Below are 57,203 nucleotides of genomic sequence, written 5' to 3' on the forward strand. Positions count from 1 at the left end.
CAGAAGATACTTTTCGGCAGAAGCTCCATAGTCTCCTTGCATATTTTTCAGTTCGTGATTTCCGATAATAAAATGTACGACTCCTCCCTGTTTTGCAGCATCTTGCTCTAGTTTATAGATAAACCATAGCACTTGCGTTACGGACCAGCCTCTATCTACAAAATCACCCACCAAAACTAAATGGCCTTTTCCAAAAGTCCAATTTAGATTCTTGTCAATAACCTTATTGTTTATTAGAAAATCCCTAAAAGTTTTATAGCCACCTTCAATATCTGAAATTGCGATAACAGGATTGCCATCACTATAGGTTGTTTTGGGGTTTTTAACAGCTGTGTCTATCGTAAAGTCGAAGCTGGTGGAATCAATTTGAAAATAACTTTTTGCTCGGATTTCCGCATCAGTGGAATATTCTTTTTCCTCAACAAAATATCCCTCGCCCATATTTCCCTTAACATAATTTACATTTAAAATACTGTCGTTTTTATAAAAAACGTAAGGCCCCTCATTATCAATTTCATACATTAAAGGATCATCGCCGTAATGTAAACTTGCCCCATGGTATAGGCCAAATAAAATCCCCAATGTTCCTACTAATAAAATGGTTGCGACTAGGTGTTTTACGTATCGTAATATTCTTTTTTTCATTTTTATTTACTTTAAATTCAAGACGAACCTAGCTCAGGATTATTTTTTGCTAAAATCAATGTGACAAACATCTATTTGGTAGGGACACAAGCTCTTCAAACGTCTTTCAACTTGCTTCATCCCGTAACTACCCAATTTCAACACCATGGAGTGGTTGTTTGTCAACTTTTTTGTAGAAAATGGATATTCCATTAATATTTGCGATATGGCATCAAAAGAATATAAAAATAGGTGGTTGCTCATCGCACTAATTGCAATTGCACTTATACCGATAATTATTACTGTTGTTGAACTGATTACCACAGAAAAGGAGTCCGTAATATTTATGGGAGACTATGATCCAATTATTGGAGTTGTTGTCATTACCTATTATGTGGGGCTATTTGGTTTGGGTGTTTTTTGGTTCACAAAACAACTAATTGCCCTAAGCAGATTAAATAATGAAACGTCAAAGGCAGAATTAATGCTTTTAAAAAGTCAAGTAAATCCGCACTTCTTTTTTAATATGCTCAATAACTTATATGGTTTGGTGGGGAGGGATGCCAAAAAAGCTCAAGAGTTGATACTTAAATTATCCGATATGATGCGTTACAGCATTTATGAAGGAGCGAATAGTTTGGTTACCCTCAAGGAGGAGGTTGACTATTTAAAAAACTACATTGAGCTCCATAAAATGAGATATCACAAAAAAATTGATATCCGTTTTGATTGTCAAATAGAAAAAGATTACAAAGTGGTGCCCCTATTGTTCATTATCCTTTTGGAAAATGCTTTTAAACACGGAGTGGAACGTTTAGGAGATGGTGCTTATGTACATGTCAAAATTGTCGCTCTTAACAACGAAATACAATTTACCGTGGAAAACAATTTTGATAGCGCCGAAAATAGCAAAGGACCTGGAATTGGCTTAAAAAATTTAAAACGAAGATTAGAGTTGGCCTATCCTAAAGAGCATGAACTTTCATTTTTTACAATTGAAAATGTATATACAGATTATGACGGTCCTTATATTTTTAAGGTACAATTAACTTTAAGCAATTTATGATTAGATATTTAATAGTTGACGACGAACATATGGCCCACGATATTATCAAGGGTTATTGTGATTTGCTGCCTGATATGCAATTGATGAAAAGTTGTTATGATGGATTGGAAGCATTTGAATATTTGAACAAAAATGAAGTTGATTTGATTTTTTTGGACCTGAACATGCCAAAATTAAAAGGTTTCGAATTCCTGAAAACATTAAAAAACCCACCAAAAGTAATAGTAACAACTGCCTATAAAGAATTTGCCCTTGAAGGGTATGAACTCAACATTTCCGACTATTTATTGAAGCCCTTTGGTTTTGAACGCTTTTTAAAGGCAATCAATAAGGCGTTTGGTTCTCCTACCATGCAACCTTCAGTTTCATCTGGAAACGATACGATTTCAAAACGTATTTTTCTACGCAGTAATAAAAAGTATACTCAAGTAGAAATTAACACTGTTTTATTTATAGAAGCGTCTGGGAATTATACCAAGGTGGTAACAGCAATGGAAACAATTACCGTTAGAGAAAAAATATCAACTGTGCTGGAATTATTACCTAAAGAAGAATTTTTACAGGTTCATAAGTCATTTGCCGTTGCTCCTAAACATATTAACAGTATTGAAGGCAACAGGATATTTATAGCGAATTATATTATCCCGATTGGTAAATTTTATAAAACCAATGTTGCTCAATTATTAAAGTAAGCTGATTTTTGGCTCAATAGTGCTTAACGCCCAATGAAAAACCCATTTTATTGGACTCTATCGTCCATCACCTGATCATGTTTGGCATAATTAAGTGAATTTTGGATGAAAAACCTTCACAAAATTCCTTCAAAATAATTGAGGGTTCCACATAAGTGCTAATTTCCAATACGCTTTACAAAATATTCGCCTTTGCCCATTTCATTTGTTTCTTTGGAGTGCAGTGTAATACTGATTTTGTCATGACCCTCAACCATTTCATTGGCGTTGATTTGGTCTTTGTTGTACCTTGGCTTTAGTATTTGAATAAGATAACCGTACATAGTGGTGCCCCTAGCGTATTCGTCCACCTTGTTAATGGACACTACCTCGGCATCAATGCCATTCAGTTGAACGCTCAATTCCTTTTTGGTAATGGTCTTGGGAGCAATGTCTATAATATTATTCTTAGTCTCCTTCGGTAAGTTTAAAGCTTTGGTCAAGCTCATTGGGCGAAAGTAAACCTGGTAGGTCTCAAAAGGGCCTGTTTGCGGTTCCGAGGCGTTAATGCCATAAATTTCCATGCGATCGTATTGTGGGTTTATTTCCAGATTGTGATAAATTGGCAGGTTCCAAGCCCAATACTCCAGTTTTGTTTTGCCATAATCAGATTCTTTTATGGCATACAAGCAATAGTAAGTGCCCTTTTCAACTTCAATGGAGAAGTTTCCATTACTATCTGTCAGTGTTTCATAGGCATTGTCAAACAAGCTTGTCTTATTTTCTACTGCAATACCATTTATTTTATTCTTTAACCAGACCGAAGCGCTGTCGACAGCTTGGTTATTGAAATCGGTTACTTTTCCATATAGCGTCACTGTTTCTTGCGCCACTATATTGCCCAATGTTATAAAAATGAGTAAAAGGGTTAAGGCATGGTTTTTTTTCATGTTGAAATAGATTCTTTACTTGTTTCCATCAAAGATTCGTTCAACAGTAAATTGTTACACTAGAGCAGTGTTATTTTTCTAAAATTATGGTTATAAATGGCGTATGCTTTTGGGATTGCACTTATCGGTCTCGTATAACCGTCAGTTACGGGTTAATATGCGTTAATTTTCGATTTAGCACTGTCGCTCGCAATTCCGAGTGGATTCTAGCCTGTCCCGAGCATAGTCGAGGGATAGTCGAATCCGCCATAATTAAAGCTATACGTAGTTGTGTAGTTTTTATTTTTCAATTTTATTATAGTTTTTCAGCACCTTCAACACCCATAGCGTTTGTATACCAGCCCACTCCAATTTTGTTCCCTCACTGATACCATACCAAGTATCCCATCGTCCATCTTCTTTCTGCCTATTGATTAATTCTTCTATGTCAGATTCAATAGTCTCTTTGGTAAATAATGAGAATAGAATGCTTTTGGAAGATGTTGCGTAGTTTAAACTATGCGGTTTACCATAAAGCCCCCAACCTTCATCGGATCTATCTTCGCAAATTACTCCGTTATTCGATATCCAGTTTTTTAAGTCATTGATTGTTTTTATAGCTTTGTCTTGACTTGTCGTATGCTTTAAGAATGTCAACCACCTTGGGACACATAAATAGCAAAAAATATGTTTGTCCTTTATCCTCTCAAATTCACTCCAAACAAACTGTTCCGCCTTTTTCATCCAAGGAATATCAACCTTATATTTTTCCAAAATTCCAAGTAGTGGCGCTGTAGTGCTCAAAGCAGCCCATTCTTTTACAGTCTTAAAATGTTCTTCACAAGGATAAGTGCTTTTTGGTCTAAACATCCACGGAATTCCACCTTGCTCTGTGGTTATGCTTTCAAAATATGGCATAAAGTCATTTAGAATGATTTCTTTGGTCAGACAACCAGCCTCATCGAGCGTTTCAAGTGCCATAATGCTAAATAGAGGTTGACTTTCTGGTGATGCTGTATCTGGTTCCATTCCGTGTCCAAATCCACCATCAGGATTTCGATAAGCATAAACGGCATGGAAAACACCATTAATATCTCCGTTCGCAAAATAAAATTCAAATAAACGTCTTTCAATCATTCTTGCATTTATCAATATAAAATCTCTTGCTTTTAGAAAGTCGTTTTTTGATAAAATCATTTGGTTTTCAAGGATGGTTTAAATTACACACAACGTTTAAGATATTGTCCGTTTTAAAGGACTATATCGACCTATACTGAAACACTGAAATAAATTCAGTGCATGCAAGTTCAGCACAGGTAAGTGAAGTTACAGGTTTCTGGGTTAAAAATCCAATGCAAATTGGTGGATACAGGTTGTGGATTGAGGAACCCTGGTATTTATAGATACAATTCGAGCGCAATCAAGAATGTTTTGCATCTCGACTGCCTGCCCTCCGTACAAGACTTAGGGAGGTGGCCGCTCGATGTGACATTAAAAATAGCAAATTGTTGTTCCTTTCCCTTAAAGGGAAAGGTGTCCACCTAAGTGGTCCGAAAGGGTATACGGTCCCTTCCGTCTTGATGCAAAGCATCAACCCACCTTCCCTTGGCAAGGGAAGGAGTCTTTATATTATCCTATCCTTCTTTATGGATTTCCACGGAATGTGGGTACGGAATTTCAATTCCAGCGTTATCCAATGCTATTTTACAGTTTTCATAGGTGGCAAAATAGACATCCCAATAATCTTCGGGTCTGCAAAATGGACGTACTGCAAAGTTCACAGAACTATCTGCCAATTCCATTACATTTACAGAAGGAACCGGGTCTCTTAACACCTGTGGATTGGAGGTCAACACATTCAGCAACACTTCCTTGGTCTGTTTAATGTCCTCCCCATAACCTACACCAATAACGGTGTCCACTCGAATTTTGCCTTCGGCCGAGTAGTTCACAATATTTCCGTTGGCCATAGCGCCATTGGGAACAATGGCCAGTTTATTTTCTGGGGTGGTCAATTTGGTAGTGAAAATCTCGATTTCCTTCACAACTCCCAAAACGCCCTGTGCTTCTATTAAATCTCCAATGCGATAGGGTTTAAATATCATAAGCAATACACCGCCTGCAAAATTGGAAAGTGAACCTTGCAGCGCCAACCCTATGGCCAAACCGGCAGCTGCAATCACCGCAGCAAAGGTGGTGACATCTACTCCCAATCTTGAGATTACAATGATAATCAGGAATACTTTTAGAGACCATGAGATTAGGTTGAGCAAGAACTTTTGCAAGGATTCGTCATACTTGCTTTTGGACATTACATTTTTTGTGGCTCCACTAATTTTTTTAATGATCCATGAACCAATAATGTATATGAGTATTGCAGTGAGCAGTTTTGGGCCAAACTCTTTGGCAAGGTCCAATCCGTAGTTCATCCATTCTTGTGCTTTTTCCATAGTTGTATGTTTGATTTGTTAGTGTTCTTGTTGTTTGACACTAAGATAAAAAGAAGGTCACACAAAACCGATGAATCTGCCAAAACAAAAAAAGGGTAACTAAAAGTTACCCAGATTCCGTTTTTTGATTTTAATGTCGGTTATCCCTTCAAAAACTCGCCAATTTCGCCAAGTCCTTCTCCCTTATAATCCGATTTTTGAATGGCTTGCATAAGCTGTACTATATGTGCGGGATTCATATCTTTTCCCAAAACCCTGACCAAGGCAAAGCCTTTATCCTTGCTGTCACCATAAATGATCACCTCATCAATGGCGTCCTCGTCACCCAAATATTTGATTACTCCTTTTCCGTATGAGGAATTGATTTTCATGAGTTCCACAAATTCATCATCCTTAAGGATTTCCTTTACTTTGGCTTTCTCCACTTTGTATTCGGCAGCATTGTCACTGTTTTTCTTGAAGGCCAAAAGGTTGAATTTTCTCAAGGACTCTACAGCATCCCGCTGCGTATCGGTCAAATCCACTCCGTCCATTTTTAAGATGCTCGCCGGGACATCAACAACAATGAAGTTGGGATTCTCCGAATTGTCCACATAATATTCCTGTAGACTTTGTTGCGATGAGCAGGAAGTCAAAAGTACTGCTCCTGCTATCATCAAGCTTTTAACTATATTTTTCATCTGCATTTTTTTGATTGCTATTATTCTATTCTTTATCCAATTTTTCCAATCCCTTGTGAAGTTTCATCTTTTTGGTCAATGAACCCACTTTGGTCAAGTCAATATCCCCGGTCATGGTCAAGAGAACAGTTTCAAAATTGTGATGGTCCCCGTTATGTTTTTTGTCGTCTATTCCAGTCACAAACATGAGCAATTCTTCTACCCTATCTTCATTTTTCCCATGTTTAATGTAAAAACCGAGATTGGTATCCCCGTCCTTCACCTTCATTAACTCTTCCAATTTGGATGATCTTACATATTGTTTCATGGTTGTTGCCATATCAGCCGCTGCACCTTCATCCTCAGAAAGAAAGATTTTGATGTTGTTGATGCTTTTTGCCAACTCCACAAAATCCTTGGCATCCTCATCTTTGTCATCCGCCATCATTGCGGCTGCAATCTTGAGCATGCCATTGTTGATGGTGACAGTTCCTATTCTATCAGAATTCTCGAACTTATCCAGCACGGATTGCGATATTCCCATAAACGGAAGCATTCCGGCCAACAGTATTATAATAACTTTTTTCATTTTGATGTTTTTTGATTGATTTTGAAATCAGTTTAAAGTTGGCAGAAAACTGAGCTCTGCCAACTAAAAACTGTTTGTTGTTTATTGTTTCTTCCCTGCCTTGTTCAGCTCTTTTGGCAGATTCATTTTGTTGGTCAACGAATTGATTTTGTTCAAATTGATATCCCCTGTAAGTGAAAGTAATACAGTCTCAAACTTTCTACCATCGGCCTCCACTTCCTTCAATCCGGTAACGAACATCAACAATTCGCTCACATGATCATCATCCTTACCTTGTTTAATGTAGAACTTTACGTTGGCATCCTTATCCTTTACGCGCATCAGCTCTTCCATGGTAGAGGATTTTAGGTATTTGTTCACGGACGACTTCATATCATCGCCAATTTCCTTGTTATCGGTGGTAAACACCTTCAAACTTTTAAGGCTACTGGCAATGTCCATAAAATCCTGGGCTTCTTTATCATCTACCTCAACATCTATCTTTGCCAACAGGTTGAACATGCTTTTGTTCACCACTACAGACGTTACGTCATCCAAATCCTCAAATTTGTCGAACAGGGATTGTGAAAAACCTGAAAGTGGTAGTACAGCTATTAAAAAGATTACAATATTCCTTTTCATTTTTTACGATTTACTTATTGTTATAAATTTTCTGTTTTGCGACTTCAAACTCTTGTAAATAAGCCACTTTTTCCGTGCCTTTTCCAAAATTCTCCGCTAAGAGCTCAAAAGCCTTTTTTGTTTCTTGGTACGCAAACTCTGCGTCTCTTTTTTGTTGGTACTGATTACCAAAATAGATGCCAAAGGTCAAAACTGCTACGGCCGCAACGGAAATCCATTTGTAATAATTTTTTCTAGGTTTTAATGGAACCTGCTTGGTATACCGTTCTTCCTTGGCGTTGGAAAAGTAGTTGAACATGGGCCTATATTGCTCCAGATGTGTTGGCACACTTTCTTGGGAAAAATAAGCTTGCAATGTTTTTTCTTCAGCCACCGTTGTGGTTGCCTCAAAATACTTTTCCAATAATTTTTCTATGTTATCCAATTCCATAGTTATGTTTTTTTACTAATTCTTGTCGTACTGTTTTCCTTGCTCTAGACAGCGCCACTCTTACTGCCGTGGGTTTCATATCCAAAAGCTCACATATTTCTTCAAACTCGTATTGTTCTACATCCCTTAACTGTAAAACCATTTTTTGCTGCTCGGGAAGTTCCTCCATGATTCGCTCCATCCATCGCACACTGTCCTCTGCCTCCAATTGCCCCTGTAAAGAGGTTCTCTCGTCACTATAATTGCTGTGTACCAATTTTAGGTTACTGGCTTGTTTGGACTTTAGTCGGTCCAAGCAGAAATTCTTGGTCATTGTCATTGCAAAGGCCTCAACATTTTTATATTCGCCCATACTCTCGTTTTTTGACCACAGTTTCAGCAAAATTTCCTGTGTGGCATCTTCCGCCTCTTCCCTGGATACCAACAATCTTTTGGCCAGTCGGTACAGCTTGTCCTTGAAGGGCATTACCACATTTAAAAATTCGGCCTGTTTCATTTGGTTGTCTTAGTTGTTATAAGCTTAAATTTTCCTGCTTACAATATCACGACGACACATATCGAATTTTGTTACAAAAAATTTGTATTCTCCTGATATGTATCTATTTTGTAATCCCAAATTGTAAGATTTCATAAAGTTATACCACATATTTACTATGTTTTCCACTTTATGTGGAATGATAATTGATGATTCTTACTAAAATAAAGCTATGAAAAAATATTTGCTCCTTCTTGTAGGACTAGGAGTCCTCTTAACATCATGTAACAACGACGATGATGCCCCCTTACCCACCAATGTAGTTGTCCAAAACTTTATGTGGCGCGCTATGAACCTTTGGTATTTTTGGCAAGGTGAAGTCCCAAATTTAGCCGATAACAAATTCTCAACAGATAAGGAGTATAACGATTTTTTAAGCGCAACTCCCAATCCTTCCGATTTTTATGAAAGTATACAATTCTCTGAGGATAGATTTAGTTTCTCTGGTGAGGATTACACCACCCTCGTAAATGGACTTAATGGAATTTCAAAAAGTAATGGAATGGAATTCGGTTTGGTAAGATTTGGCAGTGGTGATGATATTTTTGGTTATGTACGCTATATTATTCCAGGTTCTGATGCGGCGGGGAAGGACATTGACCGTGGCGATATTTTTACCAGGGTCGATGGCCAACAATTGACCGGAAGTAATTTTGGCGACCTCTTATTTGGAGACAACGACTCCTATACATTGGGAATGGCAACCATTAGCGGTAATGAAATAACGGATAATAACGACCAGGTATCTTTGACCAAGGAAGAAGGATTAACTGAAAATCCGGTGTTGGTTTCCACTACACTTGATATCAACGGACAAAAAATAGGGTATATCATGTACAATGGTTTTACCCGTGGTTTTGATGAGGAACTCAACGATGCATTTGGACAGTTTGTAGCTGATAATGTGACCGAACTTGTTTTGGATATGCGTTACAATCCAGGTGGGTCTGTGAATTCTTCACGGCTATTGGCCAGTATGATCTATGGCACAAACACCAATGATCTGTATATAAGGCAACGTTGGAATAATAAAATACAGTCCCAACTAAGTGCGGCACAGTTAGAAGACCGTTTTGCAGCCACCACAAATGATGGTTCTCCCATAAATACACTGAACTTATCCAAAGTTTATGTCATTGCTACCAATAGTTCTGCATCAGCTAGTGAGCTGGTCATGAACGGACTGGCTCCATATGTGGATGTAATTCATATAGGAGAAACCACACGTGGGAAAAACGAGTTTTCCATCACTATGGTAGACGACCCAGGCAACGACTATGTTTACAATAAATCAAGAGAAGGTTCCATAAATCCAGAAAATAGTTGGGCCATACAACCTTTAGTTGGGCGTAATGAAAACGCAGATGGTTTTTTTGATTATACCGATGGACTTGCTCCAGATATTGTTTTACCAGAAGATTATGGTAATCTTGGGGTTTTGGGAGATGTCAACGAGCCACTTTTGGCAAGAGCTATTGAAGAAATAACCGGTGTCACAAGCAAGAGAGCGTTAGGTACTCCGCAAATGACAGGAAAAGTTATTATGGGTTCTGAAATGCAAAAACCTGGTAAGGACAATATGTTTTTGGACAAACCCATTACATTAAGTTTCAGATAAAATAAAAAAGCGGCCTAGTGGCCGCTTTCTTTTTGATACTATTTGGCTGATACTTATCCCTGCAGCACTTTATCTGTCTTAATATGCTTATACTTTTTGGAAAGCTTTTCAGGTACTTGCATAACATCGGGATGAAAAAGACCTGCAAGCAATTCAATTCCATTGACCAAAGTATTGGCCGACGACTGTGTAAACATATCAAAATCAGCAATGAATACCGCATTATCCTGAACCGCTTTTAAACTGTTCCAACCATCCTTTTCGGTTAGGATATGTAACTCTTCCAGCGTACGATCAACCGTAAATCCGCATGGAGCAATCACCAAAACCTCTGGATTATATTTTACGATCTTATCCCATTGGGTCACAATGCTGTCTCCCGAAGGATTGGAAAGCATATCCACTCCTCCCGCATAGGCAATTTGATGGGGAATCCAGTGCCCGCAATTAAAAATGGGGTCCAACCATTCCATTAGCATAATGCGTTTTGGCAATGCCCGTTCAGCTCTTAAGGCGTCGACAACAATATCAATCCGTTTATGCAATCCGTCCAAATAGGTATAGGCAACCTCTTCCTTTCCCAATGCTTTGGCAATGGTGACAGCCGATTGAAAAACATCTTCCAAAGATTCAGGACTAATGGAAATCAGTTCAGGTTGTTTTTCCAGATTTGCCACGGCTGCTGCCGTGCACGCAGTATCTATCTGGCAGATATCGCACATATCTTGGGTAAAAATGATATCAGGTGCTATTTCGGCCAACAATGGCTCATCCACATAATAGAGGTCCTTTCCCTGGTGTTTGCTTGCCGAAAAGAGCGCATCTATCTCAATACTGGTCAGGTTTTTTCCTTCAAGAACACATCGAACCACAGGTTTTTTCTCTTTCAATGCCTGTTTAGGGCATTCAAAAGTGATGCCATGCAAATGTTCTTCCAATCCCATATCGTAGAGCATCTGGGTAATGGCCGGTAAAAACGAACAAACCTTTAGCATGGCATCAAGTTATTCAATTATAGGGTCAAATTAAACCCTGCGCTAATATTTCTACCTCTGGTCGTAAAACCAATGACTTCAACATATTCTTCGTTCAACAAGTTGTTACCATTCAAGAATATCTTTAATTTATTAGGTTTTAATTCGTGCTCTACATACAGATTAACCAATGAAAAGGTATCCAATGCAACATCTGTAAATGTGGTGAAATCAGTATCGACCCTTTGACCTGTGTAAGCATAACTAAGTGAAATACCCGTGGTCTCGCACACTTGATAATTCAAAGCCAAATTCGCCTTATGTTTCGGAATTCGGATGGCGTTGTCGCCTTTACGCTCTGTAAAAGTATAATTGGCATCCAGGCTAAAATCTGCAGTGGGTTTCCAAGAAGCTTCAACCTCTACTCCATTGGCATCAATTTCATTGGCAACATTGATACTCATGAAATTTTGGTCAAACCCGATGGTGTTTTTCTCATTTCTATCAAAGTAAAGGGCACTCACCCTTAGCTTATCATTCACAAAGTATTCCACTCCACCTTCTATGGTTCTATTTTCTTCAGGTTCCAAATTGGGATTGGCTCCAAAATCACCGAACAATTGAATCAAATTTGGAGTGATATATGACGTGGCATACGATCCAAGCAACTTTACATAGCCATTATCCGTACTAAATGCATATGAAGGGTTGACATTGTACACAACATGGTTCCCATATTCCGAATGTGTGTTCAATCTAGCTCCGGTATTCAAATTGAACCCAAAATCGGAAACATAGACCACATTTACATAAGGGTCAAGGATGGTAAAATCGGCTTCACTGCTAAAAACAGCTTCATCCTTAAGATAATTTATCCCAACAATGGTATGCCACTTGTCAGCAAACACATATTTATTATAAAAATCGAGAACTAGATTCTTCCCATCCGAAATACTTTCCCCAAACGTACTTTGTGAATCCGTTTCATAATCGGTATAGGCTGAATTTACATGGATGGAACCTTTGTTATACTTAAAAGATGACGAAAGGCCTACTCTTTCCTGAGATACCTTCGCACGATTGGGTGCCTCAGCATGCGCTGCATCAAACTCTGTATCAAATTTGGTCTGATTCCCATAAACGGAAATTTCAAAATTGTCCGAGAATTGATAGCCCAATTTAAGATTCGTGCTAAAATGCGAAAAGGTGTCTTCATCGTTTTCTGGGGTTACCGCAGCAGAAAGCCCACTTGAATATCTATTGGAAAACCCAGCATTATAAGAGAATTTGTTCAAGGTTCCATTCAATGAAACTGCGTTTCCAAAACTTCCCAAATTGTAATTTTGGTCATCTGCGGTTTGATTGGTTCCAATGGTAGATTGAAAGTTCCCAGAAATTTTCTTTGCCGAACTCTTCTTTGTGGTGATGTTGATTACCGCTGTTGCAGCATTGGTTCCATAAAGCGTACTGGCTGCACCTTTAATAATTTCAATGGATTCAATGTCGGCGGTAGCTAACAACCTTAAATCGTACTCCTGCGAAAAAGAGGATGGGTCGGATACGCGAACCCCGTCAATGATCACCAATGCCTGACGCCCTCTACCACCTCGCGCAAAAACGCCAAACACAGATCCATCACGTCCACGACTGCCCGTGATTTCAATTCCACTTTTCGTGTTGATGATTTCTGGAATGGTCTTACCCTGGTTTCTTTCCAACTCTTCGGCCGAAATCTTGATGACCGTTTTACCGGAATTTTCCCGTTTCAATTGAAAACGGGAATCACTAACAACTACCTCTTGCAGTTGTTGTACTTCAATGGAATCTTGCTGCGATTCTTGCGCGGAAAGTCCCTGACCCGCTACTAGAGCGGCACATAACAATACATAATTTTTTTTCATTTCGTTTAAGTGAATAAACGGGAGAATAGTATGCTGTCCCATACGTAAACCTTTATCCCGAAAGTTTAACAATGTTTGTTTGAATTTGGCAGGTCTCCTGACTTGCGTCTTGTACACCACCTTCCCGCCCAGTGGGCAGTGGTTTTGAAGTTGTGACAAGCATCTACTCTTTGTTGACACTCTAGAAATATCAACGCCGATTCGACTCAGCTTACAGTTGCGGGAACAGTTCCGGATTTGCACCGGATTCCCTTTTAATCATGCGAAAAAATCCTCGCACAAACCAAAATTCGGCACGAAAGTAATCATTCTGTTTAATCTTTTTTTGAAAAAGTTAAATAATCTTACATTTGAACCATGTCAAAAAAAATCCTTTCAACGCTGTATTTTGGGACTTTGTTCCTAACATTACTCTCCTCCTGCGGAGAAAAAAAGAAACAACTTCCGATTGAACAAGTTGAAACCTCTTCCCAACTTCAATATGCCAGAGGTTTTACCATTGAACAATCTGGAGACCTTACCATAATCAAGGTTACCTCGCCCTGGCCGGGAGCAGAATCAGGCTTTACCTATGCGTTGGTCCCAAGAACCAAGCTTGCTTCCATTACCCTTCCAAGCGATGCCTACGATGCGATTGTAGCAACTCCGGTTGAGAATATGGTGATTACTTCTACAACCCACATTCCGGCTTTGGAATCTTTAGGAGTTCTCAATGTTATTTCCGGTTTTCCCAATACCGATTTAATTTCTTCTCCTGCTACTCGAAAACGTATTGATGATGGCCAAATCAAGGAGTTGGGGACCAATGAAAATATAAATACCGAAGTTGTTTTGGAGTTGAATCCGGAAGTGATCATGGGGTTTGGCATCAACGATACCAATAAAGCTTATGAAACTTTGAAACGTTCAGGAATTCCCATTGTTTATAATGGGGATTGGACGGAACAGACCCCGTTGGGCAAAGCAGAATGGATCAAGTTTTTTGCTCCTTTCTTTAATAAAGAAGTAGAAGCTGACAACATTTTCAAGAAAATTGAAGCCTCATACAAAGAAGCCAAGCTTTTGACCGAAAAAGTAACCCAAAAACCCACTGTACTGACTGGGGGATTATACAAAGATGTCTGGTATGTAGCTGGGGGCAATAGCTGGATGGCCCAATTTTTAAAGGATGCCAATGCCGATTATTTATGGGCGGATACGGATAATAAAGGCAGTATCGGGTTGAGTTTGGAAGCTGTGCTGGAAAAAGGCCAACAAGCCAATTTTTGGTTCAACCCTTCGTTACATGCTAGCTATGCAGAATTGGAACAGGCCAATGCCCATTATAAGCAATTTGAAGCTTTTGCCACCAAAAAAGTTTACTCCAATGCCATTAAAAAAGGAGCTACCGGTGGGCTATTGTTCTACGAATTGGCACCGCAACGTCCAGATCTTGTTTTAAAAGACTTGATTTCTATATTGCATCCTGAGCTTTTACCAGATTATCAACCCCATTTCTTCATGCCATTGCACTAAATGCATTCACTAAAATCATATCGAATTTCTTTTGTGCTGATTTCATTGGCGCTATGCTTTGCATGGTTATTGAATATTAGCTCCGGGTCGGTAGTAATTCCATTTGATGCTATGTTTTCGGTTTTACTTGGAGGAAAGGCAGATATAGATTCTTGGAATTACATCATTTGGAATTATCGAATTCCAAAAGCATTTACCGCAGCTTTGGTCGGGGGCGGACTTTCCGTAAGTGGCTTGTTGATGCAGACTTTATTTCGAAATCCTCTGGCCGGACCATTTGTGCTCGGGATTAGTTCCGGAGCCAGTTTGGGAGCCGCCATGATACTTTTGGGAGCTTCGCTCATATCTGGAATGGTTTCATTTACGTTTATCAATGATATTTCTCTGGCCATTGCAGCTAGTTTGGGAAGTTTTTTGGTGTTACTAGTGGTTATGTTGGTCGCGAATAGGGTGAAAGATACCATGGCCTTACTCATTATTGGTCTGATGTTCGGTAGTATTACCACCGCCCTGGTCAGTGTGTTGGCCTATTTTTCAAGTGCGGAGGATTTGCAACGCTATATCTTCTGGTCCTTCGGAAGTGTAGGTAATCTGTCAGGGCAGCAAGTAGTGCTTTTAAGTGGAGTCGTTTTTATTGGACTGCTGCTGAGCATTCTTTCCATCAAAAAATTGAATGCCTTTTTGTTGGGTGAAAATTATGCCCAAAGTTTGGGAGTGTCTTTAAAAAAATCAAGATTGATTATCATTATCGCTACCGGTCTACTTGCTGGCGGAATTACCGCATTTGCAGGACCCATTGCTTTTATTGGGTTAGCGGTTCCCCACCTTACCAGACAGATTTTTGATACCATGGAACATAGAGTACTGATTCCAGCTGTATTCCTTTACGGTGCTATTTTAATGCTACTGTGTGATACCATTGCCCAATTACCAAATTCGGCTAATGTTCTACCCATAAATGCCATAACTTCACTGGTTGGAGCTCCCGTTATTATTTGGTTGCTGGTCCGAAAACGTAAAATGCTGTTTTAATGTCCGATTTAAAAAAACATAACATCATTGCTAAAGACCTAAGCATAGGTTACAAGGACAAAATTGTTTCGGACAACATCAATTTCTCCATGAAATCCGGACAATTGTGTGCCATTGTAGGTGTAAACGGTGTTGGAAAATCCACGCTGTTGCGCACACTTGGCAAGCTTCAACCTAAATTATCAGGTGAAATAGCTATCGCTGGAAAAGCATTGGAATTGCATTCTTCTTTTGAATTGGCGAAAACCCTGAGTTTTGTGCTTACGGAGCAGCCTGCCTCCAAAAATTTGACCGTTCAGGAATTGATTGCGCTTGGCAGACAGCCTTATACCAATTGGATTGGCACTTTGACCAAGGAAGACAAACAACAAGTTGAGGTAAGTTTAGCTTCTTTTTTGTTGAAAGATTTGCGCTATAACAAATGCCATGAACTCAGTGATGGACAGTTGCAACGGGTATTGATCGCCCGCGCCATGGCCCAAGACACTCCCTTGATTCTGCTGGACGAACCAACAACCCATCTGGACCTCTATCACAAAGTCCAGATTTTGAAGTTGCTACAACAATTGGCACATTCCAAGCTAAAAACCATCATTTTTACCACCCATGAGATAGAATTGGCCATTCAACTCTGTGATACGATTTTGATATTGGATGGCAATGAAAATCCAAGCGGGACACCTAGTGAACTGATTGAACAGAAGCACTTTGAACAATTGTTTCCTTCTGAAATGGTTCAGTTTGATTCAAAAACCGGTTCCTTTAAAGTGAATAAGTAACTTCTAAGTCATTTCGAACCGAGTTTCAACGAGTATGAGAAATCTCAATTAGATTCCTCATCACACCGTTCTGTTGGAATGACATTAGTGTTATCTTTATCCGAAGAATTGAATTTTATGAGCAGTGAACTGATATATGTAATTGTAGGACTGTTTGCAACAGCAATAGGTCTGTTTTTGGGCATGTATATCCAAAAATTAAAAACTAAATCCAACGAAAGTGTTTGGCAGGAAAGGGAACAACAATTGAACAGTTCCGTCAAGTCCCTAAATGACAAACTGCTCTCTGGAGATGAGGAGAAAAAGCAATTACAGGCTGAAAAAGAGCAGCAAAGCAATCAAATTGTTCGTTATCAAGCCGATTTAGAGAATCTACAACGCATCAACACCGAGCAAAAGGAAGAAGTAGAAAAGTTACAAGAAAAATTCACCAAAGAATTTGAAAATCTGGCCAACAAAATCCTGGATGAAAAAAGCACCAAGTTTACGGAGCAAAATCAAAAGAACATCAAACAGATTTTGACTCCCCTACAGGAAAAAATTCAACTGTTCGAGAAAAAAGTGGAGGCTACGCAAAAGGAAAACATCAGTATCCATTCCGCATTAAAAGAGCAATTACTCAACCTGCAAAACCAAAACCTAAAAATTACCCAAGAAGCGGAAAATCTTACCAAAGCATTGAAAGGGGATAGTAAAATGCAGGGGAATTGGGGGGAATTGGTCTTGGAACGTGTTTTGGAAAAATCAGGGTTGGAAAAGGATCGTGAATATAGCGTTCAGCAGAGTTTTACTAGAGAAGATGGATCCAGAGTAATGCCGGATGTCATCATTCACCTTCCGGATGGTAAAAAAATGGTAGTGGATTCCAAAGTTTCCCTCACAGATTATGAGCGTTACACCAATGCAGATGAGGAACAAAAGGAGAAGCACCTAAAAGATCACATCAATTCCCTAAAAAAACACGTAGAGCAGCTTTCCGCTAAAAAGTATGAAGATCTGTACGAAATGGAAAGTCCGGATTTTGTCTTGTTGTTCGTTCCGATTGAGCCGGCATTTGCAGTTGCCATCAATAATGACAATTCGCTTTACAACAAGGCCTTTGAACAGAATATTGTAATCGTTACCCCTTCTACCCTATTGGCAACACTCCGTACCATTGATACGATGTGGAGCAATGAAAAACAACAGAAAAATGCTATTGAAATTGCTCGCCAGGCAGGAGCTTTGTACGATAAGTTTGAAGGATTTGTAACTGACCTGACCAAGGTGGGTAAAAAAATGGATGAAGCCAAAACGGAATATCGCGGTGCCATGAACAAATTGGTAGAAGGTCGTGGGAACATCGTGACCAGTATAGAAAAACTTAAAAAAATGGGGGCTAAAGCCAAAAAATCCATTCCAGAACCCATCTTAAAGAGAGCCGAAGAAGATGATTTTGAAGAACCTAAATTGGAACTCTAAATGAAAAAGTTCAAGACAGCAAAGGAATCTCGAGTTTCCATTACAGAACTTATGCTTCCCTCCCATTCCAATTTTGGAGGTAAGGTACACGGCGGACACATTTTAAGTTTAATGGATCAAATTGCATTTGCCTGTGCTTCCAAACATTCGCAAGCCTATTGTGTAACAGCTTCTGTGAACCGTGTGGATTTTCTTAATCCCATTGAAGTTGGGGAATTAGTCACTTTGAAGGCATCCATCAATTATACGGGAAGAACTTCAATGGTTGTCGGAGTTCGGGTTGAATCTCAAAATGTGACCACTGGAGAGCGAAGACATTGTAATTCTTCCTACTTCACCATGGTCGCCAAAGGTGAAAATGGGAAAAACCTGCCCGTGCCCGGTCTCATTTTAACCGATAAGCAAGGGGTCAGACGTTTTGCGCGAAGTGTGGAGCGCAAAGCTTCGGCAAGTTCCAGAGATACCAAATTTGAACCTGCAAAATTTAAGGTAGATGATTATTTGAAGACCATTGAAGGTGAAAATGCAAAATTGGATTTGGCCTAACTTTCCTCTTTCGCGTAATGTTCGGCTATTTTTTTGATTTCACCAACCCTTAGGTTCCACATGAAATTGATGAATTGCTGATAGCTTTCTGATTGATTTTCCGGGTCTACCCGATCCAAATACTTATTGGCCATATAGGCTTTCCGCGCTTTATATACTTCGTTAAAAGCCTTTCCCATCCAATATTTGTGGTATTCCACCATATGGTTTTGTTGAATTCGATACAGGCACAGATAAATGCTAAATCCATATTTTTTGAGATAGAACAAATTAGGCACCTGCTCTTTTTTGGCTGTTGTCCTTAACGCATCATAATCGGTACTGCCTGCCAATTTTAAAGTATCTCTATTGTGGTTTTCCAATTCTTCAAAACTCTGTTTAAGTTTTTCAATCCGTTGGAAAATTTCAGGATGCGAGCTTATGGAATCACGAGAGATCTTTTCTTCAAAAACATAATCGTATTTTGAAAAATCCTCTTGTTGCAACCACTTCTCATTAAAAGGTTGGTCGGGAATATCAAACATTTTTTTGTAAATACCGATATCCAGATTTGCAGGCTTAATCGTGTCATACATTAAAGAAAGGTCCAGCGCCCTTAACAATTCTGTTGCATTGTATTTGGTATTTCTCAATAACGAAAAGCCTAACGAATCAGCTTCGTATTCATGCTTTTTGTTTTTCTTACTGTTATTGAAGAGTTTCTCTTTTAGAACTGAAAATGCAGTTTTTTGCTGATTGAATTTTTGCCTCTTTAAGTTTCTATTTTCCCTTTTTGATTCTTTAGAGTGTTTTTCAATTGCACTCTCAACAATTTTGTTTTCTGAATGATTCAAAAGTTTATGGGCCATTTCATGGCAGAGTATCGCGGCCAATTGGTCTTCATTTTCCAAATAGTTTATGGTCCCCATATTCACCACCATAGTCCCATTGACAAAACAGTAGGCGTTTAACGAAATGTTCCGTGAGACCAATATTTGAAAATCTTGTGGTACAACATCGTTTTTTTCGTAAATCTCGGTATAGATTTCATTGATTTTTTTGTTGAAAGGGGTGTTGTACACGTATTCCCCCCTATCTATACTTTTAGAAAAAAATGTTTTAAAGTCTTCTAAATTCTTTTCCAGTTCATTGTTGACACTAAAAGAGTATTTCCCATTAAACTTATTGCCAAACGTTTTCAGCTTGGCGGTAAACAACTCCTTGTTTTCAGTTCGATGATTTTGGTCCAAGGTGTCAAGTGGAACGTAATCTTGTGAAAACGAACTTGAAAAAATAAAGCAGAAAATAACTAGAAATCTCATTCTCAATAATTCAATCTTTCCAATCTAACCGCATTGTAATCTTCCTTCTTGTTGTACTCATGCAACATGATATATCCTCTTTTCGCAATTGCGGGTGAGATAAAAAACTCTTCGGATTTTGACGCTATTTTCAGTTCTTCACTACTAAATTCTCCATCTATGATGGTGCACACTCCTAGAATTTTATACTTCTGTTTTTCTTCATCACCTTGTCTTTTATCGGTATAAAAGAAGGCAACATCATTGTTTTCATTACTTAACCGTTGCCAAAACAAGAAATCGGTATAAGCATATTTGGATTTATCCTTTTCAATACGGTCAATACTTTCCAACTTAAAATCCGGGGTTGTTCTTATCAAAAAGAAATCTTTATTCTTGTTGACGTTGTATCCCCACAACACATTGTATGAACTCTTATATTCCTCGGTCAGAATGTAAACGGACCCATCCTGATTGACGAAGGATGCAATAGGATTCAATTTGTAATTACCACCGATCATACCATATTTATTCAAACGGTCTATTTTATCCATCATACTTTCAAATAATACATCGTCCCATGCAATTGTATGATCTTTTAACCCAATTTTAGTGCGTCTAAAACCAATTTGAGACCCCGTTCTATCATTTAATACTCTCACATCGATTAGGTGATTCTCAGTTTCAGTTCGTGTCAACACATCATGTGTCCTAGTATATTTCCCTGAAATATCTTCATTCAACACTTCCTCTCCGGTTTCCATGTTAAACCCGATTATTTTGTTCCAATGCTTTGTATTGTGCACATTTGCTGACGACGTCAAATATTTTGCCGAAGCGTAATTTTTATCAAATTGGGAAACTATGGCATAGACATTTTTACTTTTGTTCAAGTCCTTCCAGAACAGGTCGACGTTGGCAAACCCTTGTTGGGAACCGTCAGTATCGATAACCTTTTCCCATTTTTGTTCCTTATTTTGATCAAATGCTTTTATGGTGACATCATCATAGAATTTTTTATGCCTTTTCCTATCCAAAATCAATGAATAGTCATTTCTCGCCTTATAAACATCACTATCGTATATATAGCCTTTCTCCTTAAACTTCCTTTTGTCGTCCTTTCTTTTTTCTTTAAACGTTTGATAAGTCTTGCAGTCCTCAAAAACTCCATTTTCCTTATAGCACTGGAATTTGTAGGGTTGAGTCTGTTTCAGTTTAAAATCTGCCTCAAGCATATCTGAATACATATATGACCTGGAATAGTACCCATAGGTATAGGGCAAAAGGATTATTTGGCCATCAAGATTCATATAGGTTGCAAAAGAATGTATCTTGCTTGGAGCTGAAAATTCGATATTGGAAACTTTGTTGAGGTTTCTATCCAGCAAAACTGCTTCAAAAGCCTTGTTGTCCTCATCAATATCATCCATGGAGTAGATGGATACATAACCATATACATCTTTTTCCTCATCAAGAATTACATCAAAACCTACATAGCTACCAACGGAAAGAGCAATTAAATCTTGAGTTTGGGAATAGCCGGAACAGCATAAAAACAATAGTGCAAATAGCTTGAATAGGTTTTTCATGGTAGGTTATCTTGGTTCGATTTTTATTGAAAGTAAATCAATGAATATTATAACGAATGACAACACTAAATATTTTTTTAGTAGCATATGCCTCAAAAAAACTACTTGCCAGCCGCTTCATCCAAAAACCAAAGCAGCTTTCCAGAACTTGGATTGACCAAGGACGCCGGATATGTTTCAAAACCCTTCATTTTCTTCAAAATAGTCCTGACTTTTTCTGCTTTGTCACTTCCAGTTACCAAAAAAGCAACTTCTTTAGCCGTATTGATGACCTTTCCATTTAAGGATACTCTTTTCTGGCCTGAATCCGGATGGGTGGCCACCACACAATGGTCTTTTGCGTCCCAAAGTTCAATCTCATGTGGAAAAATTGATGCCGTATGCCCATCATCGCCCATACCCAAAATGACCAAATCGAATTCAGGAATCCCCTCTACCCTATCCAAATTAATTTCCAACAAATTGGCATATCGCATTGCCTCCCCAATTGGGTCTGCTTCTCCCAATACTCGGTGAATATTCCCTTTGGGAACAGTTATTTTGGAAAACAGATGGTCAACGGTCATTTTGTAATTGCTCTGGTCATCTGTTGGAGGCACACAACGTTCATCTCCCCAGTAAAAATGAATCTTGCTCCAATCAATTTTATCGCCATAATCAGAGGCCAATACATCAAAAACAATTTTTGGGGTACTTCCTCCGGACAAGGCTACGTGAAACTCAGTTTTACCTTTGACCAACTCAGCAAAATACGCTGAAAACTGCTCAGCAACTTCTTGTTTATCCTTATATATTTTCAATTCCATTTTCTTAAATCTTTAACCCTTAACCTTTCTCCCAACGTTTAACATATCACACAATAGCCCGGGTCATCTGCTAAATTTTCACCAGGATTTCGCCAATAGCCCAAATCATCTATAAGTTCATCCGAATTCTCAGGACCCCATACTCCTGCAGCATAGCCATACATGCGTACATCTTTTCCATTTTTCCAGTAATCCAAAATAGGATCTACAAACTCCCAAGCCGCCTCAACCTCATCAGCACGTGCATATAAAGTGGCATCTCCCTGCATAGCGTCCAACAAAAGCCTTTCATAAGCCTCCATTACGTAGGTTTGTGCCAAACTGGAATAGTAAAAGTCCAAATTGGCTCGTTCTACCTTAAAGCCCTGGCCTGGAACCTTTACTCCAAATTTGATAAGGACCCCTTCATCTGGTTGAATCCGTATGATTAACTTATTGTCCTTGCTACTCACTCCAGAATCCTTAAAGATTTGATGGTGCGGAGTCTTAAAATGAATGATCACCTCTGTAACCTTGGTAGGCATGCGCTTTGCAGTCCGTACATAAAATGGTACACCATGCCAACGCCAGTTATCCACAAAAAACTTCACTGCGGCATAGGTCTCGGTAGTGGAATTTCGGTCAACCCCATCCTCTTCGCGATAGCCTTTTACCTTTTCACCATTGATTTCCGAAGCAACGTACTGAGCACGAATGGTATGGTCAAAAAGCGTTTTATCATCACGCATAATCCGGAGAGATTTTAATGCCTTTACCTTTTCATTCCGAATCTCCTCCGGTTGATCACCGATAGGTGGTTCCATAACCACCAACGAGACAATCTGCATCAAATGGTTTTGGAACATATCCCGTAAAGCACCGGATTTATCGTAATACCCACCCCGCTTTTCAACCCCAACACTTTCCGCATTGGTGATTTCAACATGGTGGATATAATTTCGGTTCCAAAGCGGTTCAAAAATACTGTTAGAGAAACGCGTCACCAACAGGTTCTGAACCGTTTCCTTGCCCAAATAATGATCTATTCGATAAATTTGAGGTTCCTTAAAATACTGTTGAAGGCCATTGTTTAAATCCTTTGCACTGTCCAAACTATAACCAAAAGGCTTTTCTACGATCAACCTTTTCCATCCTTTTTCTTGACTGCTCAACCCAACATCAGCAAGGTTTTTGGCTATAGGTTCGTACAAACTGGGCGGTGTGGAAAAATAGAACATATAGTTGTTCTCGGTCCCATTTTCTTCATTCAATGCTTCAATACGATTCGCCAAACCGGAGTATTCGGTCGTGTAATCACTCCCCAAATCCTCATAAAAAATTCTATCCGTAAAACCTTTGATGTAGTTTTCCTTTAAATCCTCCAATTTTTCCTTTAAATAAGGACTTTGGTTGACTACCTTATCCCGAAATTCCTCATCGGTCATATCACTGCGGCTGGCTCCCAACACCACAAAATTTTCAGGTAATTGTCTAGCCACATATAAGTTGAATAATCCCGGGATGAGCTTTCGTGCAGTTAAATCCCCGGAAGCGCCAAAAATAATGAGCATTTGGTTATCGGTCTTTTTCATCTATTTAAAATTTTCATTTCACTAAAAATGAACTAAATAAAAATTTTCCGCTTAGATCAACCGCTGCGCTTTCACACAAAAAATTTAATCCTTTCGGTAGGTAAGCAAAAAATTAAATTTGTTTGTGTTCATTTCATAAAGTGTCTCTAGTTGGTTTGGAATTGCTAAAAAAGGAGTTGCAAAAGTACTTTTTTGCCAAAAACCATCCGTGGTCTCCATTTATTTTTGAGCATAACGAATATAACGCTAATTTAGGTTCGGAATTCAATAAATAGCTTACTTGAAGCTGCCTTGATATAAATTTAGTGTATGGGAGATATGTATGATTTTGGTCTTGTGGGACTTGGTGTAATGGGACGGAATTTTATCCTTAATGTTGCAGACAATGGCTTTACCGCTTTCGGTAACGATTTGGATGAGGAAAAAGTTAATGCGTTGATTAATGAAGGTGGTGATACCAATCGCGTAAACGCTTCCACGGATGCAGCCACTTTTGTGAATTCCCTGAGTACCCCACGCAAAATAATGTTGTTGGTCCCTGCCGGTAAGATTGTGGATGTGGTAATTGAAGGACTCCTCCCCCATTTGGACGAAGGTGATATTATTATTGATGGCGGTAATTCGTTTTTTACGGATACGGACCGTCGGGAAGCTTATCTAAAGGAGAAAGGCATCAATTTCTTTGGAGCTGGAGTTTCTGGAGGAGCTAAAGGAGCCCGAAAAGGCCCAAGTATTATGCCAGGAGGTTCACGGGATGCCTATCAACATGTAAAACCAATTTTTGAGGCTGTGTCAGCAAAATATAAAGGTGAGCCCTGCGTGGCCTATTTAGGCCCGAAATCGGCAGGGAATTACGTCAAGATGGTCCACAATGGCATTGAATATGGGTTGATGCAATTGACTTCCGAAATTTATCATCTTTTGAAAAAAGCGGGTGGACTGACCAACGAAGAACTGCATGAAACTTATGCCACTTGGAACTCTGGTCGGTTACAATCCTTTTTGGTAGAAATCACTTCGGAAATCTTTGCTCAAAAAGATGATTTGGGAGATGGACATCTGGTAGATAAAATTTTAGATAGAGCTAAACAGAAAGGAACTGGAAAATGGACTTCGCAAAATGCCATGGACTTGGGAATTCCTGTACCCACCATTGATATTGCTGTGAGCATGCGTGAGATTTCTGCCTTAAAACCGGAGCGAATACAGGCAGACGAGCTTTACAATCGACCAATCCCTGAAACCGTTGTGAAAGATTCTTTGGTCAGCAAAGCGGAACAAGCGCTCTATTTTTCGTTTATCATTACGTACGCACAGGGAATGCATCAACTGGCCGATGCTTCCCAAGAATATGGCTACGAGTTGCAACTAGGTGAAATTGCAAAAATCTGGCGAGCGGGCTGTATTATCCGTGCGGCATTGTTGGCAGATATCACGGAAGCTTTCAATGCTGATAGTTCACTTCAGAACCTGCTCCTTTCTCCATCTTTTGTGGAAAAAGTGCAAGAAACTGTGGATTCGGCAAGGGAATTGGTTGCCTATGGTGCCACCAGTGGTATTCCTTTGCCTGGGCTTTCCAATACGCTTACCTATTTTGATGCTTATACAAGTAGCCGATTGCCCTTGAACCTGATACAGGCCCAACGTGATTACTTTGGCTCCCATACGTATGAGCGATTGGATCGTGAAGGGATATTTCATACAGAGTGGGAAGATTGAAATCAAGAAATGTTATTAAAAATCAAAATTCCCAATAGAACATTTAATCATGGTTCATCAAAATACAAATATCGAGCATTTGATTTCGGCTTTTGCATATTCGTTTTCTTCATCAAATGAGACTTTTTACCTAAGAAAAAGAGATCTGAAAGTAATTGGGGTTCATATCTTCGACTATTCTTTAGTTTCTAAATGCAAATCAGAATATAACTCAGGGTTAACTAGTGAAGAAGAACAGGATGTAAAGGAGGTAATTATCGCAAATGAAAAAAGGTACAATACGCATATCTTAATTCCTAGACTGACAAAAGAGCAGCGATTTGAAATTATGAAGCAATTTATGACTTCGACAAAGGATTTCAACAAGGAGCTTTCAGTCAATCTTCAAGATTTAGTGGATTCAACCAAAAATTATGGGATTTCTTTTTTCAAAAAAGGAATAAAACCTGGCGTGGAGATGGAGTATTTATCAGTTGGAATTGATGATAATGAGCTAAAATCTAAGTGGAGGGAGTTCTATAGAAACAAAACTGAAATTATTGCACTGGCTTGGTTGGAGAAGCAAAAAGATATTTTAGGTTTAAAAAAGTAAGTTATTGCCATGAAAGCAATTCTTGCGGAAAAATACGGCCATCCTGAAAAAGTTCTTTCATTAAAAGAAATCCCAAAGCGGTCTCCAAAGGCAAAAGAAATTCTTATAAAAATCCATGCCACCACAATAAACGATTATGATTGGTGCATGGTTAGGGGAAAACCATATCTGTACCGACTTCTTTTCGGTCTTTTTAAGCCCAAGCACTCCGTTCCCGGTATGGAGTTGGCAGGGGCGATAGAGGGTGTTGGCCCTAGTGTTCAAAAACACAAAATTGGAGATCAAGTGTTTGGAGATATATCCAATTATGGATTTGGAACTTTTGCTGAATACATCTGTATTGATGAAAATGCTGTCATAACAAAACCTCTTGAGCTTAGTTTTGAGGAAGCTGCCGCCATTCCACATGCTTCAGCTCTTGCTTTGCAAGCGCTTAAACAAACCGGAGGAATTCAGGAAAACCAAAAAATCCTTATCAATGGTGGTGGTGGCGGTGTTGGGACAATCGCGCTCCAATTGGCCAAGCTCCACAATTGCCACGTAACTGGAGTTGATTCCCATGAAAAGCTGGAAATGATGAAATCACTGGGTTTTGACTCCGTTCTTGACTACAAGCTGACAGATTTTACAAAAACAGGAGCACGTTATGATTTAATCCTGGATTGTAAAACAAATAAATCTGCTTTTTCTTATGTAAAAGCGCTGAAATCAACAGGTAAATATGTAACAATCGGAGGAGAGCCCTGGAGTCTCATTAAAATTCTTTTTTGGAGCAAACTGATAAGTTTATTCGCATCAAAAAAACTTCAAATACTGAGTTTGAGGCCAAATGAAGATTTGGATTATATCTGTAACCTTGTAAAACAGGATAAAATTAAATGCGAAATTGATGGTCCACATAAACTTGAGGACACCGCCAAGCTAATCCAATACTTTGGTGAAGGAAAGCATAAAGGTAAGGTTGTCATACAAATAAACTAAACGACAAAAATCTACTACATACCCGTTACCCTGCTTTAATGCTGCGACCTGTTTTAAGCAGGACAAACCAACAACAATGTCATTCAATATTCGTTTCTTTATCATAATACAATACATCGTATGAAAGAAAAGTTTACATTTTTACTCGTGGTTATTTTAGGGTTTTCAATCACTTCTTGTTTGGATTTTAAGGTCAAAAAAACCGAAAAGGAAATCAGCCTTGACGATTTTAAAAAAGTTGAAATCAACCACGAATATCAGGTCAGTATTCCAAAGTACATGCGTAAAACCAATTCGCTCAATGATGATGCTTCCCTACAATGCCAAAATATATTCAAGGAAACCTATCTGATTATTATTGACGAACCCAAGGATGAATTCATTAAGGTTTTTAGAGAATTGGAGCAATATAACGAGGAGCTATCGTTAGTAGAAAACTATAGGGAAATTCAACTACAGTTTTTTGCCGAGAATATGAAAACGCTTAATGCTTCCGACCCCATATCGTTGAAAATAAATCAACTAAATGCCGAAATGTTGGAAATTGATGGAGAGGTTGAAGACATTGATGAAGAACTCACATATTTCATAACTTTTATAGAAGGTGATAAAAAGGTATACATGATTATGGCTTGGACCATGGCTTCCAAAAAAGAAGAGTACAGAGCTACTTTTGAAAGTGCCTCTAAATCTTTTGGGTTGATCAACTAACGCCTCCTCAAACTCATAGCTTATCATTTCAAAATTTGGAGAATTAAAAAAAATTTATACATTTGTAGTGTTCTAGTTATCTAATACACTATTAATGTTAACCGTTAATCAACTAAACTTCAATTATCCAAATAGCCGTCTTGTGCTCAACTCCATTGACCTGGACTTCACAGCTGGCAATATCTATGGGTTGTTTGGCAAAAATGGTGAAGGCAAGAGCACTTTGTTGAAGATCATGACGGGATTGCTATTTCCTAAAACAGGTAATTGCACTCTTAACGGGCACAGCACCAAAAAAAGAAGTGTAGAATCATTACAGCATGTTTTTTTGGTTCCCGAAGATTTTGAACTGCCCGCAATTTCCATTGGGAACTTCGAAAAAGTACAATCCTGCTTTTATCCCAATTTTTCCAAACAACAGTTTTACGAACTCATAAAAGAATTTCAACTTTCCGTTACGGATGTTATTTCAAAATTGTCCTTTGGACAAAAGAAAAAAGTGCTCATTGCATTCGGAATAGCCGCCAATACCAAATTGCTCTTGATGGATGAACCTACCAATGGATTGGACATTCCATCCAAAAGCCAATTTAGAAGAGTAATGGCTTCTGCTGTTGATGAAAACAAATGTATAGTGATCTCCACACATCAGGTTCGGGACTTGCATAGCCTTATAAACCATATTGTGATTTTAGACAACGGTCAAGCCGTTTTTGACCAATCTTTAAACATAATTTCCAATAGTTTGTGGTTTGGAAAACCGCCTTCATACGAGGAATCCAACATACTTTATCAAGAATCCTCCTTTGGTGGAAAGGCCATTTTGCCACGCATGGACATGACTGAAACCGAGGTGGATTTGGAATTGCTGTTTAATGGCATTCTGAGTGAGCCCTCCAAAATAAAATCAACCCTAAAAGGTACCGATCATGGCTCAGGAGTTTAATATTTCAAGAATTGGACAATTTATTCGTCGTGACTTGACCATACTCAAAGGGACATTCGTCACAGGTTTGTTGGTAGGTATTATTGTAATTTTCCTCTTCTGTTTTCTCAATATGATTGGAGATAAAAAGCTTGCTTCAGATGAGTTTCTGGGAATATTTGGGTTTGTCTATATTCCAATGGGTATTTTGTTCACGTTTTCCATTTTTAAGGAGTTCAACAATTCAAAATCAAACCATTTCTACCTAGCTCTTCCAGTTTCAATTCCTGAAAGGCTTGCCGCCAAATGGTTGACCACCACAGTCCTCTATACCTTGGCGATTTCCTTGTTATCAATAGTTACAGGAGTTTTGGCTATCATGTTTGGGGCCATTGTTTTTGGTGCTGATTTTAACCCGTTATCCCTTTTCTCAGAACAATACTGGAACCTGGTAAAGGTCTATTTTTTGGTTCAACCTTTATTTTTGGTAGGGGCCATCTCTTTTACAAGAAACAGAATTGGAAAAACCCTATTGACCTTGGGTATTTTGGTATTGGGGTTTGTGCTTCTCAATTTCCTCCTCTTTGGGATTCTCAACCATAACTATGGGATATTCTCAGGAGATTCCATTGTTTCGGGAGCCTTTGATAAAACCACTGACGATTTTGCATTGGTAGGGAGATGGTTTTACGGTTTGCTTTTAGGACCTGTTATGTTGGTGGTCGCCTATTTTAAAATGCTCGAAAAGGAAGTATAAGCATGGATTTTGACAATAGCAAACCTATTTATTTACAGATTGTGGATTTTTTCTACGAGAACATCCTCATCAAGCGTTGGCAAGAAGAAGAACGCATTCCATCTGTAAGAGAAGTTGCCATGATGGTTGAGGTCAACCCAAATACAGCCATACGGGCCTTTAACCACTTACAAGATCTAGGTGTCATATATAATAAAAGGGGTATTGGATATTTTGTTTCTGAGGATGGATTTAGTAAGGTATTGGATATTAAACGTAAAGAATTTATGGAGCAAATGCTACCAGATGTATTCAAAAAACTGAGTCTACTGGATATCCCTTTTGATGAATTAAAGAATGCATACAACCAACACAAAAATGAAAAAAAGTAATCTAATCCTTTTATGCGCCCTGGGCATGGCCATCTTCTTTACTCTGGTCTTTCAATTGACTGTTCATAGCAATGTACGTAAAGGAAAGTCCAATGAGGTTGCCGTAAAGACAATATCCGAATCCAGGGACATCCCCTATTTCGAAAAAATAGTCGTTAAGAACCGTATTAAAGTGATTTTTAGGCAAAATGACACGTCGAGTGTACTTGTGGAAGCACCAAACTATATTATAGATTCTATAAGTACAACGCTGATTAACAACGAATTGGTTCTTTCGGTGAGCAAAAAATTAAAGAAAAAAGATAGCATTTTAATCCAAATTGACAATCCCATCCTTACTTCCGTGAAATTGAGCAATAATGCTCATTTTGACACCGCTGGGAAAGTTTCGGGTAAAGAATTACACTTAGAGTTAAAAGATGCAAGCTCCGGGAACTTAAGCCTTGATTATGAAAATATGGAGTATATCAATAATACCGAAGGTAGCATAGCTATTCAAGGAGAAATCAAAAAAATAGCCCTAACCTCAAATACAGAACAATAATCAAAAAAAGAATATCAGTTAGTTTATCATCAATCAAAAATCATCAATCAAAAACGAACAGTCATGAAATCAAAAAGAAACAAGAACCCAGTGCCCATAATTATCTTGGGAATTGCCTTATTGGCATCCATCATTTACATTGATTATAACCGTAGGCAAAAAAAGAAAGCAGAGCAGGTCTATCAAGAAACAAAAAAGGCAATGGGACTGCTTGCTGTGAATTTGGATAAGGGAATTCAAAAGATTGCCCATTTGCAGCAATTTCAAATCACAGTACAAAAAATTTACAATCACTAGTACAATCATCAATCAAAAAACAAACAATTATGGAAACAAATCAAAAAACAGGAAGAATCATTGGTTTTCTGTTACTTTTTATCATGTTGGCAGGAATTCCATCCACAATGTTCAGGGGGTTATCCACCTCCATGGTCAACGCTCCCGATTTTTTATCCCAAATCCTCGAAAGTGCATTGGAAATGCGAATTTCAGTATTTTTGGATGTCCTCGCCAGTGCTCTATGGGTAATAGCGGCAGCTATACTATTCCCATTGATAAAAAAATTTAATCATAAACTTGCCTTGGTTTTCTTCGGAGTTTGGACAACCTATTTTGCAATCACCATTTTCAGTGATATCAGCCATTTGTCTCTATTATCACTAAGCCAAGATTTTGTCAATGCCCAAATTCCTGATGCGGCATATTTTAAGATTGCCGGAGGGCTTAAAATAAAGGATTACTTCTGGGCCCATTTTTTTGGCATTATGTTTTACGCTGCGGCAACTTTTATGTTTTATTATTTTCTATTTAGAAACAGGCTTGTCCCAAGATTCTTATCCGCATGGGGCATGGTGGCCATCTCCATAGTATTTGTAGCCTGTTGGTTAAATATCTTTGACTTTAATGTGAGTTTTCTTTTTTTCGGTCAGAATGGAATTCATATGATCATTTTAATGGGATGGCTTATTGCCAAGGGATTCAACCCACTTAAAATAGAGTGAAAACAAGCACTAGTGTTTCTCTCATCATCAATCATCAATCATCAATCATCAATCAAAAAACGAACGATCATGGCTTTAAAAACAAGCACTTCACTCGGCCCCTTATCAAAAAAACACTGGTCTTTAAAAATGTTGAATCTTTCCGCTCAATTTTGGTTTATAATAGCGGTATTGGGACAATGGCTTTTTGCCTTCTATGTAGCAGCCTTTTATGGGGGAGCTGCAATGGATGGTGATTTTATGCGGTGGAACCGAGTATTGCCACATGGTTATGTGGAAGGTGAAACCATGGGAAATTTGGCCGTTGCCATTCATCTCTTATTTGCTGTCATAGTTATGGTGGGAGGGCCTGTTCAGTTTATTCCGCAGCTTAGAAAGTATGCTCCTGTGTTCCACAGATGGAATGGTAGATTTTATATTGGTGCGGCTGTGCTAATTAGTCTCAGTGGTGTTTATATGGTAATTGCCAAGGGAACCATTCTGGGACTAGTTGGGGATATCAGTGTAAGCCTCAACGGAATGTTAATTCTCTTTTTTGCTTATATGGCAATCCGTAATGCCATAAAAAGGCAATTGGATGCACATAGGCGCTGGGCACTTCGCCTGTTTTTGGCCATGGCCGGGGTGTGGTTTTTTAGAATTGGGTTAATGTTCTGGTTGTTTATCAACAAAGGACCCGTTGGTTTTGACCCTGAAACTTTTCAAGGCCCCTTTTTGATCTTTCTCGGATTTGGTCAATACATCATTCCACTTCTAATTCTTGAACTTTATTTTTTAGCTCATACAAAGAACACCTACATCTCTAGAATAGGAATGTCCGCATGTCTTCTTTTATGCATATTTGTGACCGCTCTGGGAACTTTTGCCGCAACCATGGGTATGTGGTTGCCAAGAATCAGTTAGGTTTCATGAAAAGATAAACTATTTCGATATCGCAAACTGATTAAGCTCAAAATGGGTATAGTTGTTCCAAAGGCGGAAACCAGGTGATTATCTTTTCGACAAACGGTATACTTCGCTTATCCCTATTTCGTTATATATCAGAAAATCACCTACTTATGAAAAAGATACTGCATCCGGTATTTGTTATTCTGATATTTTTGTTTTTGGCATGCTCTTCTGATTCTTTGGAACCGGTTTCATCCGATGGGGATACTAACGAGCAGTCGCAAGATGAAACCGATTCAGACAATGATAATACCCCTGAAAACTCATCCGTAACCGATAGTTTTGATGGTACCGGGCCTTTGGAAGACTTTGTTACCAATAATGAAACAGCATTGCCTAAAGTAGAACAAGTTGATGGCAGGTACAGAGCTGAATTGACAGATAATGCCAACAATAAAACGCTACATTTTAATGATGAGCAAGGAAGACTGGATGCCAAATTGGTCTCTTTCCCTTTTGAGTTCATTGCCAGAAATATTGGAATAGGAACCTTGGACAACTCCCAAACTGCTCCTACACCCGAGAATTCTCTTTACATATTCGCAGGAGTACAAATACATGTAGAAACTTTAAATTCCCTTAACTCCGCTCATGTTGTTGTGGGGCACAGAGGCAATACCTATTTTACCATTGAAGGGAAAAATACACTTGATGGAAGCTCATCAGTCAACGATATAGGTGCAAATACAGTTCCTGATGGTCGAGCTGACATTAGGGTAGTTGGAAACCAAGATAGGACCATAACCATTCATTGGCAGATCCCAAATTTAGACTTCAACAATACCACTGACGATTGGCAATTATATAATGAAACTGGCAACCTTCCAGGTACAGCCCCTGAATTTGACGCAAATGTATACGTAGGTTTAATAACCTATGCCTACGGCACCAATGGTGTTCCTTTTGTAGGCACCTGTGACGCCATCCAAATTATGGATTGAGAAAAACTATTTGCTCAGATACATTTTTCTGCGAGAGTAGAGGTTATAGAATTCGTCATCTTTTAAGCTATCGATGAACAAAATGCTCTCTCCTGTACTCTTCATTTCAGGTCCTAGGTTTTTATTCACGTTAGGAAACTTGTTGAACGAAAATACCGGTTGTTTTATGGCATAACCATCCAGATGGGGTTTAAAATCAAAATCCTTGACCTTCTTTTCACCCAACATAACCTTAGTTGCATAATTCACATAGGGTTCGCCATAAGCCTTTGCAATAAAAGGAACGGTACGTGATGCCCTTGGATTGGCCTCAATAATGTATACAATATCATCTTTAATTGCGAACTGGATATTGATCAGACCAACGGTATTCAACGCCAAGGCAATTTTTCTGGTGTGATCCTTGATCTGTTGCATCACAAACTCACCAAGATTGAAAGGCGGCAATGTTGCGTTGGAATCTCCTGAATGTATCCCGCAAGGTTCAATATGCTCCATAATTCCTATGATATACACATCTTCTCCATCACAAATGGCATCTGCTTCCGCTTCTATTGCACCATCCAGATAATGATCTAACAGTAATTTGTTGTTCGGGATGCTTCGGAGCAAGTCTACCACATGGGCTTCCAACTCTTCCTTATTGATTACAATTTTCATCCCTTGTCCTCCCAAAACGTAGGAAGGCCTTACCAATAGTGGAAAATTAAGTTCATCGGAAAGGGCCAAAGCTTCATCCGCTGTTTCGGCCACTCCAAATTTTGGATAGGGAATATTGTTCTCTTTCAACAAAGTTGAAAAGCTACCTCTATCTTCGGCCAAATCCAAAGATTCAAAGCTGGTTCCAATAATATTGATGCCATATTTATCCAATTTCTCGGCAAGCTTCAATGCGGTCTGTCCTCCTAATTGAACAATGACACCTTCTGGCTTTTCATGGCGGATGATATCGTAGATATGCTCCCAGAAAACAGGTTCAAAATACAGTTTATCAGCCGTATCAAAATCCGTGGAAACCGTTTCCGGGTTACAGTTGATCATAATGGTCTCATAATCGCATTCAGCTGCAGCCAAAACCCCATGTACACAACAGTAATCAAACTCTATCCCCTGTCCTATTCGGTTGGGTCCTGAACCCAAAACCACAATCTTTCTCTTGTCTGTTACCTCGCTATCGTTAGCTACATACCGTTCTCCATCGGCGGTTTCTATTTCCTCTTCAAAAGTGGAATAATAATACGGTGTCATGGCCTTAAATTCTGCCGCACAGGTATCCACCAATTTATATACCCTATTAATGTTTAAACGAGTACGCTTTTTATGTACCTCGCTTTCGTAGCAATCCAACATATGGGCAATCTGTCTATCGGCAAAACCTTTTTGTTTGGCTTCCAATAAAAGTGCCTTTGGCAGACTTTCAATGGTATATTTTGAGATTTCCTGTTCCAGATAGTTCAGTTCCTCATATTGTTTTAGGAACCACATATCTATTTTGGTGATTTCATGAATCCGGGTCAACGGAATTCCCAATTGAATGGCATCATAAATCACAAAAACCCTATCCCAGCTAGGCACTTTGAGCTTTTGAATAATAGTATCATAATCTTTGTAGCCTTTCCCATCGGCTCCCAAGCCATTTCGTTTAATCTCCAGCGACTGGGTGGCTTTATGTAAAGCCTCCTGGAAAGAACGTCCAATTCCCATCACCTCACCTACAGATTTCATCTGCAAGCCCAATGTTCTGTCAGAACCTTCAAACTTATCAAAGTTCCATCTTGGGATTTTTACGATTACATAGTCCAAAGTTGGTTCAAATAATGCCGATGTGGACTTTGTAATCTGATTGTCCAATTCGTCCAAAGTGTACCCTATAGCCAGCTTAGAGGCAATTTTTGCAATAGGATATCCAGTTGCTTTTGATGCTAAAGCCGAAGATCTGGAAACTCTTGGATTGATCTCAATGGCAATGATATCCTCTTTTTCATCAGGACTTACGGCAAATTGTACATTACATCCTCCTGCAAAGTCACCAATGCTTCGCATCATATGAATGGCCATGTCACGCATACGTTGGAAGGTCTTATCGGAAAGCGTCATCGCCGGTGCAACAGTAATGGAATCTCCTGTATGGATTCCCATGGGGTCCATATTTTCGATGGTACAGATGATGACCACGTTATCATTTTTATCACGAAGCAACTCCAGTTCATACTCTTTCCATCCCATCAAAGCTTTGTCTATCATCACCTCGTGGATGGGCGATACTTCCAATCCCTTGCTCAATAAATCATCAAAATCCTCTGGATCATAAACAATAGAGGCTCCAGCGCCTCCCAAGGTAAACGAAGCCCTGATCACCAATGGAAAACCAAATTCCTGGGCGATCTCTTTTCCTTTAAGGAATGACGTTGCGGAGGCCTGGGGAGGCATGCCGATACCTATTTTCAGCATTAATTCCCTAAACTTTTCCCTATCCTCGGTAATGTTGATGGCATCAATATCTACACCTATGATTTCTACACCAAAATCTTCCCAAATCCCTTTTTCATCAGCTTCAATACATAGGTTCAAGGCCGTCTGCCCTCCCATAGTCGGTAAAACAGCATCAATATTGGGATGGTTCTTTAAAATCTCAATAATTGATTTTGTATTCAATGGTTTCAGGTACACATGATCCGCCATTTTAGGGTCGGTCATAATCGTAGCTGGGTTGCTATTGATCAAAATAGTTTCAATCCCATCCTCACGAAGTGATCTAAGTGATTGGGAACCGGAATAATCAAACTCACATGCCTGGCCAATAATGATCGGGCCAGAACCAATAATCAAAATCGATTTAAGATCTTTTCTTTTGGGCATTCTATATAGGGTTACTCGTTAACAAATTTTTCAAAATTAGATCAAAAAAAAGGTGCTAAACTTGAAAAAGTAGCACCTTTATTAAAAAGTTATTTACAGTCATTATTTCTTATGACGCGGTTCTGATGAAACAGTTAATTTCTTTCTTCCCTTTGCTCTCCTTCTCGCAAGAACTTTTCTACCATTGGCAGTCGCCATGCGTTCTCTAAAACCATGCTTGTTTCTTCTCTTCCTCTTTGACGGCTGATACGTTCTTTTCATTTCGGAACTCTTTTAATGGATTTTGTTGATGGGCAATTAAAACTACCCGAAAAATTCTGGGCGCAAATATACGAAGAGTTTTTACTTTGGCAAGTACAAAAAGAAAATATTTAAAATAGTTTTTAGTACTTTTGCCTCCTCTTTAAACTGACTCAAAATCCGAACAAAATTATGTTCCATAAAAATATAAAATTAGTCATTGCGGCCCTTATCGTTGGTTATTCAGGATATCAATTTGCAGAAGGGTATATTGGCAATGGCATATCCTTGATTTTACTTTCATTGGTGTTCATTTTCCTATATTTTAGGAATGAGTTTATTCTGATGGCCTTTTTACGTATGCGTAAACAAGATATGGAAGGTACCCAAAAATGGTTGGGCAAGATTAAAAATCCGGAAGCTGCCCTGATCAAGAAACAACAGGGGTATTACAATTACCTTCATGGCATCATCTATTCGCAAAAGAACTTGACACAGGCCGAAAAGTATTTCAAAAAAGCACTTAAACTAGGCTTAACAATGGATTATGACGTGGCCATGGCCAAATTGAGCCTTGCTGGTATTTCCATGCAAAAGCGCAGAAAACGCGAAGCGACCCAACTTCTTCAGGAAGCTAAAAAATTGGACAAGAACAATATGCTTACGGAGCAGATCAGGATGATGCAGCAGCAGATGAAGAAAATCTAGCTGTAAAAAATCCAGTTTTCAAGCACCAAATATCAATCAATTCCTTTGGAATTTGGAGCTTGGGATTTTGAATTTTAAGATTTATTGCCCCGCACCTACCATACGATAATACCCCTTATTCGGAATCTCCACCACATACTTTTTACGGGAAGCATTGTTTAAATGTGGTTCACGTAACCAAGGATTGTGTCTTTTTAATATTTTATAGTTGATTTCGTAAAGCTTTGCAAAATCCGCCCAGCTTGTCACTGCGGTATCAACTTGTACTGAAAATGTAGGTACGGTTTTATAAAAATCTTCCTTCTCTACATCAAAACCATATTTATCAGGGTTGGAAAGAATTTCTTTGAGGGCCATAATTCTAAAAACATAGCGTCCAGTTTCCTGACCTAACAAGAGATCGTAATAGTTATCCACTTTTTGAATCCTCATATATTTTTGAATTCCGCCTGGGCCAGCATTATAGGATGCAGCCGTCAGTGTCCATGTGCCAAAACGTTTCTTCCATTTGTTAATGTACTCACAGGCCGCTTGGGTAGATTTCTCAATATGGTACCGCTCATCAACATTGGCATTTACCTCCAGTCCATATTCCCTGCCAGTAGCTTTCATAAAATGCCACATTCCGGCAGCACCTTTAGGTGAGGCCACATCAATAAGTGCGCTTTCGGCAACGGCTAAATATTTAAAATCATCCGGAATACCGTTTTTTGCCAAAATTGGTTCTATAATTGGGAAATATTTGTTTGCACGCTTCATTAGCAACAGTGCATTGGATTGCCAATACGTGTTTACCAGAAACTCTCTGTCGACACGTTCCAAAACTTCAGGGTCATCCACCGGAACTTTTTCCCCAGCAAAATTCAAATCGCTTGGAATCTCAATTGCGCTTATTTTATAGCCATCCGAAACGTTCTTATCTGGTGTTTCAGCCGCTACTTTTTCCGGTTGTTCCGTGGTGTTGGACTGAACAGCAAAAATTAAACTGCCCATAACTACAATCAATCCAATACCAGCCAAGATGTTCTTTATATGTTTCATGTCAATTTTCTTTTCTTCCGTAAAGATATACTATATACAACTGTCTTCCTCTAAAATAATTGTTGGCAAATGTTCATTGAACCATTTGGCCCGATGTATGATCATGGTATGGGTGCCATTTTTAACTGTAATGCAATTCTTGATGTTTGCTATGGGAAAAACAGCATCTTTTTCTCCTTGGATATGCACCAAATTGCCTGGAGGTATGGTTTGTTTCCAATTTACAATCTTGTCGATGGACCAATCTATATAATGTTTATCCCGTATGGAAAGGTACTTTTCATATAACTCTAGCCGTTTAGTGACTGTTTCGCCAAAAGCATACTTGGCTAACAGTTCCACATTGTTCACCAATCCCGTTGGAAGGAGTTTATGTACTTTGGTATATTTGGCAAAAAGCATCTTTTTGGGGAGTTCCGAACTCCTTTTCACACTGGAAACCACTATTATCTTCTTTACCCGTATATGCTTTGCCATTTCCTGAACTAGAAGACCTCCAAAAGATACTCCAAGTAACACCGGGTCTTTGTGTTGGACATTTGAACACATCTTCTGTGCGTAACTGGAAAGAGACATTCCCTTGTCTGGAACAAACCATTCCAATCTATGAGTTTCAAAAGTATCTTCCGGGAATTTAATATCATCAAATATGGATGAATTTGCTGCCATTCCAGGCATCAGGTATACATGCGTTTTGTTGTCGGGCATTTCTCACCAAATATCGATTTGGCTAGGAAATTAGCAATTTTTTGACTAATTTTGTGTCCCTTTTGCAAATAGCCCCATTAAATTAATACAGATATAACAAAAGGGGAACATTTGATTACCGCTATGGTAATTGCACTATGTCAATTTAAAACAATACTATATGACAGAAATGGAAATTAACGACAATAGTTTCTTGCGCCAATTTGAAACTAGGGTCGATGGGCATTTGGCTAAAATTGAATATTCCTCACAAGAACGTAAGGTATTTTTAACCAAACTAGTAATTCCAGAAGAGATTACCCAAGAGGGCTTTAAAGAAACTTTTATCAAGGCCGTTTTGCATGAAATTCAAGAAAAGAACCTAAGGGTTGTACCTACCAGTCCGCACATTGCAGGTTTTTTAAGAAAGAACAGACAATATAAAGAGATGCTTCCCGTAGGGATTCGCATCTAGTGTATTACGAATCAGTTTAAAAAACCTCTCTTCGAGAGGTTTTTTTATGCCAAAACTTTATCGGAAACAAACTCGAAACGCACCAACCCATCTTCATCAATTTCGGTGAGTTGCACAGTGTGCAACGTGTTTACCAAATTAGGGTCCCAAGGTGATTTCACCTTTACGTAGTTCTCTGTAAAACCGTTAATGTAACCCGATTTATTTTCACCTTCAAACAAAACGGTTCTGGTACTTCCCAATTGACTTTCATAAAAAGCCCTTCTCTTTTTTGCCGATAGTCCACGGAGCATTTTACTGCGCTTGCTCCTTACATTCTTAGGTACGGGGTTTTCCATATAGGCTGCCAAGGTGTTGTCGCGCTCTGAATAGGTGAACACATGTAAATAGGAGATATCCAACTCATTAAGAAAATGATAGGTCTCCAAAAAATGTTCCTCCGTTTCGCCAGGGAAACCCACAATAACATCTACCCCAATACAGGCATGAGGCATTACTTCTTTTATTCGCTTTACCCTATCCACGTAAAGATTGGACAGGTATCTGCGGCGCATCAATTTTAAGATTTCATCACTCCCGCTTTGCAACGGAATATGAAAATGGGGGACAAAGGCATTGCTTTTGGCTACAAAATCAATGGTCTCGTTCTTGAGCAGGTTGGGTTCAATGGAAGATATACGAAGGCGGTGGATACCATCAACCTCATCCAATGCCTTTACCAATTCAAAGAAAGTATGTTCATGCTTTTTGTTTCCAAATTCTCCTTTACCATAGTCACCAATATTGACACCGGTAAGCACAATCTCCTTAATATCTTTTGAGGCAATCTCAGCTGCATTATGCAGTACATTTTCAAGGGTATCGCTTCGCGATATGCCCCGTGCCAAGGGAATGGTGCAATATGTGCATTTGTAATCACATCCATCCTGAACCTTTAAAAAAGCTCGGGTGCGGTCACCAATTGCATAACTACCAACATAAAAGTCAGCATCCTCAATCTCACAGGAATGCACTTCTCCCTTATCATTTTTGGCCAGGTCATTCAGGTAATCTGTAATCTTGAATTTTTCTGTGGTACCTAACACTAAATCAACACCATCCACTGCAGCCAATTCTTCAGGCTTTAATTGCGCATAGCAGCCTACCGCAGCCACAAAAGCTTCCGGATTGTTTTTTTGGGCCTGTTTTACAATGGTCTTGAAGCGTTTATCGGCATTTTCAGTTACCGAACAGGTATTGATGACATAAATGTCGGCTCTTTCGGAAAAATCAACACGCTCAAAATCTTCCTTTTCAAAACTTCTGGCAATAGTGGAAGTTTCAGAGAAGTTGAGCTTACATCCCAAAGTATAAAAAGCGACCTTTTTGTTCATTGACCCACATCCAATTTAAGGGCTGCAAAGATAGTGATTTGTTGGAAGTTACGTAATCGTGGTTGGATATGAAAAGTGGACTACCCCTCTTTGCTTTATAAAATTCATAATATGGAAAACAAGTTCAATAAATTACGAGCTTAGAGCAAAGTATAATGTCCATGAATACACAACCAGCGGCCATTTTCTTTTACAAAAATTCGTGTTGACTTACCTCTTGAGGTAAAGGGTACTCCGTTCGTGATGCCTTTGTCCCTCCAATAATAGGTGATCCATGCAACATTGCTCTTCACCGTAATCAATGGCTCTTCCATTTCGGTATGTATACCTTCTGAGTTTTTCACCCATTCCGTCACTCCTTTCACCTCCGCTTCCTTTCCAATCCTCAGTATGGAATCTGTCTCCCCAAATTGGGTGAAATTAGGATGTACGTAACTTGCGTAGCGTTCCACATCTCCTTTTTCAATGGCATCCCACATGGCTACAAGCGTAGTTTTGATAGCTTGTTTTTGCTGTAGCTCGCTCCCATCACTGCTTAAAGGTTCTGCTATTTCCTGCTTACAGGCAGTAACCATAAAAAACAAAATTGCCAAGGCAATCCATGCTCTCATTTTTTTATTAGGTTTTACTGGCTAAAAAGACGATCAATTATAAATGTTTACTATACAAACTTACTGTCATTCTAATAATTCCGCCATTTTTTGGTCTCCTCAAAGACGTGCTGCAAAATCTTGGCTTCGGTTTCATCAAATTCTTTGCCTCTTCTAGCCATCATCACTTTGGCAGCTTCAAAAGCTTTTTTGGGCATATAGGTAGAAAAGCCAGAGGCTCCTCCCCAACTAAAACTGGGAATAAAGTTTCTTGGGAATCCCGGCACATAAATATTAGTGTTTACTCCAATTACAGTTCCAGTGTTAAACATGGTATTTATAGCAGTCTTACTATGATCACCCATCATAAGTCCGCAAAATTGAAGCCCTGTATGGTCAAATTTTTCAGTGGCATAGTTCCAAATACGGACTTTGGCATAGTTATTCTTTAGGTTGGAATTGTTGGAGTCAGCACCAATGTTGCACCATTCTCCTAACACAGCGTTGCCCAAATATCCATCATGCCCTTTACTGGAATACCCGAAAATAACGGAATTATTAACCTCACCACATACCTTTCCAAAAGGGCCAACTGTGGTAGGGCCATACATTTTAGCGCCCATTTTTACCACAGCACTTTCACATAGGGCCAAAGCTCCTCGAACCATGCAACCCTCCCATATCTCGGCATTCTTACCTAAATAAATAGGGCCTTTGGTGGCATTTAAAATACTGTGTTCAACACTGGCACCCTCTTCCAAAAAGATGTTTTCTGGGCACGTCAACCGGTTTGTATCAGAAATTGGTGCGCTTTTTCGTCCAGCCGTAATCAAATCAAAATCTGCCTGTAACGCCTCGCCATTTTTAGAGAAAATATCCCAGGTGTAATCTACGGTAAGTATATCGCCATCAAACTCAATTCGTCTATAGTCTGAAAAATCAACTTCTTCGTTGACATCCCTGATAGCATAAGCTACTACCCTATCTTGATAAAAAACAGCCTCCCTTTCTTTTAAAGAAAGAACCATTTGTGCAAGCGATTCGTTTGGGAGAAAAGAGGAGATTATGACAACATTGTCAGGAGCTTCAACCATGGTATATTTCTCTGACAAATATTCCTCAGTCTTAAAACTTGCAGAGGTCTTCAGGTATTTTTCCCATTTTTCACGTATGGTCAAAATCCCAATACGTATTTCGGCAACAGGTCTTGTAAATGTGAATGGGAGCAGGGATTTCCGCTGTGGACCATCAGAAAGAATATAGTTCATGGTTGAGCTTTAGATTGGTAAAAATAAAAAACGCCCCTGAAAGTGAATCAGAGGCGCCTTATATTATTGTAGAAAAATATTTATTCTGCCTTTTTCTCTTCTTTACTGAATTTCTTGTACTTATTTTTGAACTTGTCAATCCTACCAGCAGTATCCACCAATTTGGTCTTACCGGTATAATAAGGATGCGAAGTTCTTGAAATCTCCAACTTCACCAAAGGATATTCAACACCATCAACAGTGATTTTTTCCTTCGCTTCTGCAGTAGACTTGGTAATAAACACGTCATCATTGGACATATCCTTAAAAGCTACCAATCTATAATTTTCTGGGTGTATACCTTTTCTCATCTTCTTAATTTCTAAATCTCAGAATTTTCGAGGTGCAAATTTAATGATTTCTTCCATATTGCCAACTTAAAATCAGTAAAAAAGAAAAAATCTATCTTTAGATGTAACAAAAGAACCAACTTATTCACTAACAAGCTACAATCAACATACAAAAATCAGATAAAATGGAAGAAAATCAACCAAAAACAGGGAAGTTTTCCCTGAATTACGGATTAATCCTTGGAGGCATCAGTCTCATTTTTGGGATTATGCTGTACACCCAGGACATGCACACCTCTCAAAGTCCTGTAATTATGATCATAGGATTAGTGCTTGCTGCTGTGGTAACCTATTTGGGTATTTCAAACTTTAGGAAGGCCAACGAGGGCTACCTAAGCCTTGGTCAGGCACTGAAAATTGGAGCAGGCATTGCGCTTATCTCAGCAATAATTGCAATTGCTTACAATTATGCTTTGGTAAATTATATAGATCCAGATGCGCCATCTAAAATCATGGATGCAAGATTGGGGCCTGCGCTTGAAAGTGGGGAGATTACACAAGAACAATTTAATGTCCAAAAGGAACAGAGCATTAAGTTTTGGTGGATGGGATATCCCTTTATTTTAATCATAAATATTCTTATAGGCCTTGTTCTAGGTTTAATATCAGGTCTAATCTTGAAAAAAGCCAAGCCCGCTTACTAAGTAAAAAATACTACTTTTGAAGGGAATTCCAGAAATAAACAATGCAGATTTCCATTGTAATTCCTTTACTTAACGAAGAAGAATCCATAAAAGAACTCCATGATTGGATTGCAGATGTTATGCAATCCAATCATTTTTTATATGAGATCATCTTTATAGATGATGGAAGCACCGATAGTTCTTGGGCGATCATTGCATCACTTTCTGAAAAAAATGAAAGCGTAAAAGGTATACGGTTTTTAAAAAACTATGGAAAATCCCAAGCATTGCATGCCGGGTTTAAAGCTGCACAGGGAGAAGTAGTAATTACCATGGATGCTGACCTACAGGATAATCCTGAAGAAATCCCGGAACTTTACAAAATGGTAAAAGAAGATGGAAACCATATTGTTTCTGGCTGGAAAAAGAAACGTTATGATTCCATCATCACAAAGAACATCCCCTCCAAACTTTTTAATTGGGCTGCTCGAAAAACATCCGGTTTAAAACTTCATGACTTTAATTGTGGTCTCAAGGCTTATAAAAATGACGTTATTAAAAACATAGAGGTTTCAGGGGATATGCACCGTTATATTCCTGTTCTTGCCAAAAATGCCGGTTTTTCCAAAATCTCAGAAAAGGTGGTTAAGCACCAAGCCCGTAAATATGGAAGTACCAAGTTTGGAGCAGAACGTTTTATAAATGGCTTCTTGGATTTGATAACCATTTGGTTTGTGTCAAAATTTGGGCGTCAGCCGATGCACCTATTTGGGGCTTTGGGTGTGCTTATGTTTATTGTTGGATTTGGATTCTCTGTATATTTGGGAGTGGATAAGCTCTTTTTAAATCCTACGGGGAGATTGATTACTGAACGTCCACAGTTTTACATTGCCCTAACAGCAATGATTATTGGAACACAATTGTTTTTAGCAGGTTTTTTAGGGGAAATAATGGTTCGTTCCAGGAAAAATGACACCCGCTATACCATCTCCAATAAAATTAACGTTTAGGTCAACGTAAAAGCAGATTCTTTGTAATTTTAACAGGATAAAACTTAAGTAATATTTAATGGATTCTATTCTATCAACCGCACAAACCTGGCTTACTGATTTTTTTGATTCAGAAACCAAAAAAGAAATACAAGACCTTATTGCCAACGATACCGAAGAACTAAAGGAAAGATTTTATAAAAATCTAGAATTTGGCACAGGTGGAATGCGGGGCATCATGGGTGTCGGAACCAATAGAATCAATAAATATACGCTTGGAAAAAACACCCAAGGACTTAGCAATTATTTAAAAAAATCGTATCCAAACGAAGAAATCAAAGTGGTGATCGCCTATGATTGTCGACATAACTCTGATAGTTTGGCCAGGATTGTCTCCGAAGTTTTTTCCGCCAATGGAATTAAAGTGTTCCTCTTTTCAGAATTGCGAACTACCCCTGAGCTCTCTTTTTCAGTTAGGCATTTAAATTGTCATGCCGGTATTGTCCTGACAGCTTCCCACAATCCACCCGAATATAATGGATATAAAGTGTATTGGACGGATGGAGGTCAAATTGTACCGCCACAAGATGGCGAGATCATTGCCGAAATTGATTCCCTTTCCTTTGAGGACATCAAGTTTGAACCCAATGACAATCTCATTCAATTAATTGATAAAGATGTGGATGAGGCTTTTTTTAACGAATCCGTTAGCAAAGGAAGTTTTGGCGCAAAAGGAAAGGATGATTTTAAAATTGTATTCACCTCCTTACATGGAACTTCTATTACCGCGATACCCGAAGTATTGAAAAGGGCCGGATATAGCAATGTGACCATAATTGATGAACAAGCAAAGCCCGATGGCAACTTTCCAACCGTGGAATCCCCTAATCCCGAGGAACCAGAAGCGTTGAGAATAGCAATTAAAAAAGCAGAGGAAATTGGTGCAGATATGGTTGTCGGTACGGACCCGGATAGCGACCGTTTGGGAATAGCCGTTAGAAACCTTGAAGGTGAAATAGAGCTTTTAAACGGAAACCAGACTATGGTGCTCATGACAAAATTTCTTTTAGATCAGTATAAAAAGAATGGGTTCAAAGGCAATGAGTTTGTGGCCACAACCATCGTGTCTACTCCAATGGTGTGGCAAATGGCCAGGGCCTACAATGTGGAGTGCAAGATATCATTAACAGGATTTAAATGGATTGGTGAAATGATCAAGGACTTCTCAGATTCTACCTTTATAGGAGGTGGAGAAGAGAGCTTTGGTTTTATGGTAGGCGATTTTGTTCGCGACAAAGATGCCGTTACCTCTACCCTACTGGCCTGTGAAGCTGCTTCAGATGCAAAAGCCAATGGAAGTTCTTTTTATAAGGAACTCATTGATTGCTATGTGAGCTTTGGCTTTTATAAGGAACATCTGGTTTCCCTAACAAAAAAAGGAATCAGCGGTGCCGAGGAAATAAAGCAAATGCTGATTGATTTTAAGGAAAACCCCGTTGAATCTGTTCAAGGGTCCAAGGTGGTATGGATTGAAGATTATAATACCTCCATAGCCAAAAATGTGCAGACTGGAGAGGAAAAGGTCATTGACCTACCAAAATCCAATGTTTTAATCTACGAAACTGAAGATGGGACAAGAATTGCGGCAAGACCCAGTGGAACTGAACCTAAAGTCAAGTTTTACATCAGTACAAATGCCAAATTGGAAAAAGCAGCAGATTTTAAATCCGTAAATTCGCAGTTGGATTCCAAAATAAAAGGCATCCTTTCCGAATTGAATTTATAGCTGAATGAATTACTTTAAAAAGATTCTCCGTTTTGCGGTGCCCTACCGCAAATACGGTTTTCTTAATATATTTTTCAATATCCTTTACGCACTTTTTAGTGCGCTTTCATTTGCCGCATTGATCCCTATGCTCGATGCTCTTTTTAAGCCAGGAGAGAAAGTAACCGTGGAGCCTGTGTATGAAGGTGTTTCAGGCCTAAAGGACTATTTGCAGCAATACGTTAATTATCATGTAACAGCATATTCAGGTGATGACGAGATGAAAGGTCTTGTACTGGTAATCGGTCTTGTTCTAGTACTCTTCCTATTGAAGAACCTATTCAATTATTTAGCAATGTACTTCATCACATTCCTTCGGAATGGGGTGTTGAAAGATGTGCGGAATAAGATGTACGAAAAAATTGTGGATCTACCCATTTCCTATTTTTCGGAAAAAAGGAAAGGAGATGTTATTGCGCGCATTACATCAGATGTACTGGAAATACAGCATTCCTTTCTTTCCATTTTGGAATTGATCGTAAGAGAGCCACTGACCATATTGTTCACCATTCTCATCATGTTTGGCATTAGCACCAAGCTTACCATATTCGTTTTTGTATTTATTCCCATTGCAGGGATGATTATTTCCAGAATTGGTAAATCCCTCAAACGAAAATCGGATAAGGTTCAAAAGGAACAAGGTGAATTCTTGTCAATTGTTGAGGAAACACTGGGTGGGTTACGTGTTGTAAAAGCTTTCAATGCCGAGTCCAAGTTCAACAAAATCTTTAAAAGGTCTACAAACCGGTTTTTTAAATTTTCTAATTCACTATTGAACAGACAAAATTTGGCATCTCCCACTGGCGAGTTTTTAGGGATTTTGGTTATTGGGGTATTGCTTTGGTTTGGGGGAAAAATGGTTTTGATAGATAAAACTCTGGATCCGTCATCATTTATCGCTTATATGGGGTTGGCCTATAACATCCTTACTCCAGCCAAATCCATAAGCAAAGCCTCCTATGGAGTTCGTAAAGGAAATGCCGCAGCAGAAAGAGTTTTGGAGATTTTAGAATCTGAAAACCCTATTTCCGATAGTGAAAATGCCATCACCAAAAAAGATTTCTCAAAAGATATTGCCATCAAAGATGTCTCCTTCAAATACGAAGATGATTACGTGTTAAAAAGCTTCAATTTGGAGGTCAAAAAAGGGCATACGGTAGCCTTGGTAGGGCAATCTGGAAGTGGAAAAAGTACTATTGCCAATTTGGTGACCCGTTTTTATGATGTAAATGAGGGTGAAATATTGATTGATGACACCAACATAAAAGATATTTCTAAAAAGTCACTTCGTGGATTAATGGGATTGGTTACCCAAGATTCTATTTTATTCAATGACACGGTTAAAAACAATATTGGCCTTGGAAAGGAAAATGCGACCGATGATGAAATCATTGCTGCAGCCAAAATTGCCAATGCCCATAATTTTATTATGGAACTCCCTGATGGCTATGACACCAATATTGGTGATAGTGGGAATAAGCTCAGTGGTGGACAAAAACAACGCCTTTCCATCGCCAGGGCAGTGCTTAAAAACCCTCCCATCATGATTTTGGACGAAGCTACTTCAGCTTTAGATACAGAAAGTGAGCGTTTGGTGCAGGATGCATTGGAAAAAATGATGCGGAATAGAACTTCCATTGTAATCGCGCATCGATTGTCCACCATTCAAAATGCTGATTCCATTGTGGTGCTCAGCAAAGGAAAAATTGTAGAACAGGGCACTCATGAAGAATTGATGAAATCCGCTAAAGGCTACAAAAAATTGGTGGAGATGCAATCCCTAAGCTAACTATCAGATATCAGACATCTAAAGAATTAAACCTTTTTCCATTACCTTAGTCATAGCACCAAAATGTAGAAACATTTGATTGCTGAGGAAACCTTAGTCAACGAACTAAAACAAAAAGAAAGCCAAGCACGGGCCTTTGAAGTATTGGTCAATACTTACAAAGAGCGGTTGTATTGGCACATCCGAAGGATTGTTTTAAACCATGATGATACTGATGATGTGTTACAGAATACGTTTATAAAGGTTTACCGGAACATAGAAGGCTTTAAGGGAGACAGTAAGTTGTATTCTTGGATGTACCGTATCGCCACAAATGAGTCACTTACTTTTCTGAAGCAGAAGTCAAAAAAATTGGGGGTAAGCGATGAAGAACTAAAAATGAAAATGGTTGAAAATTTACAATCGGATGTGTATTTTGAAGGAGATGAAATCCAATTAAAATTGCAAAAGGCCATGGCCACACTTCCTGACAAGCAAAAATTGGTATTTACCATGAAATATTTTCAGGAAATGAAGTATGAGGAAATTTCAGAAGTGTTGGAAACATCGGTGGGAGGTTTAAAAGCATCCTACCATTTGGCCGTAAAGAAAATTGAAACGTATCTTAAGGCGGATTAAACCTTTATGGGTTTTAACCGTCTAACCAAAAAAGATGGGAAAAGACAGGGAAAATAATTTTAAAACTCCGGAAGGCTATTTTGATAACTTCCATGACCGACTCATGGATAAAATCAATCAGGAAGAAACTGGACAAGAAAGCTCTATCATACCAAAATCGGATGGGTTTACCGCTCCCGATGGGTATTTTGATCAGCTTCCAAAAAAAGTGCTATCCAAACTTGATCAGGAACCCAAGGTCGTTCAACTAAATCCCTATAAAAAATTCTATTATAGTGCCGCAGCTGTAGCAGCTGTACTTCTATTATATTTTGGATTGAATTTAAATTCTAAGCCCGATATAGATTTTGAAGATTTGGCCGAGGCTGAAATAAATGCATATTTTGATGGCACCGACTTTGATTTTAGCCCTTATGAGCTTGCCGAAGTAGTGGATATTGAAGAACTAACGCTAGACGATGTTTTGGAAAACCAATTGGAAGATGAAAACATATTGCAATATTTGGACGAGAACCTGGAAGATTTGGATGATTTAAACCTAGATTATGTCGATTATGAATAAAAAGTTACTCATACTATTTGTCTTTTTAATGGGAAATTCATGGTTTTATGCCCAAGGACCGGGGAGGGAACGCATTAAAACATTGAAAGTGGCCTTTATTACGGAAAGAGTTGGACTTACTGCAAAAGAAGCACAGACATTTTGGCCCATTTACAATGAATATGACGAAACTCTGGAAGCAATCCGCCGTAGAGAACGATTGGAACTGAGGTCCCAAATAGCTATGATTCAAGATCTATCCGATACTGAATCTTCGGCCCTATTGGATAAGTTCCTAGCAACTCAAAAAGAAAAGCACGAGGCAGAACAAGATTTCATCGCTAAAATCAGAAATGTACTGTCTCCCAAAAAGACGGTATTGCTGTTAAAAGCTGAGGAAGATTTTAAAAGGCGCCTACTGCAACAAATGCGTAAGCGCAGAGGGGGTGGGTAAATTCAAAAATCGACAAAATGCACTAAAAAGGAGCCATATGGCTCCTTTTTTCATTAAACCCTTTATCAAAATGGTAGTCAAAGAACTAGAAACCATAAAAATCTACGTTATGAAAAATTTGAAAAGAGTTCTATTCACAATAGCACTTCTAGGAACAATACTTACTGTCAATGCGCAGCGTACGGTAGTTAAAGTCTATCCAAAACACGGTACGGTGGTCACAAAGGTTACCAAACCCAAAATTGTGATTCATAAAAAGACCAATTTCTATTTTGCCGATGGGATATGGTATAAAGCCAGAGGTAAAAAATATGTGGTATGTGCAGCTCCTACCGGAATAAAAGTGAGAAAATTGCCTAGAGCCCGGAGAGTTGTTGTGGTAAATGGACGAAAATTATACAAATACCGAGGTGTTTGGTACAAAAAAAGAGGACGACATTATGTTGTTGTAACCGTTTAGTCGGTTTGGTTGGTTGTTAGTTTAAAGAAGAGCGGCTAGTTCCGCTCTTCTTTTGTTAAATTATACTGTTCATCAACTTTTAAAACGACTGATCAAGGCTACTGGCACTCACAACCGCAAAATTCCCTAAAGCTGCTCTTTTTGTTGATGTATTCACAATGTTTCCAGTTAGATTAACAGGTGGTGTGGCAAACAAGTGTCCAGGATCACCTTCTTCATCAGAACTATTGGAATCATCTTGTGCGATAAGATTAAGGTAAAATTGAAACGTCCCATAATTTAAATTGTATAGCGTGGCCTTTATTCTGTTCCCACCAACGTTATCAGTTTCTATAAAAGCCTCCTCATTTCCATCAAAAAGGGTGTCGCTGGACACCTCGAACAAATTGAACAAAAAGTCTGGTCCATTAAAAAAATCAAATGCAAGATAATAGAGGTTGGTGGCATCCCCAGGGTCTTTAAAACTTACCCTGGTCATGTTATTATCCATTTCAACCTTCGTTATGGGCACAGTGGGTCTCAATTGTTCCGCTTCGGACTTAAAATTAGCATGCCCCGGTACTTCAACCTCTATCCAATAAAAATTGCCAACATTTGCAGAAACGACTGCCGCGCTGGTATATATCCCATTGTTTTCAACAAAACTATCCGTCACCAATTCGGTAGTACCCGTCTGGTCTTTAGTAAAAAGTGATATTGAGGCATTGGATACAGGTTTAACGGTAACATTTTTTACCGGAACAGTTTCTTGGATTCCAATGGTTACATTATCAGGTTCATTGCTTATACCACCAAAAATGAAAATCTGAGGTTCAAACTTTGTTTGTGGGTCAATTTCCTTAGTGCAGGCTAAATGAGCAAAAAATACTAATACAATCAACAATCTTCTTAATGTTTTCATAGCATATTAGAATTTAAAATTATAAGTGATAAAAGGTATTGGTGCTCCTATCACCGAAAACTGAAATGTTCTTATTTGGGCGTTGGTGAATGTGGAATAAATTGAAAATGCATTTTTATTGGCATATAGATTGTATACTCCAAAAGACCAGCTGCTCTGCCATCTTCTATCTTTTCTTTCTGGAGCATATGTAAAGGAAAGATCCAATCTATGTGTATCTGGAATTCTATAAGCATTTCTATCTGAATATGTCAAGTACGGAGTTCCGTTCACCACCAATCTACCTGTTGCTTGTGTAATTGGACGTCCTGTCTGATACGTAAAAAAAGTACCCATCGACCATTTCTTCCCCAATTTATAGTTTGCAGTTAGGTTAAACAGATGGGGTCTATCATAATTGGAAGGGTAATACGCTCCACCATTGATATTCTCTACAGCAAAGTCGCTTGTGGTTTTCCGTTTTGTGACTGAATAGGTATAATTGATATTCCCCGTTAATTTTCCTTTGTTTTTATATGCTCCTAATTCAGCACCGTATGCATAACCATTTGCATTTAACAATTGGGTCTCAAGCTGTTCATTTAAAAAAAGGTCTGCCCCATTTTTATACTCGATCATATTTTTAAACGTCTTATAATATCCCTCAACGGAAAAATTATAGGACCGATCAGAAGTGTCATATGCATATCCGGCTGAAAATTGATTGACCTCCAAAGGCTTAACATGAGTTCCCGATGGTTTCCAAATATCGAAAGGAAGGGCCGCGAAAGTATTGGAAATCAAGTGTATATACTGAAACATTCTGTTATAACCCAGTTTAAGGGCCTTGCGGTCGCTTAGCTCATACTTAAATGCAAGGCGTGGCTCAAAACCGGAGTAGTTCTTTATGACCTCTCCACTTTTATAATCTTTTGTTCTCGTAACCGTGTTTATTGTTTTGGGCAAGTTTGGATCATATTCCGAAACGGTATAGGGCCCTAAATTTCCAAACCAAGAATATCGAAGACCCGCATTGAAAGAGAATTTGTTCCACTCCCTTTCATATTCAATGTATGGGGCGATTTCCAACCCTTTTTCCGTTTCAAAATTTACGGTGTTGAGTCCCGCTTCGGTACTGGTGACCTTGGCAGGAGAAAATCTATACAAAGTATTGTTCACCCCAAATCTCAGCTTGGTTCCAGTGCTTGGATAAAGTGTGAAGTCGGGTTTAAAAATCCAATTTTCCACCTCTGAAGTCCATTCAAATGATCCCGAGGTGTTTACCGGACCTCCGCCGGTGTCATTCTTAGAGGATAGGGCGTAGTCATAACGACTATAAATTGCCGAGGCATTCATAAACAACTTATCCGAAAAAATATGGTTCCACCTCAACGTAGCGGTAGCATTTTTCCAGCGGAAATCAATTTCTTCATCAGGTCCCTGGCTGCCATCATCATTGGTTTCCCCATCAAAACTCAGTTGCATTACATCTGCCCCAAAATAACCCGAGGCAAACAACTTATTGTTTTCGTTGATGTCCCAAGCCAGTTTAGTATTTAAATCATAGAAGTATACCTTATTGTTTTTAAGGTCATCCCCAAATAATGGAAAGAACAGATCAAAGTAAGATCGTCTACCAGAAACAAGATAGCTTAGCTTTTCTTTTTTTATGGGCCCTTCCAGAGTCAACCTGGAAAACAACAACCCCAGACCTCCCTCGCCTTTAAATTTTTTGGTACTCCCTTCTCGCTGTCTGATTTCCAATACGGAAGACGACCTCCCTCCAAACCGTGCCGGGATTCCTCCTTTGTACAATTTTAAATCCTTAATGGCGTCTGTGTTGAAAATGGAAAAGAATCCCCAAACATGTGACGAATTGTAAATGGGCGCCTCATCCAACAAAATCAGATTTTGGTCAATATTTCCACCACGTACACTAAAACCCGATGCCCCTTCGCCAATAGTGGTAACTCCAGGCTGAGTTAAAACGGCTCTGGTAACATCGGGTTCTCCCAACAAGGACGGTAGCTTTTTAATATCCTCACTCTTCAAATTGGCAACTCCATTTAAGACGGTTGTCACTTGACTTTTAAAATTGGGGTTTGAAAAAACCACCACTTCCGATAATTTGTTCGACACCTGATTCAGTTCAATCGCCAATTGTTGGTTTTTATCCAACTCAATTAAAATTTCCTTTTGCTGATACCCTATGTAAGAGACATTGAGTGTATATGAACCAGAGGGCAGTGTAATGGAATAAAAACCATATTCATTCGTGACCACGCCTTTTGAAGTTCCGGCCACCGCAATGGTTGCACCCAACAAGGTCTCTCCAGTTTCCAAATCCCTGACCGTTCCACTTATGGTATAATTCTCTTGGGTATGCCTTTTTTCATCAGTTTCCCTTTTTGAGAGTACAATGTGTTTTTTCCTAATTTCAAACGAAATATCGGAACCTATAAAAAGCTCTCCCAATACCTTATGAAGCAATTCATCATGGCTCTTAATATCATATTCCGCTCCATCATCTATTTCATCGTTATTATAAATAAACCGATAAGGGGTAGCATTTTCGATAAAACCTATAATGGATGACAGACTTGTTTTTTCAAAATCAATGGTTATTCTATCTTGGGATGATACCGTATTTGCCAAAAGCTGTATGGCCATAAAAAGATAGAGTGACAACGATAGTTTCATTAAGAATAAGAATTTGTCAAAGGAGCAGTTTACTCCGGTCAGGAGTAAAAAAGGGTTTTTATTCATATTTTTGAATGTTGATAATTACACTTATTACTTGAAATGGGTATTATTGACGTATATGTGGGAAAACCGCCATTTTCCCACATTTTTTTATTCCACTACCCAGTTTCCATAAGAAGATTGATGGTAGTTAAATGATTTTGTGAGCTGAAGGGTTTCCAAAATCTCCTCGATTGGAGTTTCCTGCTCAAATGAACCTGTGAATTTTGAATTTGCGATCTTATCATTTTTAAATCGGATTTTAATATTATGCTGAATGGCCAAATCAGTAGCTATCTCTCTAAACGGTTTGTCTGAAAACTGCAGAATTCCCTCTTTCCACGAAACAAAACTTGTCGGAGTATCAACTTTTGATTGAACCAATTTTTTCCCGTTTCTTAAAAAAGTGATTTTATCATTGGGGATCATCTGAATTTTTTCATCAGAACTTAAGGACGAAAGCTCAACCTTACCTTCCAGCAAAACCGTTTCCGTATATGTTTTTTGGGTATATGATTTTACATTGAAACTTGTGCCCAATACCTTAATCTTGATCTGGTCATGGGTCTCTACTGTAAAGGGAACCTGTTCATCCCTCATTACTTCAAAAAAAGCTTCCCCCTCTAGGTAAATATTTCTGGGGTGTGATTTTTGATAAGAAAGCTGACTTGACGAATTCATCCAAACCTTGGACCCATCTGGAAGTTCTATTTCTTTTTGTTCCCCGTATACGGTCTTTATGGTAACCTTACTGTCATTATTATAAAAAAAGTACATCAAAGAAGTGCTCAAAACAGCCAAGACAGCGGCATATCTCATGAACTTTCTTATAAAACGGCGCCTGTCCGAAACCTCTTGTCCCACGGAGTCAAAGAATTTTTCCTTGGCTTTTTGAATATCGGAGTCCCCAACAGCTTCCTCCTTTGTAATCTTATGGAGGTTCTTTATCCTTTCATATAAATATGGATCGTAATGGTTTGAACCTATCCATAGCTCAACCCTCTCAACTGTTTTTTTATCAGCGTTGTTTAAAACATAGGCCCAAATATCTGTTTCAGTTATACGATGGTCTTCCATAATACTTCAATAATCTTTTTTAAAAGGTCCTCGTTAAGTCCATTCTGGGCTATCCATTCAGAAATATCCACAATAACATCCTGGTTATCGTTGTCGAAAACGTATGCAATCAAATCAATTTCTACAGGATGGTCATCCTCCATAATGTGCCTATTTGGATATAAGACGTATGACAGCCGGGACTACCCTATTTTTTTTACAAAAAACTTTTAAGCTCCCTTTTAAAGATGTTCAGAGCTTTTGATATGTGAAGTTCCACAGTCTTTACTGAAATACCTTTACGCAAAGCTATCTCCTTGTAAGACAAACCCTTATTCCGGGACAGCTTGAATATCTCTACTGTTTTTTCCGGAAGAAACGTATAAATCTGTTCTATCTGACCCAATAATTCCCACTCGCTGTCAATTAGATTCTCAGTATTTCTGTTCAGTTTGTACAGGTCAATATGCTTCTTTTTGGTCTGTTCTTTTCTGTAGTGATCAATGATTTTATTCTTGAGGGTAACAATCAGGTAAGATTCTATTGAACGTTTGTCGGTATTTACCTTTTCAACATTCTCCCAAAGTTTGATAAAAGTCTCCTGGACAATTTCTTCTGAAATGTCTTTTTCACCCAAAATCTTATAGGCATAGTTGTACAACTTTCGGTAGTGTGAATCAAAGAGTGTAGAAAAATATTCCTTCTTTTCTTGGAGCGACATTCACTATCGAGTTATGGAGCAGTATCAAAACTACAAAAATCAAGTTTAAAAAAATCCCACACTTTACTTAAGGGTCATTTTGGCAATTCGGTTCTTCCCAGCTGCATAAGCAATGGAATCATTAAGAAAACGAAGGGTATAGAAATCTTCTCTGCTTAACTTCTTCCATGATCTCCCGCCATCATTGGAATACGAAATCCCTTGGAATCCAACGGCTACCAAATCATCTCCTCCGGAGTTGGGAACAAATTGCACGCAACTTCTATAATCTGGTTCTTGCACATCTGCAATCAAATTCCAGGTTTCCCCTCCATTTCTGGTGATAATTTTGTTTTTACTATTCGACTCTGGGTTGGTATAATCTCCACCAATGGCAAAACCAAGGTTTTCATCATAAAAATCAATGGAGTAAATACCCTCCGTAGGTTTGTCTTGCACAATCGGGGATGAAACTACCTTCCAAGTTTTTCCTTTGTCCCCGGAGAAATAAACATTTCCAGCTGTTGTGCCTATCCATACCTTATCTTCAACAATTGCAATATTGGTGTTGCTGGCTGCAAAAGCTCCTTCGCCCTCCGCTGATTTTGGTAACTGCGAACACGGAAGCTTTTTCCAACTCTTACCACCATCTCTAGTAATGATGATTGACAAACAACCATCCATGGTATCACCTATAGCAATACCCTCCAAATCGTTCCAAAACTTCATGGAATCATAAAAAACACTTTCATCTTCCTCTTTATACACCAATTCCATTTGACCCGAATTTCCGGTTTTGTACAACAAAGCGGGATTAGCGATTGACAGCATAAAAAAATCGGTGGAAGTATGTGCAACGGCTCTAAACGAAGGAGTAATGGAATCATATTTTTGGGTATTGCTTCGTACCGCATTTGTTTTCAAATTAACGGTACCAAAAACACCATTGCTTCCAGCAAATGCCAAAGTATTGTCATCCAAAAATTCAATCGCCCTAATACTCACTGAATCTTGAAAAACATCTTCTACCATAACCGATGAAAAATTATGTGATTTCTGTTGGGGGTAACAACTAATAATCAGAAATATGGGTACAAAAACTAAACTATATCTCATTCAAAATGTGTTTCTTCAAATGTAATTGGAATCTTGTTAGAAACCATACCTTTGCAATCCTTAAATTTTTGGGATGCGTTTACACAGAAATCTTGTCTTTGCGGTCATTGATGCACTAAACCTCATATTCAACGAAAAGGAATATGCAGATAAGGTCATAGAAAAAGTATTACGGTACGATAAGCGCTGGGGAGCTCGGGATAGAGGTTTTATTGCTGAAACCACTTATGATATTGTTCGATGGAAACGCCTGTATACAGAAATTGCAGAGGTACACGAACCCTATTCAAGGCCACATCTGTTTCGAATGTTTGCCGTTTGGTGCGTATTGAGAGGTATCAGATTACCAGATTGGAAGCAGTTGGAAGACACACCAGAGCGTAGAATAAAAGGAAGGTTTGATGAACTATCCAAAATCAGAAAATTCAGGGAATCCATACCTGATTGGTTGGATGAATTGGGGGAACAATCCCTTGGAAACAAACTTTGGACCAAGGAAATAGCTGCGCTTAACAAACAGGCCGAGGTTATTCTCAGGGTAAATACCTTAAAAATCCAGAAAAACCAATTGCAAGCGATGCTCGCCAAAGATGAGATTGAAACCATAGCAATTGATGGCTACCCCGACGCTCTTAAACTGAAGG

Annotated in this window: 60 protein-coding genes and 1 riboswitch (2 of these 61 running past the window's edge); of the genes, 31 read left to right on the plus strand and 29 right to left on the minus strand. The window is 38.8% G+C overall.

Annotated elements, in window-relative coordinates; translation table 11 throughout:
* Positions 1-645 carry the 5' portion of a metallophosphoesterase gene (locus ACOQO1_RS06815; protein ID WP_420602114.1) on the minus strand. Its footprint begins 528 nt before the window's first position, so 645 of the gene's 1,173 nt are visible here — the first part of the coding sequence; its start codon is at positions 643-645; the stop codon falls past the left edge of the window.
* A 145-nt stretch (positions 646-790) separates the two neighbouring features.
* On the opposite strand from ACOQO1_RS06815, the gene ACOQO1_RS06820 reads away from it, so the two are divergent.
* Positions 791-1,690, plus strand: coding sequence for a sensor histidine kinase (locus ACOQO1_RS06820; protein WP_420602115.1), 900 nt, complete (start codon positions 791-793; stop codon positions 1,688-1,690).
* Positions 1,687-2,382 (plus strand): LytR/AlgR family response regulator transcription factor, encoded by a 696-nt coding sequence (locus ACOQO1_RS06825; protein ID WP_420602116.1) that lies wholly within the window; start codon positions 1,687-1,689, stop codon positions 2,380-2,382. The genes ACOQO1_RS06820 and ACOQO1_RS06825 overlap by 4 nt, the downstream gene beginning before the upstream one ends.
* A gap of 158 nt (positions 2,383-2,540) precedes the next feature.
* On the opposite strand, the gene ACOQO1_RS06830 is transcribed toward ACOQO1_RS06825, so the two are convergent.
* The 8 genes from ACOQO1_RS06830 to ACOQO1_RS06865 all read right to left on the minus strand — a co-directional run bounded on the left by ACOQO1_RS06830 (position 2,541) and on the right by ACOQO1_RS06865 (position 8,535).
* Complete coding sequence (locus ACOQO1_RS06830; RefSeq protein ID WP_420602117.1) at positions 2,541-3,311, minus strand: carboxypeptidase-like regulatory domain-containing protein; 771 nt, start codon at positions 3,309-3,311, stop codon at positions 2,541-2,543.
* A 279-nt stretch (positions 3,312-3,590) separates the two neighbouring features.
* A complete protein-coding gene (locus ACOQO1_RS06835; protein WP_420602118.1) occupies positions 3,591-4,487 on the minus strand; it encodes a hypothetical protein in 897 nt (298 codons plus the stop codon).
* Between the two features lie 437 nt (positions 4,488-4,924).
* A complete protein-coding gene (locus ACOQO1_RS06840; RefSeq protein WP_420602119.1) occupies positions 4,925-5,740 on the minus strand; it encodes a mechanosensitive ion channel family protein in 816 nt (271 codons plus the stop codon).
* A gap of 140 nt (positions 5,741-5,880) precedes the next feature.
* Positions 5,881-6,420 carry a DUF4252 domain-containing protein gene (locus tag ACOQO1_RS06845; protein ID WP_420602120.1) on the minus strand — a complete coding sequence of 180 codons (540 nt, stop codon included), beginning with the start codon at positions 6,418-6,420 and terminating at the stop codon, positions 5,881-5,883.
* Between the two features lie 25 nt (positions 6,421-6,445).
* Positions 6,446-6,988, minus strand: a complete 543-nt coding sequence (locus tag ACOQO1_RS06850; RefSeq protein ID WP_420602121.1) for a DUF4252 domain-containing protein — start codon at positions 6,986-6,988, stop codon at positions 6,446-6,448.
* Between the two features lie 81 nt (positions 6,989-7,069).
* Complete coding sequence (locus ACOQO1_RS06855) at positions 7,070-7,609, minus strand: DUF4252 domain-containing protein (RefSeq protein WP_420602122.1); 540 nt, start codon at positions 7,607-7,609, stop codon at positions 7,070-7,072.
* Positions 7,610-7,619: 10 nt separating this feature from the next.
* Positions 7,620-8,039 (minus strand): hypothetical protein, encoded by a 420-nt coding sequence (locus tag ACOQO1_RS06860; RefSeq protein WP_420602123.1) that lies wholly within the window; start codon positions 8,037-8,039, stop codon positions 7,620-7,622.
* The gene (locus ACOQO1_RS06865; RefSeq protein ID WP_420602124.1) at positions 8,026-8,535 is read right to left on the minus strand and encodes an RNA polymerase sigma factor; all 510 of its coding nucleotides are present in this window, start codon (positions 8,533-8,535) and stop codon (positions 8,026-8,028) included. The genes ACOQO1_RS06860 and ACOQO1_RS06865 overlap by 14 nt, the downstream gene beginning before the upstream one ends.
* Positions 8,536-8,746: 211 nt before the next feature.
* Here ACOQO1_RS06865 and ACOQO1_RS06870 point away from each other — a divergent pair, with 211 nt between their 5' ends.
* The gene (locus tag ACOQO1_RS06870; protein ID WP_420602125.1) at positions 8,747-10,192 is read left to right on the plus strand and encodes a S41 family peptidase; all 1,446 of its coding nucleotides are present in this window, start codon (positions 8,747-8,749) and stop codon (positions 10,190-10,192) included.
* A gap of 53 nt (positions 10,193-10,245) precedes the next feature.
* Here ACOQO1_RS06870 and ACOQO1_RS06875 read toward each other — a convergent pair whose 3' ends face one another.
* Together ACOQO1_RS06875 and ACOQO1_RS06880 are read right to left on the minus strand one after the other, a co-directional pair.
* The gene (locus ACOQO1_RS06875) at positions 10,246-11,187 is read right to left on the minus strand and encodes an ABC transporter substrate-binding protein (protein WP_420602126.1); all 942 of its coding nucleotides are present in this window, start codon (positions 11,185-11,187) and stop codon (positions 10,246-10,248) included.
* Between the two features lie 17 nt (positions 11,188-11,204).
* On the minus strand, positions 11,205-13,067 hold the full coding sequence (locus tag ACOQO1_RS06880) for a TonB-dependent receptor plug domain-containing protein (RefSeq protein WP_420602127.1): 1,863 nt from the start codon (positions 13,065-13,067) through the stop codon (positions 11,205-11,207).
* A gap of 69 nt (positions 13,068-13,136) precedes the next feature.
* Positions 13,137-13,370: riboswitch (cobalamin riboswitch) on the minus strand.
* A gap of 54 nt (positions 13,371-13,424) precedes the next feature.
* Here ACOQO1_RS06880 and ACOQO1_RS06885 point away from each other — a divergent pair.
* The 5 genes from ACOQO1_RS06885 (at position 13,425) to ACOQO1_RS06905 (ending at position 18,400) form a co-directional block, all read left to right on the plus strand.
* On the plus strand, positions 13,425-14,582 hold the full coding sequence (locus ACOQO1_RS06885) for an ABC transporter substrate-binding protein (RefSeq protein ID WP_420602128.1): 1,158 nt from the start codon (positions 13,425-13,427) through the stop codon (positions 14,580-14,582).
* Complete coding sequence (locus tag ACOQO1_RS06890) at positions 14,583-15,614, plus strand: FecCD family ABC transporter permease (RefSeq protein WP_420602129.1); 1,032 nt, start codon at positions 14,583-14,585, stop codon at positions 15,612-15,614.
* Positions 15,614-16,393 (plus strand): ABC transporter ATP-binding protein, encoded by a 780-nt coding sequence (locus ACOQO1_RS06895; protein WP_420602130.1) that lies wholly within the window; start codon positions 15,614-15,616, stop codon positions 16,391-16,393. Before ACOQO1_RS06890 ends, ACOQO1_RS06895 begins: the two co-directional genes overlap by 1 nt.
* Positions 16,394-16,510: 117 nt before the next feature.
* Entirely contained in the window at positions 16,511-17,854 is a 1,344-nt protein-coding gene (gene rmuC / locus ACOQO1_RS06900) for a DNA recombination protein RmuC (RefSeq protein WP_420602467.1), read from the plus strand.
* The gene (locus ACOQO1_RS06905; RefSeq protein WP_420602131.1) at positions 17,855-18,400 is read left to right on the plus strand and encodes an acyl-CoA thioesterase; all 546 of its coding nucleotides are present in this window, start codon (positions 17,855-17,857) and stop codon (positions 18,398-18,400) included.
* On the opposite strand, the gene ACOQO1_RS06910 is transcribed toward ACOQO1_RS06905, so the two are convergent.
* The 4 genes from ACOQO1_RS06910 to zwf all read right to left on the minus strand — a co-directional run bounded on the left by ACOQO1_RS06910 (position 18,397) and on the right by zwf (position 23,646).
* The gene (locus tag ACOQO1_RS06910; protein WP_420602132.1) at positions 18,397-19,701 is read right to left on the minus strand and encodes a M48 family metallopeptidase; all 1,305 of its coding nucleotides are present in this window, start codon (positions 19,699-19,701) and stop codon (positions 18,397-18,399) included. The genes ACOQO1_RS06905 and ACOQO1_RS06910 overlap by 4 nt on opposite strands.
* A 2-nt stretch (positions 19,702-19,703) precedes the next feature.
* A complete protein-coding gene (locus tag ACOQO1_RS06915) occupies positions 19,704-21,269 on the minus strand; it encodes a hypothetical protein (RefSeq protein ID WP_420602133.1) in 1,566 nt (521 codons plus the stop codon).
* A 101-nt stretch (positions 21,270-21,370) separates the two neighbouring features.
* Positions 21,371-22,075 carry a 6-phosphogluconolactonase gene (gene pgl / locus ACOQO1_RS06920; protein WP_420602134.1) on the minus strand — a complete coding sequence of 235 codons (705 nt, stop codon included), beginning with the start codon at positions 22,073-22,075 and terminating at the stop codon, positions 21,371-21,373.
* A gap of 38 nt (positions 22,076-22,113) precedes the next feature.
* Positions 22,114-23,646: a glucose-6-phosphate dehydrogenase gene (gene zwf / locus ACOQO1_RS06925; protein WP_420602135.1), complete on the minus strand. Its 1,533-nt coding sequence runs from the start codon at positions 23,644-23,646 to the stop codon at positions 22,114-22,116.
* 309 nt (positions 23,647-23,955) lie between these two features.
* On the opposite strand from zwf, the gene gndA reads away from it, so the two are divergent.
* The 12 genes from gndA to ACOQO1_RS06985 all read left to right on the plus strand — a co-directional run bounded on the left by gndA (position 23,956) and on the right by ACOQO1_RS06985 (position 33,136).
* Positions 23,956-25,365 carry an NADP-dependent phosphogluconate dehydrogenase gene (gndA, locus tag ACOQO1_RS06930; RefSeq protein ID WP_420602136.1) on the plus strand — a complete coding sequence of 470 codons (1,410 nt, stop codon included), beginning with the start codon at positions 23,956-23,958 and terminating at the stop codon, positions 25,363-25,365.
* 49 nt (positions 25,366-25,414) lie between these two features.
* Positions 25,415-25,957 (plus strand): hypothetical protein, encoded by a 543-nt coding sequence (locus ACOQO1_RS06935; RefSeq protein ID WP_420602137.1) that lies wholly within the window; start codon positions 25,415-25,417, stop codon positions 25,955-25,957.
* Positions 25,958-25,966: 9 nt separating this feature from the next.
* The gene (locus ACOQO1_RS06940) at positions 25,967-26,938 is read left to right on the plus strand and encodes an NAD(P)-dependent alcohol dehydrogenase (RefSeq protein ID WP_420602138.1); all 972 of its coding nucleotides are present in this window, start codon (positions 25,967-25,969) and stop codon (positions 26,936-26,938) included.
* Positions 26,939-27,058: 120 nt separating this feature from the next.
* On the plus strand, positions 27,059-27,649 hold the full coding sequence (locus ACOQO1_RS06945) for a hypothetical protein (protein ID WP_420602139.1): 591 nt from the start codon (positions 27,059-27,061) through the stop codon (positions 27,647-27,649).
* Between the two features lie 94 nt (positions 27,650-27,743).
* Positions 27,744-28,595: an ATP-binding cassette domain-containing protein gene (locus ACOQO1_RS06950; RefSeq protein WP_420602140.1), complete on the plus strand. Its 852-nt coding sequence runs from the start codon at positions 27,744-27,746 to the stop codon at positions 28,593-28,595.
* Complete coding sequence (locus ACOQO1_RS06955; protein ID WP_420602141.1) at positions 28,579-29,331, plus strand: hypothetical protein; 753 nt, start codon at positions 28,579-28,581, stop codon at positions 29,329-29,331. Before ACOQO1_RS06950 ends, ACOQO1_RS06955 begins: the two co-directional genes overlap by 17 nt.
* Before the next feature lie 2 nt (positions 29,332-29,333).
* Positions 29,334-29,702 (plus strand): GntR family transcriptional regulator, encoded by a 369-nt coding sequence (locus ACOQO1_RS06960; RefSeq protein ID WP_420602142.1) that lies wholly within the window; start codon positions 29,334-29,336, stop codon positions 29,700-29,702.
* Positions 29,689-30,246, plus strand: coding sequence for a GIN domain-containing protein (locus tag ACOQO1_RS06965; RefSeq protein ID WP_420602143.1), 558 nt, complete (start codon positions 29,689-29,691; stop codon positions 30,244-30,246). Before ACOQO1_RS06960 ends, ACOQO1_RS06965 begins: the two co-directional genes overlap by 14 nt.
* A gap of 63 nt (positions 30,247-30,309) precedes the next feature.
* Positions 30,310-30,543: a hypothetical protein gene (locus ACOQO1_RS06970; protein WP_420602144.1), complete on the plus strand. Its 234-nt coding sequence runs from the start codon at positions 30,310-30,312 to the stop codon at positions 30,541-30,543.
* Between the two features lie 29 nt (positions 30,544-30,572).
* Entirely contained in the window at positions 30,573-31,247 is a 675-nt protein-coding gene (locus ACOQO1_RS06975; RefSeq protein WP_420602145.1) for a DUF4386 domain-containing protein, read from the plus strand.
* 69 nt (positions 31,248-31,316) lie between these two features.
* The gene (locus ACOQO1_RS06980) at positions 31,317-32,150 is read left to right on the plus strand and encodes a DUF2306 domain-containing protein (RefSeq protein WP_420602146.1); all 834 of its coding nucleotides are present in this window, start codon (positions 31,317-31,319) and stop codon (positions 32,148-32,150) included.
* Between the two features lie 155 nt (positions 32,151-32,305).
* Positions 32,306-33,136, plus strand: a complete 831-nt coding sequence (locus ACOQO1_RS06985; protein ID WP_420602147.1) for a hypothetical protein — start codon at positions 32,306-32,308, stop codon at positions 33,134-33,136.
* A 6-nt stretch (positions 33,137-33,142) separates the two neighbouring features.
* On the opposite strand, the gene carB is transcribed toward ACOQO1_RS06985, so the two are convergent.
* Both carB and rpmH read right to left on the minus strand, forming a co-directional pair.
* Positions 33,143-35,995 carry a carbamoyl-phosphate synthase large subunit gene (gene carB, locus ACOQO1_RS06990; RefSeq protein ID WP_420602148.1) on the minus strand — a complete coding sequence of 951 codons (2,853 nt, stop codon included), beginning with the start codon at positions 35,993-35,995 and terminating at the stop codon, positions 33,143-33,145.
* A 102-nt stretch (positions 35,996-36,097) separates the two neighbouring features.
* On the minus strand, positions 36,098-36,256 hold the full coding sequence (gene rpmH / locus ACOQO1_RS06995; RefSeq protein WP_082433296.1) for a 50S ribosomal protein L34: 159 nt from the start codon (positions 36,254-36,256) through the stop codon (positions 36,098-36,100).
* Between the two features lie 171 nt (positions 36,257-36,427).
* On the opposite strand from rpmH, the gene ACOQO1_RS07000 reads away from it, so the two are divergent.
* Entirely contained in the window at positions 36,428-36,943 is a 516-nt protein-coding gene (locus ACOQO1_RS07000) for a DUF2892 domain-containing protein (protein ID WP_420602149.1), read from the plus strand.
* Positions 36,944-37,024: 81 nt separating this feature from the next.
* Here the strand turns inward: ACOQO1_RS07000 and ACOQO1_RS07005 are convergent, their stop codons facing one another.
* Positions 37,025-37,984 (minus strand): lytic transglycosylase domain-containing protein, encoded by a 960-nt coding sequence (locus ACOQO1_RS07005; RefSeq protein WP_420602150.1) that lies wholly within the window; start codon positions 37,982-37,984, stop codon positions 37,025-37,027.
* A 30-nt stretch (positions 37,985-38,014) separates the two neighbouring features.
* A complete protein-coding gene (locus tag ACOQO1_RS07010) occupies positions 38,015-38,692 on the minus strand; it encodes an alpha/beta fold hydrolase (protein ID WP_420602151.1) in 678 nt (225 codons plus the stop codon).
* A 160-nt stretch (positions 38,693-38,852) separates the two neighbouring features.
* On the opposite strand from ACOQO1_RS07010, the gene ACOQO1_RS07015 reads away from it, so the two are divergent.
* Positions 38,853-39,146, plus strand: a complete 294-nt coding sequence (locus ACOQO1_RS07015; RefSeq protein ID WP_073176257.1) for a GNAT family N-acetyltransferase — start codon at positions 38,853-38,855, stop codon at positions 39,144-39,146.
* Positions 39,147-39,190: 44 nt separating this feature from the next.
* Here the strand turns inward: ACOQO1_RS07015 and mtaB are convergent, their stop codons facing one another.
* The 4 genes from mtaB to ACOQO1_RS07035 all read right to left on the minus strand — a co-directional run bounded on the left by mtaB (position 39,191) and on the right by ACOQO1_RS07035 (position 42,727).
* Positions 39,191-40,519, minus strand: a complete 1,329-nt coding sequence (mtaB, locus tag ACOQO1_RS07020) for a tRNA (N(6)-L-threonylcarbamoyladenosine(37)-C(2))-methylthiotransferase MtaB (protein WP_420602152.1) — start codon at positions 40,517-40,519, stop codon at positions 39,191-39,193.
* Positions 40,520-40,659: 140 nt separating this feature from the next.
* Positions 40,660-41,130: a YybH family protein gene (locus tag ACOQO1_RS07025; protein ID WP_420602153.1), complete on the minus strand. Its 471-nt coding sequence runs from the start codon at positions 41,128-41,130 to the stop codon at positions 40,660-40,662.
* Positions 41,131-41,201: 71 nt separating this feature from the next.
* Positions 41,202-42,377 carry a GlmU family protein gene (locus ACOQO1_RS07030; RefSeq protein ID WP_420602154.1) on the minus strand — a complete coding sequence of 392 codons (1,176 nt, stop codon included), beginning with the start codon at positions 42,375-42,377 and terminating at the stop codon, positions 41,202-41,204.
* A gap of 80 nt (positions 42,378-42,457) precedes the next feature.
* Positions 42,458-42,727, minus strand: coding sequence for a type B 50S ribosomal protein L31 (locus tag ACOQO1_RS07035; protein ID WP_097046002.1), 270 nt, complete (start codon positions 42,725-42,727; stop codon positions 42,458-42,460).
* 164 nt (positions 42,728-42,891) lie between these two features.
* Between ACOQO1_RS07035 and ACOQO1_RS07040 the strand changes: the two genes are divergently transcribed.
* The 8 genes from ACOQO1_RS07040 (at position 42,892) to ACOQO1_RS07075 (ending at position 50,065) form a co-directional block, all read left to right on the plus strand.
* Entirely contained in the window at positions 42,892-43,410 is a 519-nt protein-coding gene (locus ACOQO1_RS07040) for a DUF4199 domain-containing protein (RefSeq protein ID WP_420602155.1), read from the plus strand.
* A 41-nt stretch (positions 43,411-43,451) separates the two neighbouring features.
* The gene (locus tag ACOQO1_RS07045) at positions 43,452-44,399 is read left to right on the plus strand and encodes a glycosyltransferase family 2 protein (RefSeq protein ID WP_420602156.1); all 948 of its coding nucleotides are present in this window, start codon (positions 43,452-43,454) and stop codon (positions 44,397-44,399) included.
* A gap of 58 nt (positions 44,400-44,457) precedes the next feature.
* On the plus strand, positions 44,458-46,164 hold the full coding sequence (locus tag ACOQO1_RS07050) for a phospho-sugar mutase (RefSeq protein WP_420602157.1): 1,707 nt from the start codon (positions 44,458-44,460) through the stop codon (positions 46,162-46,164).
* A gap of 4 nt (positions 46,165-46,168) precedes the next feature.
* Positions 46,169-47,992 (plus strand): ABC transporter ATP-binding protein, encoded by a 1,824-nt coding sequence (locus tag ACOQO1_RS07055; RefSeq protein ID WP_420602158.1) that lies wholly within the window; start codon positions 46,169-46,171, stop codon positions 47,990-47,992.
* 75 nt (positions 47,993-48,067) lie between these two features.
* Positions 48,068-48,610: an RNA polymerase sigma factor gene (locus tag ACOQO1_RS07060; protein WP_420602159.1), complete on the plus strand. Its 543-nt coding sequence runs from the start codon at positions 48,068-48,070 to the stop codon at positions 48,608-48,610.
* 34 nt (positions 48,611-48,644) lie between these two features.
* The gene (locus ACOQO1_RS07065) at positions 48,645-49,172 is read left to right on the plus strand and encodes a hypothetical protein (RefSeq protein ID WP_420602160.1); all 528 of its coding nucleotides are present in this window, start codon (positions 48,645-48,647) and stop codon (positions 49,170-49,172) included.
* Positions 49,165-49,605 carry a hypothetical protein gene (locus ACOQO1_RS07070; protein ID WP_420602161.1) on the plus strand — a complete coding sequence of 147 codons (441 nt, stop codon included), beginning with the start codon at positions 49,165-49,167 and terminating at the stop codon, positions 49,603-49,605. The genes ACOQO1_RS07065 and ACOQO1_RS07070 overlap by 8 nt, the downstream gene beginning before the upstream one ends.
* 109 nt (positions 49,606-49,714) lie before the next feature.
* Positions 49,715-50,065, plus strand: coding sequence for a DUF6515 family protein (locus tag ACOQO1_RS07075; RefSeq protein WP_420602162.1), 351 nt, complete (start codon positions 49,715-49,717; stop codon positions 50,063-50,065).
* Positions 50,066-50,144: 79 nt separating this feature from the next.
* Here ACOQO1_RS07075 and ACOQO1_RS07080 read toward each other — a convergent pair whose 3' ends face one another.
* The 6 genes from ACOQO1_RS07080 to ACOQO1_RS07105 form a co-directional block, all read right to left on the minus strand.
* Positions 50,145-50,966: a DUF4249 family protein gene (locus tag ACOQO1_RS07080; protein WP_420602163.1), complete on the minus strand. Its 822-nt coding sequence runs from the start codon at positions 50,964-50,966 to the stop codon at positions 50,145-50,147.
* A 6-nt stretch (positions 50,967-50,972) separates the two neighbouring features.
* Complete coding sequence (locus ACOQO1_RS07085) at positions 50,973-53,645, minus strand: TonB-dependent receptor (protein WP_420602164.1); 2,673 nt, start codon at positions 53,643-53,645, stop codon at positions 50,973-50,975.
* Positions 53,646-53,798: 153 nt separating this feature from the next.
* Entirely contained in the window at positions 53,799-54,764 is a 966-nt protein-coding gene (locus ACOQO1_RS07090; RefSeq protein WP_420602165.1) for a FecR family protein, read from the minus strand.
* Entirely contained in the window at positions 54,746-54,907 is a 162-nt protein-coding gene (locus ACOQO1_RS07095) for a hypothetical protein (RefSeq protein ID WP_420602166.1), read from the minus strand. The genes ACOQO1_RS07090 and ACOQO1_RS07095 overlap by 19 nt, the downstream gene beginning before the upstream one ends.
* 53 nt (positions 54,908-54,960) lie before the next feature.
* Positions 54,961-55,464 carry an RNA polymerase sigma-70 factor gene (locus tag ACOQO1_RS07100; protein ID WP_420602167.1) on the minus strand — a complete coding sequence of 168 codons (504 nt, stop codon included), beginning with the start codon at positions 55,462-55,464 and terminating at the stop codon, positions 54,961-54,963.
* Positions 55,465-55,527: 63 nt separating this feature from the next.
* Complete coding sequence (locus ACOQO1_RS07105; protein WP_420602168.1) at positions 55,528-56,559, minus strand: WD40/YVTN/BNR-like repeat-containing protein; 1,032 nt, start codon at positions 56,557-56,559, stop codon at positions 55,528-55,530.
* Positions 56,560-56,632: 73 nt separating this feature from the next.
* Here ACOQO1_RS07105 and ACOQO1_RS07110 point away from each other — a divergent pair, with 73 nt between their 5' ends.
* Positions 56,633-57,203, plus strand: the start of a protein-coding gene (locus tag ACOQO1_RS07110) for an RsmB/NOP family class I SAM-dependent RNA methyltransferase (protein WP_420602169.1). Its footprint extends 641 nt past the window's final position; only the first 571 of its 1,212 coding nucleotides appear in the window; it begins with the start codon at positions 56,633-56,635; the stop codon falls past the right edge of the window.

Source organism: Flagellimonas sp., from assembly GCF_965222555.1.
Lineage (GTDB): Bacteria > Bacteroidota > Bacteroidia > Flavobacteriales > Flavobacteriaceae > Flagellimonas.

Bases quoted from the DNA above. Each gene is read 5' to 3' on its own strand.
- ACOQO1_RS06940 (WP_420602138.1), top strand. From the start codon at position 25,967: ATGAAAGCAATTCTTGCGGAAAAATACGGCCATCCTGAAAAAGTTCTT.
- ACOQO1_RS07040 (WP_420602155.1), top strand. From the start codon at position 42,892: ATGGAAGAAAATCAACCAAAAACAGGGAAGTTTTCCCTGAATTACGGA.
- ACOQO1_RS07035 (WP_097046002.1), bottom strand. From the start codon at position 42,727: ATGAGAAAAGGTATACACCCAGAAAATTATAGATTGGTAGCTTTTAAG.
- ACOQO1_RS06935 (WP_420602137.1), top strand. From the start codon at position 25,415: ATGGTTCATCAAAATACAAATATCGAGCATTTGATTTCGGCTTTTGCA.
- rpmH (WP_082433296.1), bottom strand. From the start codon at position 36,256: ATGAAAAGAACGTATCAGCCGTCAAAGAGGAAGAGAAGAAACAAGCAT.
- ACOQO1_RS06985 (WP_420602147.1), top strand. From the start codon at position 32,306: ATGAAAAAGATACTGCATCCGGTATTTGTTATTCTGATATTTTTGTTT.
- ACOQO1_RS07100 (WP_420602167.1), bottom strand. From the start codon at position 55,464: ATGTCGCTCCAAGAAAAGAAGGAATATTTTTCTACACTCTTTGATTCA.
- ACOQO1_RS06980 (WP_420602146.1), top strand. From the start codon at position 31,317: ATGGCTTTAAAAACAAGCACTTCACTCGGCCCCTTATCAAAAAAACAC.
- ACOQO1_RS07000 (WP_420602149.1), top strand. From the start codon at position 36,428: ATGTTCCATAAAAATATAAAATTAGTCATTGCGGCCCTTATCGTTGGT.
- ACOQO1_RS07070 (WP_420602161.1), top strand. From the start codon at position 49,165: ATGAATAAAAAGTTACTCATACTATTTGTCTTTTTAATGGGAAATTCA.
- ACOQO1_RS06880 (WP_420602127.1), bottom strand. From the start codon at position 13,067: ATGAAAAAAAATTATGTATTGTTATGTGCCGCTCTAGTAGCGGGTCAG.
- ACOQO1_RS06835 (WP_420602118.1), bottom strand. From the start codon at position 4,487: ATGATTTTATCAAAAAACGACTTTCTAAAAGCAAGAGATTTTATATTG.
- ACOQO1_RS07015 (WP_073176257.1), top strand. From the start codon at position 38,853: ATGACAGAAATGGAAATTAACGACAATAGTTTCTTGCGCCAATTTGAA.
- ACOQO1_RS06960 (WP_420602142.1), top strand. From the start codon at position 29,334: ATGGATTTTGACAATAGCAAACCTATTTATTTACAGATTGTGGATTTT.
- ACOQO1_RS06945 (WP_420602139.1), top strand. From the start codon at position 27,059: ATGAAAGAAAAGTTTACATTTTTACTCGTGGTTATTTTAGGGTTTTCA.
- ACOQO1_RS06840 (WP_420602119.1), bottom strand. From the start codon at position 5,740: ATGGAAAAAGCACAAGAATGGATGAACTACGGATTGGACCTTGCCAAA.
- carB (WP_420602148.1), bottom strand. From the start codon at position 35,995: ATGCCCAAAAGAAAAGATCTTAAATCGATTTTGATTATTGGTTCTGGC.
- ACOQO1_RS07095 (WP_420602166.1), bottom strand. From the start codon at position 54,907: ATGGAGGATGACCATCCTGTAGAAATTGATTTGATTGCATACGTTTTC.
- ACOQO1_RS06965 (WP_420602143.1), top strand. From the start codon at position 29,689: ATGAAAAAAAGTAATCTAATCCTTTTATGCGCCCTGGGCATGGCCATC.
- ACOQO1_RS06890 (WP_420602129.1), top strand. From the start codon at position 14,583: ATGCATTCACTAAAATCATATCGAATTTCTTTTGTGCTGATTTCATTG.
- ACOQO1_RS06825 (WP_420602116.1), top strand. From the start codon at position 1,687: ATGATTAGATATTTAATAGTTGACGACGAACATATGGCCCACGATATT.
- mtaB (WP_420602152.1), bottom strand. From the start codon at position 40,519: ATGAACAAAAAGGTCGCTTTTTATACTTTGGGATGTAAGCTCAACTTC.
- ACOQO1_RS06860 (WP_420602123.1), bottom strand. From the start codon at position 8,039: ATGGAATTGGATAACATAGAAAAATTATTGGAAAAGTATTTTGAGGCA.
- ACOQO1_RS07065 (WP_420602160.1), top strand. From the start codon at position 48,645: ATGGGAAAAGACAGGGAAAATAATTTTAAAACTCCGGAAGGCTATTTT.
- ACOQO1_RS06895 (WP_420602130.1), top strand. From the start codon at position 15,614: ATGTCCGATTTAAAAAAACATAACATCATTGCTAAAGACCTAAGCATA.
- ACOQO1_RS07055 (WP_420602158.1), top strand. From the start codon at position 46,169: ATGAATTACTTTAAAAAGATTCTCCGTTTTGCGGTGCCCTACCGCAAA.
- ACOQO1_RS07080 (WP_420602163.1), bottom strand. From the start codon at position 50,966: ATGAAAACATTAAGAAGATTGTTGATTGTATTAGTATTTTTTGCTCAT.
- ACOQO1_RS06855 (WP_420602122.1), bottom strand. From the start codon at position 7,609: ATGAAAAGGAATATTGTAATCTTTTTAATAGCTGTACTACCACTTTCA.
- ACOQO1_RS07090 (WP_420602165.1), bottom strand. From the start codon at position 54,764: ATGGAAGACCATCGTATAACTGAAACAGATATTTGGGCCTATGTTTTA.
- ACOQO1_RS07050 (WP_420602157.1), top strand. From the start codon at position 44,458: ATGGATTCTATTCTATCAACCGCACAAACCTGGCTTACTGATTTTTTT.
- ACOQO1_RS06850 (WP_420602121.1), bottom strand. From the start codon at position 6,988: ATGAAAAAAGTTATTATAATACTGTTGGCCGGAATGCTTCCGTTTATG.
- ACOQO1_RS06905 (WP_420602131.1), top strand. From the start codon at position 17,855: ATGAAAAAGTTCAAGACAGCAAAGGAATCTCGAGTTTCCATTACAGAA.
- ACOQO1_RS07045 (WP_420602156.1), top strand. From the start codon at position 43,452: ATGCAGATTTCCATTGTAATTCCTTTACTTAACGAAGAAGAATCCATA.
- ACOQO1_RS06875 (WP_420602126.1), bottom strand. From the start codon at position 11,187: ATGCTAAAGGTTTGTTCGTTTTTACCGGCCATTACCCAGATGCTCTAC.
- ACOQO1_RS06830 (WP_420602117.1), bottom strand. From the start codon at position 3,311: ATGAAAAAAAACCATGCCTTAACCCTTTTACTCATTTTTATAACATTG.
- rmuC (WP_420602467.1), top strand. From the start codon at position 16,511: ATGAGCAGTGAACTGATATATGTAATTGTAGGACTGTTTGCAACAGCA.
- ACOQO1_RS06975 (WP_420602145.1), top strand. From the start codon at position 30,573: ATGGAAACAAATCAAAAAACAGGAAGAATCATTGGTTTTCTGTTACTT.
- ACOQO1_RS06910 (WP_420602132.1), bottom strand. From the start codon at position 19,701: ATGAGATTTCTAGTTATTTTCTGCTTTATTTTTTCAAGTTCGTTTTCA.
- ACOQO1_RS06865 (WP_420602124.1), bottom strand. From the start codon at position 8,535: ATGAAACAGGCCGAATTTTTAAATGTGGTAATGCCCTTCAAGGACAAG.
- ACOQO1_RS06885 (WP_420602128.1), top strand. From the start codon at position 13,425: ATGTCAAAAAAAATCCTTTCAACGCTGTATTTTGGGACTTTGTTCCTA.
- gndA (WP_420602136.1), top strand. From the start codon at position 23,956: ATGGGAGATATGTATGATTTTGGTCTTGTGGGACTTGGTGTAATGGGA.
- ACOQO1_RS06870 (WP_420602125.1), top strand. From the start codon at position 8,747: ATGAAAAAATATTTGCTCCTTCTTGTAGGACTAGGAGTCCTCTTAACA.
- ACOQO1_RS06820 (WP_420602115.1), top strand. From the start codon at position 791: ATGGAGTGGTTGTTTGTCAACTTTTTTGTAGAAAATGGATATTCCATT.
- ACOQO1_RS07105 (WP_420602168.1), bottom strand. From the start codon at position 56,559: ATGAGATATAGTTTAGTTTTTGTACCCATATTTCTGATTATTAGTTGT.
- ACOQO1_RS07010 (WP_420602151.1), bottom strand. From the start codon at position 38,692: ATGCCCGACAACAAAACGCATGTATACCTGATGCCTGGAATGGCAGCA.
- ACOQO1_RS06950 (WP_420602140.1), top strand. From the start codon at position 27,744: ATGTTAACCGTTAATCAACTAAACTTCAATTATCCAAATAGCCGTCTT.
- ACOQO1_RS07075 (WP_420602162.1), top strand. From the start codon at position 49,715: ATGAAAAATTTGAAAAGAGTTCTATTCACAATAGCACTTCTAGGAACA.
- ACOQO1_RS06955 (WP_420602141.1), top strand. From the start codon at position 28,579: ATGGCTCAGGAGTTTAATATTTCAAGAATTGGACAATTTATTCGTCGT.
- ACOQO1_RS07025 (WP_420602153.1), bottom strand. From the start codon at position 41,130: ATGAGAGCATGGATTGCCTTGGCAATTTTGTTTTTTATGGTTACTGCC.
- pgl (WP_420602134.1), bottom strand. From the start codon at position 22,075: ATGGAATTGAAAATATATAAGGATAAACAAGAAGTTGCTGAGCAGTTT.
- ACOQO1_RS07005 (WP_420602150.1), bottom strand. From the start codon at position 37,984: ATGAAACATATAAAGAACATCTTGGCTGGTATTGGATTGATTGTAGTT.
- ACOQO1_RS07085 (WP_420602164.1), bottom strand. From the start codon at position 53,645: ATGAAACTATCGTTGTCACTCTATCTTTTTATGGCCATACAGCTTTTG.
- ACOQO1_RS06915 (WP_420602133.1), bottom strand. From the start codon at position 21,269: ATGAAAAACCTATTCAAGCTATTTGCACTATTGTTTTTATGCTGTTCC.
- ACOQO1_RS07030 (WP_420602154.1), bottom strand. From the start codon at position 42,377: ATGAACTATATTCTTTCTGATGGTCCACAGCGGAAATCCCTGCTCCCA.
- ACOQO1_RS06970 (WP_420602144.1), top strand. From the start codon at position 30,310: ATGAAATCAAAAAGAAACAAGAACCCAGTGCCCATAATTATCTTGGGA.
- ACOQO1_RS06845 (WP_420602120.1), bottom strand. From the start codon at position 6,420: ATGAAAAATATAGTTAAAAGCTTGATGATAGCAGGAGCAGTACTTTTG.
- zwf (WP_420602135.1), bottom strand. From the start codon at position 23,646: ATGAAAAAGACCGATAACCAAATGCTCATTATTTTTGGCGCTTCCGGG.